This window comes from Paenibacillus sp. G34 (genome assembly GCF_056856875.1).
Genome location: NZ_CM166469.1, coordinates 2,422,199 through 2,479,869, shown reverse-complemented (window position 1 = coordinate 2,479,869; position 57,671 = coordinate 2,422,199). Strand labels below are relative to the sequence as shown.

Here is a 57,671-nt window from a genome sequence, read left to right as displayed (position 1 = left end):
GCTGGCCCGTTAGGTTTAGTTGGCGTCACAGGTGTATTGGTTTGGGGTTGATTTGTCTGTGGTTGCTTTGGTTCTGCAGGTTGTGCAGCAGAAGTAGTCTGCTCTGGTTTTTCAGCCGACTTTCCTTGCATTTGACTGCTTTCCTGCTTTTTCTTGCTCACCCATTCCGCTTCAGTATACACCTCGTCTTGAGCACCGACCAGTTTCATATCCAGACTCTTTGCTGCTGTTTCCAGTTGTTCTTTCGTCCAATTGTCAGTTTGCATCGGATCAAGATTACTGTCAGAAAGAGCCTTTTGTCCTACTGTGGCTAGTTGAAGCAAAATGGCACCGATCATCATGCCACTCCCTATCCCAATCCACAAAGATCGCTTGTCCATGGTCAGACCTCCTCCCGCTCTGCAAGTTGCAGTATTAATTGCACCTCACCAAGCTGTATGCCTGTTTGTCTAGAAATAGCATCCATAGACTTTCCTTCATCATACAGTCTAAAAAGCTCTGTGTAACGATCCTTAATAGATTCACGCTTCGGCTCCCTTACAGGCTCGTTCTCAAATTGTAATGCCGATGCTGTTTGTTGATTCGCTTCAGCCCTGACACTATCCCTGAGACTCTGTGCCTGTAAACCTTGTGCTCCCTGACCGGTTACAATATCTGCAGGTGGTAGTGAGATGGCTTCAGCATTCTTTGCTTTTTCCTGTTCCAGTTGATCCAGTCGTTGTTGCAATTCCTGAAGCTGTGACTTCATCCGCTGATCTGCTGCTGTAGCTTCCCCTTTAAGTTCAGCCACACGTTGAATAAGAGCATCGTTATCCTGTTCAATCTCTGTCATATAATGTTCGAGTGTTGACTCCATCTCTTGCACCAGCTGATGCGATGGCTGCTGTATCTTGTCTTTTCGAGGCATAATGAATGCATAAGCAATTGCACAAGCTCCTAATATGACAATAATGATCCATGGTGACAAATTGTTTCTCTCCTTTTGTTAGGACCACACGGTGGCGCAACCTTTCAGCCTGTGTATAATCTTTTACATAGACAGGTCAATGTGTTTGCCTTTGTATGGATGCTCGGCAGGTTTGAGAGGCTCCTGCTCCTCGGTTGTATCCCGTCCATCCGTCCCACTATGCTGATCACCGCCGCCCGCATGACCATCACGCACCGAAGTATGCGCTGTCTCTGCCATGGCCTCGCTGCGCTGCCTTGCTTCATTCGCTTCTTTCGTCGTCTGTTCTGCAAGCAGATTCTGGTCGGTAACCGGCCTCTGCTGGGCTTCACTTTGATATCGTCCCGCTTCACTGGTTCGCGGCACCGCAATCTGCAACTCCACTGCTTTGAAACTCATACGCTCACCTCACGGTTTCGGATGGATTCCTTCATAAGCTTGTAGCTGGTTTTAAACGTACGGCACCATGGTAATATCCCCATCTTGATAATAAAATGACATTCGGCTAACGGGATCTTTAATAAATTTCGTATATCTGCCGATAACTATTTTAGAGCCCCCATAGATCATCTTCAAAATATCAACACGAGCTCTGCTTGTATCTTCAAGTACCTTTTCAATTTCCAAGATACGCATTTTCATTTCGTCAGTCTGATGAAGAGCCGATTTTTGAGTTGAGTTTAATTTGATTCTCATTGCCATCTTGTCTGGCGTTAGTTGTCCTGCTGCAGCCAGCTGATCAAGTAGAGTCAATGCTTTCTTGGTTTTATCCAAGGAGTCCATCTGTTCTCTCATGTCTTTACGCAATTCATTCATTTCGTTTCGGAGTCTTGGTAGCACGCCAACCTCAATCGAGGTAACTGTAGACATCGTGTTGCCTACAACACGCGCAGATACATGCTCTCCGGCCTGAGTTGAGCCGCCAACGATAAGGCCTTTTGTTCCTGCACAGATTACAGCATGACCCGCACGAACATTGGAGTGCATAATACTTTGGGATACAAGTACATCTTCACCTGCATCAACATTGCCATCTTGAATGAATGTGCATTTCACATGATGTCCGGCATGAATTAAACCTTTGTTGTAACCGATGATCCCGCCGGTAATTTCGATCGAGCCGCCTGCCTCCAGTTCTGCTCCTTCGACACCTCCGACGACACGAATGTCACCTGCCGCTTTTACCTTAAAGCCAGTAAGTACATTACCTCGGATAACCACGTTGCCCACAAAGTCAATATTCCCATGCTTATAATCAACATCGCCATTAACTTCGTACACAGGAAATACATTGAGTTTGTTTCCATCTGTTCTGCTCACCAGGCCGTCAATTGCAGCATACATCGCAGCGCCATCTGGACTGACAACAACATTTTTCCCGATTTTAAATCGAGCTTCTTTTCCGGGACGAAAAGGAATTTCCTCACCAGTCACTGCTTTGCCGGGTACACCATCAACAGGATCGATACGCTTGGCAATAATCTGACCGCTGCGTACATTGTCTAACCGGATCAGCTCTTTGTAATCCACTTTTCCATCTTCTGCTTCCAACGGCCGCTGTTCGCTGTCATCTTCTTTGCCAATCAAAACTTGAATATATCCATCGATTCCTTGTACAGGAGAAACGCCTTCGGCTATCTTGCATTTATCTTTCAGGTAGGCAGTCGGGTTATTCACAAAAACTAATAATGCTTCTCGCAATAGACCATGTTTGATGCCCTTGCTCTCCACAAATTGTTCAAGCTCTTCCGTGGTACAGGAAAAGCCTTCTTCTTCATTGTAATATTCAAGATAAGCGGTACATTTATCATCGGATAAAACAACGTTTAGTGATTTTTCCATAACAGTCCCTTGTGTCAACGCAGATCTTCCTCCTTATTAGCCTGTCCACTCCCTATACATGTGGTTAACTTCTGCTCTCTAGTCTTTACGCATCAGTAGATCTTTTTGCTTATCCAGTGTGCCACGAAGCCGCAAGATGGCTTTGGAATGTAATTGGGATATACGAGACGGCGAAAGAGACATAACCTCTGCGATTTCACTGAGAGAAAGGTCTTCATAATACAAAAGGGAGACCACTGTTCTTTCTTTCACTGTCAGTTTCTCAAGCCCTTGCACCAGCGCTTCTTTCAAATAGAACTCATTGACCTTATAGTCCGGATTTTTGGCTTTTTCATCTACCATTAAAGATAGACGTGTCTCAGACTCTTCTTCCCGGATCGGATCTTCCAGCGAGCAGAGCGACATAACTGCCACCTCCTGAAGCATATGTTGGAAATCCTTGGTTGACACGTCCAGATACTGACTCATTTCTTCATCACTGACAGAACGCAGATAGGTTTGCTCCAATTGTTGGTACGCATCTTCAATTCGCTTCGCTTTTTCACGCACAGATCTGGGAACCCAATCCCCTTGACGTAAACCGTCCAGTATGGCTCCGCGAACCCTCCATGAAGCGTATGTCTCGAATTGCAAGCCTCGTTCATAATCGAATTTTTCCAATGCATCAATAAGTCCCATTACCCCATTGCTTTCCAGGTCATCTTTCGGGACATTTTTGGGTAAACCAACTGCCAGACGACCTGACACATAGTTAACAATATGAAGATATTTTTCGATCAACATTTTTTTTGCTTCAAGATCTCCGTATTCTTTCCACTTTTCCCACAGATCTGAATGGTTCAAATGTGAAGCTTTACGCTCGTTCAATTGATTTCACCCTCCTTATTTGTCTGTCAGGTGACGAACGGCCTGCGCCAATTCCTCCGGGTCCTTGGTCCGGACGAGTTTAGGCGGATCCAATGGGGCAAATCCCGTTGGAGCTTTCGTCTCAGATGGCGGATGATCAGCCCCGGCGGAGTCGCTCTGTCCATTCTTGAGCAAGTCATTCAGCTCTTGTCCATCGTCTTCGAGTTTGATGTCCACCTGTGAACCTCTTAGATCTTGAATACCTTCTGAATCATAACCGAATCCATTTTCTACACGAGGACCAAGCAATATTCCCAATCCCCAACGCAAACCATATGCAAGGACATACCAGGCTGCGAATCCTATTAATCCGCGTATTAAACTGGTCATCAACACATTGCTGCTGAATGCTACAAAAAAAGTCAGAACGAATCCGACTATGCCTGCTCCAAGATTAATGCGGTAGTTTCCTATCATTATATTATAATTCCTTTACACCCATTTGTACGCTACGAATAGTTAAAAGACCTGTCTCACAATTCATTTCGATAGTGCGCCCGTAATTTCCTCCTGTATCTTCGCCAAGTAGAGGAATTTTGAGCTGTTCCAACATTTCCCGACAGGAATCTGCATTCCGGGGTCCAATTCGCATCGTGTCTCCTGCGCCTGAAAAAGCAAACATCTGTGAGCCTCCGGCCATTTTAGAAACAATTCGTGATTGTGACGCGCCCATCTTTAGCATTTTCTCAAGCAATTCTGGCAACGCTGTATCTGCATACTTTGCCGTGTTCAGTTTACCCTCCCGGGCAATCTCAGAACTCGGAAGCATGACATGCGCCATTCCAGCGAGTTTTAGCTGGGGGTCATACATCGTTAGTCCCACACACGACCCTAAGCCAGTTGTACGGATTACGCCAGGAAGTTGAGCGATATTCAGATCCGCCATACCGACTTTAACGATGCTCTTGTCCTCAATCATGGTCCAGTGGCACCCCTAGCGATTCAAAAATCTTCGCAAATGACGGCGGGTCAGGAATCAGGAAAAACTGTCCCTCCACTTGATCTTCACCCTCAAAGAAAGAAGTATCAATTAATAATGCGGCATCGCCCATCTCTCCGAATTGCAGTAGCCCATAACTAAGAATCGCTCCAGCCATGTCAATAGCCAATCCTGGAACCGTTGGATACATCGATAGCTTTGTGAAATCCGCCAGAGAAGACAAGTAGGAACCGGCAAGGATGTTCCCGATCTCAGACAGAGCGGAGTGTTCCATATCCGTGAACGCCAAACCTTCTTTTAGCTCAAAACCAGCAAGACGGTTCAATAACAATTTTGCAGCCTCAGGTGTCATCATAAAGAAAAGGTTACCAGGCGCTTCGCCTTCAACACGAAGAAATATGGTAACTACAATGCGCTCATCACCACCCACTTTTTCAGCAATCTCCTCAAAAGGAAGCATCTGAACGGTGGGTACACCCATATCAATCGGTCTGTTAAGAAGCTGAGACAACGCCGTAGCGGCGTTGCCTGCTCCAATATTACCGACCTCTTTGAGCACATCCATTTGGAAACCCTCAAATCGGTTAAACATCTCCACGTGCTAGCCCTCAACACTTTCCAGCTGCACAATCTCGCTTTTATTTAATACTTCATTAAGATTGAGCATAATCAACAAACGACCATCTTCCAATTTTGCAACACCACGAAGATATCTTGCTTTCACGCCACCAACCACTTCTGGCGGAGTATCAATCGAACTGCTCTTAATGTCAATAACATCATTGGCTGAGTCAACGATAAAACCAACCTGCATATCGTCAACCCCTACAATAACGATCCGTGTTTGATCTGTATACTCCGTTTCCGCAAGGGAGAAGCGTCCGCGGAGATCAATAACCGGAATAACAACACCACGCAGGTTGATAACTCCTTTTACAAAAGAAAGTGTTTTGGGAACGCGGGTAATCGGCATCATGCGCTCAATGGTCTGAACCTTGTCTACCTCAATTCCATACTCTTCGGTTCCCAATTTAAAGACGATGACTTTCAACTCTTCTTCCATGTAAAAAACCTCCCTATTCGAATTAAAACTCTATCATCATGCTTATTTAATAAATGCGTTTGGATCAAGAATCAGTGCTACTTGCCCATCTCCAAGTATTGTCGCACCGGAGATTCCTTCAATTGCAGGAAGATACGTGCCCATGGACTTCAGAACAATCTCGCTCTGACCAATGAATTCTTCAACAGCGACAGCTGCTAGACGCTCCCCTTTTCGAATCACAACAATCTCGGTTTCTTTCTCATCTGCATCGTTGAAATCCGGCACTCCGAAAACTTCGCTTAATGAAAGATACGGAATCAAGGACTCACGGAACGTAATCATTTTGTTTCCATGAATATTACGAACTTGTTCACGTTGTACAATAGCGGTCTCTACGATTGATGACAATGGAACAGCATATTTCTCTGAACCAAGACGCACAAGCATCGCTGCTATGATGGACAGTGTCAACGGAAGCTGTACAGAGAAGTTTGTCCCTTTGCCTGGCGTGGACGTAATCGTTACATTACCGCCAAGCGAAGTGATTTTTGACTTTACAACGTCCAGCCCTACGCCCCGACCAGAAATATCCGAGATTTTATCAGCCGTACTGAATCCTGGAGCGAACAACAATTGATTTACCTCATCATCGCTCATTTTCGCGCCTTGCTCCTCCGTCACAACACCACGTTTGATCGCTGTTTGCAGGAGTTTGTCACGATAAATCCCCTTACCGTCATCTTCAATTTCAATAAATACGTGGTTACCACTGTGGAAAGCTCGCAGATTAACTGTACCCATTTCCGGTTTTCCAGCCGCAACACGCTCCGAGATAGACTCTACACCGTGGTCAACTGCATTACGCAACAGATGCACAAGCGGATCTCCGATTTCATCAATAACTGTTCTGTCCAGTTCTGTTTCAGCACCTGTAATGACGAGATCGATTTTTTTGTCCAATGTTTTAGCCAAGTCACGAATCATTCGTGGGAAGCGGTTAAAGACTGTATCTACAGGAACCATCCGCAATTTCAGTACGATATTCTGCAAGTCCGTACTCACACGGCTCAAGTGAGCTACAGTATCCGACAGATCGTTATTGCCTGTCTCACTTGCTAATTGTTCAAGGCGTGAACGGTCGATCAACAGTTCGCTAAACAAGTTCATCAGCACATCGAGTCGCTCAATGTCAACACGAATCGTACGTGAAGGTGCGGCTGCCTGTTTCGGTGCTGCTGTCTTCGCGGAAGCCGCTTTAACTTCTTCTTGAGGCACAGAATCTAAAACTGGGGCATCCTTACCAGCTAAAGGAGCCGGTTCAGCTTCTACCGCAACGGCGGCTGCAACCTGATTCGTCATCTGCTGTAACGTTTCCTGATCCAGCTGAATCAATTTGGCACTCTCGATTTCAGAGATGCTCATAATGCCCTTTTCCAGTTCTTGCGCCTCTTTGGTCGTTATGTAATACAACGAGAAACTGCGCTCAAACTTTTCTTGCTCGATATCCTGAACAGAAGGATAAGCTTTAACAACCTCACCTGAACGCTCAAGCATGTCAAACACCATGTATGCCCGAACACCTTTTAACTGGCTATGCTCACTTACAAGGACGTCAACATAGAATACACGGTGTCCTTCTGCTATAGACTGATCAAGGACTGAATATTGGAATTCGTCCAGCTCTACAGCATTGGAGATCGTTGCATCCTTTTGCTTATCTGCTTTTGCAACAGGAGCATTTCCTCCTGTCCATTCACCACTTTCAATTGCCTGGAGCGAGGCAACAATGGAGGTGACATCCGCTTTACCTTCCCCGCCTCCGGTAATATCCTGAACCATATTTTCCAAAGCATCCAGACTCTTGAACATGGTATCAAAAATATAATCCTGCATTTTCAGTTTTTCATTACGCACCATATCGAGTACATTTTCCATTTTGTGAGTCAGTGAAGCCAGATCTTCGAATCCCATGGTTGCCGCCATACCTTTGAGAGTATGAGCTGAACGGAAGATGACCTGCACTATGCCCAGATCTTCCGGATTCGCTTCAAGTTGTAGCATGTTTTCGTTAAGGGATTGCAGATGATCATTAGACTCATCAATAAACATGGATAAATATTGGTTCATGTCCATTGTGAGGCACCTCCTCCGTAAGTTACACTCCGTTATTTCACTGCTTGAACAAGTCTTGGCGCAATCTCCTGCAGTGGCAGAAGATGACGCACGCATTGCAGCTCTACAGCTGAACGCGGCATTCCATAGACAACACACGTTTCTTCATTTTCGGCAAAAGTTGATGTGACTCCGGTCTCATATAACTTTTTCATCATACGCGCCCCGTCGCTTCCCATGCCTGTCAGAAGAACAAGATGTCGTTGTAAAGATGTAAACGGCAGAAGCGACTCAAACATCGTATCCACTGAAGGTCTGTGACCATTCACCTGTTGATCCTCACTCAGCTTCAAGATGAATCTTCCATCTGCTGCCTTATGTACTCTCAAATGGAATCCACCAGGCGCGATATAAGCCGTCCCCTTCTTAAGCATCATACCGTCTTCTGCCTCAACCACATGGAGCGGACTGAAAGTATTCAACCGTTGAGCCAAGGAACGGGTGAAATTAGGTGGCATGTGCTGCACAATAATGACCGGCGCCGGTAAATCTGCTGGCAGCTGTTCCAGTAAGGTCTTGAGAGCTCTTGGTCCACCTGTTGAAGAACCGATCGCAACAATTTTGTTGAAAGATCCTTCCATCCCCCCCGAAGCTTTATAAGCCGTGTTAGGCTTGACTGACTCTTTCGCAGGTACAGGCATAGAACTGGCTGCTGGCTGCTTTGTCGTGAGACGAGGTGCATCTGGCGGTCTGACCTCTTTGCGAGCTTGCAGTGGACTTACAGGCGGCTTGCTCGCTTTATCCATATTCGAACGCACAGGTTGATCAGGCTTAGCTATGATTTCCTTTTTAGTGATCGTACGATCCGGTTTTGGCTGAATCGATGGGACACTTGGTTGCTTTTTAGCCTGTACCACTTCAGCACGTTCTTCGAATGAACGCTCACTTTTCGGGAGTACCGGCGGAGCCGTTTTAGCGATCGGTTCACCATTTTCCCTCGCTCGCTCTTCCTTCTTAGCCAGTTGTGCCGAAGAAATCACAGTATTGCGAGAGGCCTCCATTTTCTTGATCGATTCTTTACGCTCAGCTTTTCGCTTCACTTCTTGCATGGCTGCACGCATTCGTTCAATCAGCGCTTTGCCAACCTGAGCGATATCCTGATCATGCACGACAGACGGCTTACGAATAAAGTCAAATGCGCCAGCTTCAAGAGCCATAATGGTCTCTTTCATACCTTGTTCATTAATACCAGAGAGCATAATCACTGGAATGAAGGAATCCTCCATAATTGATTTTAGCGCATCTAGTCCATTCATTTCGGGCATTTCAACATCCATCGTGATCACATCAGGTTTCAGCTCTAAGGCTTTTTGAATGGCTTCTTTGCCGTTTGACGCAGTGGCTGTAACTTTAAACTCTGAGTCCGCTTCAATTAAATCCGTCACAATTTTGCGCATAAAAGCGGAATCATCGACAACCAATACTTGATAGACCGCCATATTGTGGTCACCTCTGTTTCCTTTATTCAGAAATCATGTTGTTCGTTTAAGCCACTTTTTCATAAATCCCCTGATTCCTGACAAGGTTCCGGGTTCCGGATTTGCAGGTACAGCCAGATATCGAAGGGCAAGTTTCTGTATATCTTTAGAAGCCTTGCAATGGGGATAGGCTAAGCGATAAGGCATCTGTTTCTTCACCGCTGTAACGACCTGAGCATCCTCAGAGATATACCCCAAAAGCGGAATATCTGTTTGCAAAAACCTTCTCGCCACTCCAGCGATTTTATCCGCTACACGCTCCGCCTCCTTTTCGTCTTCAACACGGTTTACGATCATTCGAAAAGGTGTTGCGTGCTCCTGGCTGTGCATTACTTTGACTAAGGCATAGGCATCGGTTATTGAAGTCGGTTCAGGTGTAGTTACAATCAGGCATTCATCAGAAGCACTGATGAATCTCATATTTTCCCTGGAAAGGCCAGCCCCAGTGTCGAAAATGACGTAATCCATCTCTTGCGCAATGTCCTCTACCTGACTGGCGAAAAACTCCAGATCACGATCAGACAAGGAGAATAGTTCCTTCATTCCCGACCCCCCTGCAATATATGGCAGGCCATCAGCACCCAGTTGTATGATTTCCCTTATAGTTTTATGTCGGTATAATAGATGATACAGATTATAGGAAGAAGAAGTTCCCATCAAAACATCGATATTTGCCATACCGATATCTGCATCAAAGACCAGAACCTTTTTCCCCATGGAGTGCAGTGTCAGTGCAAAGTTTAGTGTGAAGTTGGACTTGCCTACACCGCCTTTACCACTAGCTACCGTAATAATTTTGGATGAACGGTTATTCGTTCTGTTATCATCGCTCTCAAGTGGCGCCGAGACCAAACTTCGGAGTGATGCTGCCTGATCCTTCATTGTTTTCCTTCTCCCAATAATACATTGGATAACCATTCCACATCGGGCTTAAGCAGATCGTCTGGCACATTCTGACCATTTGCGACATAAGCAAGTTTAAGCGGGAAACGATGAAGAAGATTAAACAACGGACCGCAGGTTCCTGTTTCATCCATTTTGGTAAAGATCACTTTATCCAATCCATATTTACTGAAATGCTCCGTAATTTGCACCATATCCATGCTTTTCGCAGTCATACTCATGACCAGAAAGGTTTCACTGTTCTCAACAGGAGCAAGCAAACTCTGCAGTTCGGAGACAAGTAATTCATTTCTATAGTTCCTACCTGCCGTATCCATAAAGATCAGATCACAGTGTTCTAATCGGGAAATGGCACGCTGCGTATCACCTGGGGACTGCACAACTTCCAGCGGCACATTCAGAATCGATGCATACGTTCTAAGCTGTTCAACGGCGGAGATTCGGTACGTATCTGAAGTAATGAAACCAACTTTACGTTGATTTTTAAACATCTGTTCCGCAGCCAGCTTGGCAATCGTTGTCGTTTTACCGACTCCCGTTGGGCCAGCCACATAAACAATACGGGTACTCGGCAAGATGCCCTCTTGAATGCGATCTTTTAGAAAAGTCGCTACCTCCAAACGCAGCGCCTCATCAACATCCGATTCCTGTATTTCACCCTGGGCTAGCCCCTGCTGAATGGGCTCAAACCAAGATTCCCATACTTCGGGCCAGATTTCTTGTTCAGCCAATCGCTCTTGAATATTCAATAATTCTTCAGAGATCGTTGACTCCACTGTACCTTGCTTGGAAAGCTTGGTCATCATCTGCTTCAAGTCCTGTATCTCATTCATCAGCTTGTCCTGTTGCTGTTCCGAACCACGATTTTGAATACTAGGCGTTGAACCCGAAAAATCCGCCCCTTGCGGTCGCGGTTTATGCTCACTGTTCAGAAAATCTGAACCGTAATCCATCTTTTCATCTGTACCGCTTACCTTGGATACAGATGGAACAGCCGCTGTTTTCCCCTGGACACTTTGGTCCATCGCCGCTACAGCCTCTCCTTCTTCGGAACCAGCCACAAATGAACGAGCGGTTTGAGCATAAGCTTCAGGTACAAACGAACGAGGCACAGGTGTAAATGATTGTTGAACCTTCTTAACAGAAGATCCCTTCGCCTGATTGTTCTGTTCTTTATCAACTGCTGCAACCACTTCGATCCGTTTTTTACGGAACATCCCGAGCACTCCGCCCACCTTGATTTCTTTGGTGGACAGAATGACGGCGTCACTTCCCAGGTCTTTGCGAATTTGAAGCATAGCTTCGGGCATGGTCTCAACAACGTATTGTTTTACTCTCATAAGTTCACCACCCCGATACTTTGAATTTCAACATTCGGCTCCAACTCACTATAGGAAAGCACCGGAATATCCTGCATCGTTCTTTCAATCACCTGACGCAGATACATTCGAATGGTTGGAGAAGTTAACACGATGGGCTGTTGACCCGATTGAATTAAACGATTTACTTGTTCACTCAACTTTTGGTAAACACTTTGCGTAGAGACTGGGTCCAGTGCAAGATAACTGCCTTGGTCCGACTGTTGCACACTTTCAGCAATTTTCTTCTCGAGTCCTGGTCCAACCGTAATCACTCGAAGCGTTTCCCCTTTTTGCGAAAATTGTTGTGTAATTTGGCGTGATAAGGATTGTCTGACATATTCCGTTAACACATCAGGATCTTTCGTATACGTTCCGTAATCTGCAAGTGTTTCAAAGATGGTTACCATATCACGGATAGATACTTTCTCACGTAGGAGCTTGGCAAGCACTTTTTGTACATCGCCAATCGAGAGAACTGAAGGGATGAGTTCATCCACCAATGCAGCATAATTCTCTCTAAGGTTATCCACAAGCGCCTTCGTTTCTTGTCTTCCAAGGAGTTCGTGCGCATGTTTCTTAATGAGTTCTGTCAGATGAGTCGCAACTACAGAAGGTGGATCGACTACCGTATATCCAGCAAGCTCTGCCCGATCTTTAGTCACTTCATCAATCCATAGTGCAGGCAAACCAAAAGCCGGCTCTGTTGTTTCTATTCCTGTTACAGACTCTTCGTCATAACCAGGACTCATCGCGAGATAATGGTTCAGGAGCAATTCTCCGCCCCCAACCGCATTACCCTTAATTTTGATTACATACTCATTAGGTCTTAGCTGAATATTGTCCCGAATACGAATCACAGGTACAACCAAGCCCAGTTCAAGAGCACACTGTCTTCGAATCATAATAATCCGATCGAGCAAGTCTCCGCCTTGTTGATTGTCAGCCAGTGGAATCAAGCCATAACCAAACTCGAATTCGATCGGGTCTACCTGAAGCAAGTTAATAACACTTTCAGGACTTCTGACCTCTTCAATCTGTTGCTCTTCTTCCAACTGCTCTTCCGCTTCCTGTTTCATATTCAGATTGTTCTGCATTCGCCAAGCGGCAAAAGCAAGCATACCTGCGAGCGGGAGCGTTGTAATCACATGAATTGGCGTGAAGAATCCCAACATTGCAATAACAAAAGCTACGATATAGATGAGTATCGGATATGTAAACAACTGGCCGGTAATATCTTCTGCCAAGTTTCCTTCCGATGAAGCTCTGGTCACGATCAGCCCCGCCGCTGTTGAAATGAGAAGTGCAGGAATCTGACTAACCAATCCGTCCCCTATGGTCAAGACCGAGTATGTGGAGAGTGATGTTGCAAAATCGAGACCGTGCACTGTCATACCGATAATAAATCCACCGATCAGGTTGATCAGGAGAATAATGATACTTGCAATGGCATCCCCTTTTACGAACTTGCTGGCACCATCCATCGCTCCATAAAAGTCCGCTTCGCGTTCAATTTTGGAACGACGCTCACGCGCTTGCTGTTCATTGATCAAACCGGCATTCAAGTCCGCATCAATACTCATTTGTTTACCGGGCATTGCATCGAGTGTGAACCTTGCTGCTACTTCAGCTACACGCTCGGATCCTTTGGTAATGACGATAAACTGTACAACCACCAGGATCAAAAACACGATAAATCCAATGGCTATCTGTCCGCCAGCTATCCAGCTACCAAAGGTAGCAACAACGGCTCCCGCATCACCTTTACCAAGGATTAGCTTCGTTGTTGAGATATTGAGTGCCAGTCGGAACAATGTAGTAATGAGCAGCAAAGCGGGAAATATGGAAAACTGCAATGCTTCTTTGCTGTTCATGGCAACAAGCAGGATCATCAAAGCAATAGAGATGTTGACAACAAGCAACATATCGAGCAGCCAGATCGGGATCGGGAGAATCATCATCAACACAATGCCGATAATCCCCGCAAGGATAGCTAAATCTTTTGTTTTCAATGAATGTACGGCCTCCGATCCCTTTTATTTCGTTCTGCCCTTAAGTTTATATACATAAGCCAGCACTTCGGCTACAGCTTGAAACAAATCGGCCGGTATAGCGTCACCAATCTCAGCTCTCTGGAACAATGCCCGTGCCAGTGGTTTGTTTTCCATCGTAATTACACCGTGTTCTTTGGCAATTTCTTTAATGCGAAGAGCGACATAATCCTGCCCTTTAGCAATGATTTGCGGAGCATCCATCTCAGATCCCTCATACTTTAGCGCAACTGCAAAGTGTGTCGGGTTCGTGATGATTACATCTGCGTTCGGTACTTCCTGCATCATACGCTGCATAGCCATACGACGTTGACGCTCCCGGATTTTCCCCTTAATCAGCGGATCGCCTTCCATTTTCTTGTACTCATCCTTGATATCTTGCTTGGACATGCGTATATTCTTTTCATAATCGTACTTCTGGTACATGTAGTCGAATACGGCAAGCACTAGCAGTGCAACTGCAATTTTGACACCAAGATTCAAAGTAATTGAAGCGGCGAACTGTAAAATTGCATCCATTGAAAAGTGTGATAATGAAGCAATATCAGACTGGTAACTAATAATCGTGCTGTACACAAGGTAGCCGATAATAGACATTTTCAAAATGGACTTTGCAAATTCAACTAACGAGCGAAGTGAAAAGATATTTTTAAAACCTTTGATTGGGTTTAATTTCTCGAGCTTTGGCTTCAGACCCTCACCTATAAGAAGAAAACCCACTTGCATGTAGTTAACGATTAACGCAATCAGTGCTGCGCCAAGCAAAACGGGTGCGAGCAACAACATCACTTCAATCCCGTAACGCATCATCAGTGCCATTACATTTTCTTCAGTAACATTCATGCTAAGCCGATTAATAAAAATATCCGTAAACAGCTTTACCATGCGCTCTTTATAGAACGAACTAAACATCATCATGGTCAGAAATGTAAACAGGAGAATCGAGGCACCAGATAACTCCATACTTTTAACAACCTGGCCCTTTTTTCGTGTATCCTGCCGCTTTTTAGGGGTAGCTTTCTCTGTCTTCTCCCCAGAAAATAACTGGAGGTCAAGTTGAAGTTTCATCTGAATCCTGTCCTCCGTTTCACTCATCCCGGCCTTTGTCCGATCGTTCCAAGCAGTTTTTCCATCGAACGGAACATGACCTCAAACAATTGGCTGAACACAAAGGCGAAGCTGGGAACCAGCAGGAGCAAAATAGCAATTCCGACGAGCACCTTGAGCGGCATACCTACGGCAAATACATTAAACTGCGGAGCCGTTTTGGCTAAAAAGCCTAATCCTACATCCGTCAGAAACAGCGCGACCACAATCGGGGCTGCCATCTGAAAAGCGAGCATAAACGACTCACCTAACGTACGTATGAGGAATTCCGCAATGCTACCATCAGCCATCTTCAAAAAGAATACATTCGATAACGGAATCCACCGATAACTGTATACGATGCCATCCAGCAAATAATGATGTCCATTCATGGTTAAAAACAATAGCACAGCAAAGGCATATTTAAAGTTACCTGTAAGAGGTGCAGATGCACCTGTCATCGGATCATACACATTAGCTATACCAAAACCAATCTGAATATCAATAAACGCACCTGCAGTCTGTACAGCCGTCATCAAGAGATAAGCCACAAATCCCAGAAGCAGACCGATGAGGACTTCTCTGATGATCAACAGAACGTAACTCAAGTCAGTTGGAACAGTCTGATGAATGCCAAAGCTCATGTAAACTGTCAACGTAACAAAGGCAGATATTCCTACTTTAAACGAAGCAGGTACATTTCGGGCTGAAAAGACGGGTGCAGTTACAAAAAATGAGCCAATTCGACAAAACATAAGCAGAGCGACAGGGAAACTTTGCAGCAATGTCTCCATCGGCTAAAGCCTACCCTATGTATCTGTACAAATTATCGAGTATGTTGAACGTGAAATCGATTAATAAATTCAAGATCCAAGGCCCGAACAAAAGCACCGCGAGCAGTACTGCGACAATTTTGGGTACAAAAGCGAGCGTCTGCTCTTGAATCTGAGTCGTTGCTTGGAAAATACTAATCATAAGTCCTACAACCAGAGCTAATATGAGCATAGGTGCACTGGCCAGCAATGACGTGTATACTGCTTTTCCGGCCAGACCGATAATAAACTCCGAAGTCATGACCGTCCTCCTTTAACTCTCCGGTTCAAGTATTAAAACTCAGCAACAGTGACTTGACTACCAGATACCACCCATCCACCAGAACAAAGAGCAGTATTTTAAAAGGTAATGAGATCATGACCGGGGGAAGCATCATCATACCCATGGCCATGAGTGTACTCGCCACGACGATGTCGATTACCAGGAAAGGAATAAATATCATAAACCCCATCTGGAAAGCTGTTTTGAGCTCACTGATTGCATATGCCGGTACCATTACCGTGATTGGAATATCCTGATACGATTTCGGCTGTTCTGCCTGATTGTATTTCATGAAGAGCAAGATATCCTTCTCACGCGTATGAGTAAACATAAATTTCTTGATCGGATCTGCTGCTTTTTCCAGCGCCTCCGTCTGGGTCAAATCTCCTTTAAGATAAGGCTGCAACGCAACCTGATTAATGGAAGACAATGTTGGAGACATAATGAAAAGCGTTAGAAAAAGGGCCAAACCGACCAAAACCTGATTCGGAGGCATTTGCTGGGTTCCGAGTGAAGTTCGGACAAACCCAAGCACAATCACAATCCGAGTAAAACTGGTCATCAGTACCAGCAATGCCGGGGCTATGCTAAGCACCGTAATTAACAAAATAATAGATAATGAACTAGTACTTGGCGTATTGCCGTCACCGTTCCCAATCTGTATATCGATGTTAGGAATTGGCTCGGCAAAAGCCACCGTAACGGATGCCAGGCTGATAAGTCCTATGAAACAACACGCTAACCAAATCTTTTTCTTCATGAATCCCTCGACCGATCTGTAGTATTGTCTTGATCCAGGATCTTCTCCATCTTCTCTTTACGGTTTGGCATCTGCCGAAGTTTGGATTCAAACATCTCATGAAAAGAAGCAGTATCCTCAATTTCCAATTCCCGAGGCGGCTCTTCTTTACGAAGACGTTTAGCGAGCTTGGCAATGATCGGTGGGAGATTTCCTTGCTGTGAAACAGCATCCCGTTCAAAGGAATCTACAATTCTCTTTGCTTCTTCCAAATCCGAAACTTTATCCAGCAGCTGTATATTCTCGCCAACACCAATCAAATAAACGTTTCCGCCAATCTCTAAAATTTGCAGTGACTTATTCTGTCCTAGTCCGACCCCGCCCAGAATGCGAATGGTTCCGCTACGAAACCATTGCTGATTTCGTTTGTTCAAGAATCGGATCAGGTAGACAATAAGAACCAGAATGACGGCCAGGACAACAATCACCCATACTAGCTGTAGATAATAATTGATTCCCGCGCCAGCTGGTTCTGGAGTACCACCCTGAGCCATCAACATGTTTCTTAAGCTCCCAGTGTTTTGCTGATTGCTTCGATAACCCGATCAGATTGGAAAGGTTTAACGATAAAATCTTTAGCTCCAGCTTGGATAGCATCGATAACCATCGCTTGTTGTCCCATTGCAGAACACATAATTACTTTTGCATTTGCATCTATTTTTTTAATTTCTTTCAATGCAGCAATACCATCCATTTCAGGCATTGTGATATCCATTGTGATCAGATCCGGACGAAGTTCTTTAAACTTCTCAACAGCCTGAGCACCATCCGGCGCTTCTCCTACGACTTCGTACCCATTTTTGGACAAAATGTCCCGGATCATCATTCTCATAAATGCAGCGTCGTCTACGACTAAAATTCGGTTTGCCATGTTGGTTCAAATCCTCCCTAGATTGTGCTTATTGTAATTTCTGAATACGGTCCCATTGGCTAAGAATATCTATAACACGAACACCGAAGTTTTCGTCAATGACGACAACTTCTCCCTTGGCGATCAGTTTGTTATTGACCAAAATATCGACAGGTTCACCAGCCAACTTATCCAGTTCGACAATCGAACCTTGTGATAATTCCAATATATCTTTAATTTGCTTTTGGGTCCTTCCTAATTCTACGGTGACTTTAAGGGGAATGTCCATCAATAAATTCAAATTGTTCTCGTCTACATTAGCAAAAGTCCCATTTTGCAAATTGGCGAATTGAACAGGCTGTACATTCACATTCCTATTTGGTGCACCGCCATAGTGTTGAGGCTCACCGTAGGCTGGCTGCGGTGGCATATTGTATGGCTGCTGCGGTGGCATACCGTATGGTTGCTGTGGTGGCATCCCTTGAGGCATTCCCATCGGAGCTTGACCATATCCACTATAGTCCTGAACAGGCTGCTGTGGAACATGCGGCGGCATCTGTTGCTGAACCGGCGGCTGTTCCATAACCGGTGGCGGCGTTGGAGCAGGAGGCGCAGCTGGTGGTGATGCTGGTGTCGGCGCCAGTGTTGAATCTACAGGAGCACTCGCTGTAGACTCCTGAGCTCCTCCTATCAGCATATCTACCATGCTTTTAGCAAAATCCACAGGGAGCAATTGCATCAGATTAGAGTCGATTAAATCCCCTACTAATAGACGAAACGAAACTTGAATAAGCGTTTCATCTGGCGGGAGGTTGGTCACACCTTCGCCACTTTCCAAATTGAGAATATCAATCCCTGGAGGAGAGATATTAACAAAACGGTTGAAGATCGTCGACATGGATGTGGCAGAAGACCCCATCATTTGGTTCATTGCTTCCTGCACGGCACTAATGTGAATCTCGTTCAGATCTTCATCAGCAGGATTCCCCTCGCCACCCAGCATTAGATCAGCGATAATTTGCGCATCTCTCTTTTTAATAACCAGAGAGTTAATTCCCTCAAATCCATCGACGTAATTCACATGCACAGCAACATGAGGTTTAGGGAATGCCTCTTCGAACTCTGTTCGACTAATAATGGATACTTTAGGTGTTGTAATATCCACTTTAAGGCCTAGCAACGTAGACAGCGCAGTTGCGGCACTGCCAAACGTAATGTTACCAATCTCCCCCAGGGCATCCTGTTCCAGTTCCGTCAGAAAATCATCTACCGTTTTCTGAGCAGGCTCGGAACTCGATATGGATTCCGATTGCCGGAGCAAAGCATCAATCTCTTCCTGGGATAAATAATCCTTACTCGTCAAATTCTTCAACTCCTTCGGTGACAACTTGATCTATTTGCACAGCCACACGGTCCTTAATGGTTCCCGGACTGCCGATATACTTCAGCCTGTCACCAACTTTAATGGAAAGCCCCTCTTCCACCGGTTTATTTAGCGTAATCACATCGCCAACCGATAAGCCTAAAAACTCAGCTATCGAAATTCTGGATTCACCAAGTTCGGCTACAACAGGTAATTTGGCTTTGTTTACTCGTGATCTCAACGCTTCGTACTCTTCCGGAGCTCTTGTTTTCTTCTCCGAAACAAACCACTGATGCGTTGACAACCGGGACATAATAGGCTCAAGAACGACATGCGGTATACACAAATTGATCATGCCCGTGGTGTCGCCAATTTTGGTACTTAGCGAGATCAAGGCAATGGTCTCATTGGGGGATACAATCTGCATAAACTGCGGATTCGTCTCCAACGCTTCCATTCTTGGCGAGATATCCAGCACTGTTTTCCAAGCTTCCTGCAAACTTTCGAAGGCCCGGCTGAAAATTCGCTCCATAATTGTCGTTTCAATTTCCGTCATGCTTGCAATTTTGGTCGGAGCACTACCCGTACCTCCAAGCAGACGATCCAGCATCGCGTATCCGACGTTGGGGTGAACTTCCATTACCATTCGTCCCTGTAATGGTTCCGCTTCGAAAATGTTCAAAATCGTCATCTTGGGAATAGAACGAATAAACTCGTCATAAGGCAGCTGTTCTACCTGCACGACATTGATCTGAACGAACGTCCGCAACTGGGCCGAAAAATAAGTGGTGAGAAAACGAGCAAAGTTTTCGTGAATACGCGTCAGGCTTCGAATGTGATCCTTCGAGAAACGAACTGCCCGTTTAAAATCGTAAGACCTGATTTTCTTCTGAGTTTCTTCCTTTTTCAATTCCTCGGCGTCCATTTCACCAGAGGAAAGGGCTGCTAATAGGGCGTCAATCTCGTTTTGTGATAATACATCCACCATGTTCTCACCCCCTTACCGATCTACAGCTTGTTCTATTCATTACATTGGTGCTATAACAATGTCTGAAACGTTAGTGCTTTTCAAGTTCGGCTCAGGCAATGCTTCATTAATCAGCGCTGTCAGTCTTTCATTGAATTGTTTCATACCTTTAGCCGTACTCAGTGCCTCAGCCTTGGTATCCGTAAGCGCCTCTATAATGATTGGCTTAACCGTAATACTTTTAATTTTCTCAAAGTCTTCTTTAGCTTTCTTATCCGATAGCTTGAAAGAGAAACTAACCATAATAATACGGTCTCCATCAGCCAGATTGGTCTTAATTGGTCCCAGCTCGGACGAAACCTCTACAATTTCATCTGCAGTCAGCTTTTTTTCTTCAGCAGCTGCCGCCGTATGTGTATTGTCATTCTTATCTGGGAATTTCATAACTATAAAAACTACGACCACAATGAGTGTGATTGCAAGCAATGCTGTTGCAATCCAGGGCATCATCTTTTTCATCAGGACTCCTCCGTTTGCTGCACTTTAATCGTGGCTGCCTGAACTCCAATTTCACGGTTGTATTCTTTGATCTTGGAAATCACTTCGTCGGCCTTCTCAAGCACGATCAGTCTTTTTCCCGTTACCAGAGTAATATACGTGTCCGGCGTCTCTTCCACGATCTCGACCATCAGCGCATTTAACCACATGGGAGAACCATTTAACCGCGTAACTGAAATCATGCTAAGCCCCCTCAATCAGAGTGGAGGAGCAAGCTCCCCCACCATTCAAAATTCTAATCAGTTATTAACGCTTCAGGTTAACGACCTCTTGGAGCACTTCGTCTGATGTTGTGATGATCCGGGAGTTCGCTTGGAAACCGCGCTGAGCAACAATCATCTCGGTAAATTCATTCGTCAAATCAACATTGGACATCTCGAGCTGGCCCGCAACGATAGCTCCTGTGCCGTTTTCAGCGCTATTTGCTGTCACCGGTTCGAGCGCACCATCCGGATTAGCATTCGCCGTCATACGATACAAATTGCCGCCAATTTTCTCAAGGCCTGATGGGTTCACTACTTTACCAATACCAAGCTGTACGTCAGCCCCAGTTGTTCCGTCAGCCATCGTTTGGTTAATCGATCCATCTTGACCAATTGTGAATGAAACAACATCTTCACCAATCTGAATGTTCCCTCCGCCACTATCTAGTACAAACAAACCATCAGAGGTAACCAAGTTGCGATCGGCATCAAGTGTAAAGTTACCTGCACGTGTCAAGTATGGAACCTCTTGATCCTCGCTCAGACGAACCAGAAAAAATCCATCTCCGTTAATGCGAAGGTCAGTAGGTCTATTCGTAGTCATAGGACTGCCTGCCAGATGCATTGTGTCAATGGAACCTACCGACACACCTAGGCCAATCTGCTGCGCATTAACACCACCCGACGGGGTATCCGTTGGAGCAGTGACGCCTGAAGTCGTTTGGCTCATAATATCTTTGAACATCACACGGCTTCCTTTAAATCCAACCGTATTTACGTTCGCAATATTATTACCAATAACATCCAGCTTCGTTTGAAAACCCCGCATCCCGGAAACACCTGAGTACATTGATTTCAACATTTTACAAAATCCTCCCAGCGTTAAAATGGTTGCCGCATCAGTCGGTCAGCGGCATTCCGGCTCCCGAGAAGGGCCAGCCGGCTATGAAATAATTACAGCACTATCGATTTGAGTAAAGACATTGTTTTTCATACTTGCGCTGTCCATCGCTGTAACGACGGTGCGATTTTTGACATTAACGATAAAAGCCATATCCTGCATCAAAATCAGGGATTCTTTGGCTCCCTTGGCGGCAGCTTTGTCCAGTGCAGAACCAATTTGCTTCATCTGCTCCGTTTTTAATTCAATACCCCGCTGTTCTAAGCGTTTAGCCGCATGGTTGCTAAGCTTGAGCAGATTATCTTCCAACACTTGAGCAAAAGGCTTAGTCGGCGCACTAGATAGTTCTCCCGTTTGAGGTTTGCGGAGCATATTGGGAGTGACAGGTCCTGTATACAATTGACCAACTGTTATACGGTCGCTCATATGTTTTGCTCTCGATCTTCTTCAGGTTCACTCATTTCGGCATTAACAGCGGATGGATCATTGACATTAGAATTCTCGTTAGTATTTACGTTAGAATTCACAGCATCATTTGGAACGTCCTGGACAGGAGATTTCGTCTCTTCATCCTGCTTCGCACGATTCACTTGAATAATTTCATCCAGCTTGATTTCGTCCTTGCCCACTTTCGCGTACTGCACACCATCTCGCACAATTATAGAGTCCACGATTCCTTGACGAAGTGCACCACTGTCTGTTTTATCAGAAGAAAGCCAGCTGATCTCCATCCCAATCATGCCTGATACGGCCCCAAGTGACTGATTCAATGTTTTAAGCTGTGTAGAGATGTTTACAAGTTGCTCCACGGAGCTAAATTGGGCCATCTGAGCGATGAACTCTTTATCTTCCATCGGCTGCATTGGATCCTGATTCTGCAACTGAGTAATCAAAATTTTGAGAAATTGATCTTTACCCAGCTCTTTGGTTGCAGCACTTGTTGTCGCTTTATTCACAGCTGAGTAGTTGGGCCACACATTATTCGTAGAAACAATTTCATTTGCCATATATTCACCTCATCCCTGTTTAAGCTTCTGCACTAAATGAATCTCGCCTTACTTCGTTGCCTTCCACTTGTTCACTACGCCAGTTGCGAAGCTCTTCTTGCAACCCGGCTGCTGTTACAGCTTCATCGGTATGCTCCCCACGCTCTCGGGAACGGCGTTGCTGCTGAGATTGGTTTCCTTGTTGGCGACCGCCATCCTGATACATTTCGGATCCAAGCGAACTGTTCTGAGTTACTTCGAGTCGCTCCACTTGAATGCCCTGTGACTGTAGCGAGGAACGGAGCTGCATCATCTGTTGTTCGAGCATGTCTTTCGCCATGACATGTTCTGTCATGAACCTAGCAACCAATTGTCCGTTTTGTAACGTAATCTGTACATCCAATTTCCCCAAATGCTCTGGACGAAGTGAGATTGTAGCTTCGGAAAATCCTTTTTGATTCACGATATCCAGTTTACTCACCACAAACTGTGTCATTTCCTTAGCAAAATTTGTAGCTTGCATAACAGGCTCTGCGGGCTTACCTGCTGTTGTGCCTGAGCTTCGCAAGGATAATTCTCCAGCTGTTACAATGTTAGATTGATGGCTTACCGGATCCACGTCGATAACAGATGTTGAATCGGACTTAGCTGTAAGTGCTGTTGCTTTGGATTCTACTTGAATCCCTGATTGTGCAGTGATCTGAGATGCCTTTGCTTCTGTTTTGGGCAATGTTGTCGAAGCAGCACCTGATCCTTGAATAGACGGATCTTTTTGCAGTGAGAACGTATCTAGTATCGATTTAAGTTCAGACCAGCCTTTTTTGCCATCCGTTTCGACTCCAGCTTCCTTCAACTGACCTTGTAACTGCTGAAGTAATTGTTGGAATTCAGGAGCGCGTTTCAACGTAGCACTGTCTGGTTTTAAAACTTCTGCTGACAGTTGTGTTAACACGTCCTGTAGTACAAATCGGACTGCGGCAGGATGCTGAGAAAGCTCAACAGCAGATGCAGCTTTAGCAGCTTGATCCAGATTAGAAGTGATTTCGCTCAACGTTGTCTGCTGATTGCTGTCTGAATTATTGTTTAATAATGCATACAATTGCTGAATCAACGATTGAAGACCTGCAAGTAAAGCCGGATCATTTTCCAAAGCTTTATCTAACGTATCCAGATCGCCAAATAACGTTTCAAGCTTACCACTTAAATCCGATGAATCAGTATCCACAAATAATGAACTTAACGTTTCCGTTAAAGATGTGTTACTACCTTCGTTGTCTGAAGCAAAAGTAAACATCAGAGGAGCAGACGTTTTCGCTGTTACTGTACCATTCGTTGAATCAGTGCTACCTTCGCCTGTTCCACCAGCCAATGTTTGTGCCAGTGTCTGCAAGAACTCGCCGCCAGTTTCCGTAACCGAACCTTTGGACTGTGCTGTAGATGCCTGTGTTGAACCAGAAGTTTTTGAAGAAGCTCCGGCGTTCATTTGATATACGAGTGACATTTTTTCACCTCCCCTCCATGCGGTAAGATTAAAACTGTTACTTGTTCCCCATTAGCCGATTCAATACCTTGGCTGTTGCAACCGAATCTTCTTTTGACATGTTCTCAAGCAGTTGTGATCGTGTCGCATCATTGACTGAGTTAAGTATAGTCAATGTTTTGTCCGGGCTTATTTTATACGTTTCGAGCAAAAGTTTGGCTCCGCTTGACGCAGACATGGAGGCAAAGGTTTGGCTCAACTGATTTTTATCCAAATTTTTACTATTGGATGTCGTTGCAGTTGCCGCTGCTGTTTCCTTTTTCAAACGGGACTGTAGTGCATCCAAAGCAAGATCGCCTGAAGGCTTGGCATCTTTCATCAGCATACTCACATCTGCCGCGGTTTTCGGATCCATCTTTTCCAGCACCTTCGTTCGGGCAGTCGACTGCATCGCGTTTAACATAAGCACCATTTCTTCATTTGTCATATTTTGCAGAATAGGTGCGGCTTTGCTCGGGCTCATATCAGCATACATCTTAGCCAAGCTTTTTATCTGTTTCTGATAGTCACTTTCACTCTCTGGTTGTGCAGCTACTGCCGTTTCAGCTGCCTTGTTAGCGTCATCCAGTTTCTTTTGCAGTTCAGCCGTTTTTTGCGTCTCCGCGGAAGCAGCGTCTTTGGCCGCCTTCAGTTCAGCTTCTTTCGCAGTTACTTGGGATTTCAATTTCTCAATCGTTGCTTCTGCGCTTTCAACCTGCTTCTCGCTCTTCTCCAGCTGCTCCTTCTCAGGATCAAGTACTGGATCAGGTACCCAATCTTTGACTACAGGTATTTTTTTGGCAAGTTCAAGCGCATTATTCCGAACATCTACATTAAATAGGGTAAGCAATACACCTAACAGCACAACCGTAAATACAATCGGGATTGAGATCATGAGAAACTTTTCCCATCCACTCCCGGATTCTTTTTCGATATCAGTGTCATTAACAGCCACCGTTCATTCCTCCTTCACGAGACAACTTCGCATCCCAGCTCACATCAGTTCGCGCGGGCTTTGGCGGCGAAGCGTACAGTAGCCATCTCGTCCAGATCGTTCTGTTCCCGGAGGAGCATCTCCTGCTGAAATCTGCCTTTGGCCTTATCTCTCGCTCCAAGCCACACTTTTTCGTCAATCACTTTACCATTCAGAAAGCTCTGATTCCGCTGCACATTGACTTGAGCGTGCTCGACATCACTGCTCTTACGCGATATACATTCATCAAGATGATATGCATAACGCTGCATTTCCTGCAAACTGGATACAGAAGCACAATTTTCAGTTGCTGATTGAATAATGTTCATCAGATTAGCTCGATCATTGATCAATTGCAACAGATGTTCTTCTTCCGTCTGGAGCTTACCAATCGCTGTGGATAACATCCATTCTGCCTGTGTCTTCTCATTGCTTTTCAGGTCAACAACCTTCTGGAAATGATATCGAAATTTCATCGTTCACTCTTCATCTCCTTGCGAATTCAAGAATCAAACGCTCCTGCACTTCACTTAACGTTACTTTTTCATCGACTTTTTGCTTCGTAAAATTCCAGATATGATCAATTTGATCCATCGCTTCATCGATGGCTGCATTTGATCCACGTTGATAAGCCCCGATGTTGATTAAATCTTCGGACTCCTTGTACACTGCCATCAGGCGTTTCATATTGTTAACCGCATCAATCTGGTCTTCGGGAGCGATGTCCTTCATAACCCGACTGATACTTGCAAGTACATCAATCGCTGGAAAATGACCTTTATTAGCTATCGCGCGGTTCAATACAATATGACCGTCCAATATTCCCCGCACTGCATCTGCAATCGGTTCGTTCATGTCATCCCCGTCAACCAAAACGGTATAAAAGGCGGTAATGGAACCTGTTGGCCCTGTTCCTGCACGTTCCAGCAGTTTTGGAAGACTTGCAAAAACGGAAGGCGTATAACCTCTCATCGCCGGTGGCTCCCCTACCGCCAAGCCGACTTCCCTCTGAGCCATGGCATAACGGGTAACCGAATCCATCATTAACATGACGTTCATGCCCCGATCTCTGAAATACTCCGCAATCGTTGTTGCTATAACAGCACCCTTGATTCGAATCAGAGCCGGCTGATCTGATGTTGCCACAATGACGACAGAGCGTTCAAGGCCTTCCGGACCAAGATCCCGTTCGATAAAGTCACGAACCTCACGTCCACGCTCACCCACCAGTGCAATTACATTCACATCTGCAGCGGTATTCCTAGCGATCATGCCCATCAATGTACTTTTTCCGACACCTGAACCTGCAAATATACCCACACGCTGGCCCTTTCCTACAGTGAGCAAGCCGTCGATTGCTCTAACGCCCACACTCATCGTTTCAAGCACACGCGGTCTATCCATCGGGTTAACAGGGGTATTGGAAGTAGAATACATCGGCATTCGAGACGGCAACAGTGAACCGTCAAGCGGCTGTCCGAGTCCATCCAGCACTTTTCCAAGCAATTCAGATCCTACTTGTACACCCAAGGGTTTGCCGGTTCCGACCACGTCACAGCCCGGACCAATGGATTGAAGTTCTCCCAGTGGCATAAGTAGCACCTTGTTATCACGAAATCCGACAACCTCTGCCTGCAAAGGCTTGGCAGATTTACCAGGGTAGATGTAACATACATCCCCAATGCTGGCGTCCGGACCTTCTGATTCCACCATAAGTCCAATAACCTGAGTTACTTTTCCGTTTATACGCACAGGATCAAATTGTCGCAGATGCTCCATATAACGCTGTGAACTAAGAACCTTCATGTTGATGTCTTCGCTCCTCATCCTCAAGTGCTATGCGGATCAGTTCTTTTTTAATCTCGGCAAGCTGTGTATCAATTCTTGCATCAACACTTCCAAATGAAGAACGGATGACACAACCCTTATCTTTAACTGTAGCATCAGGCAAAATTTGCAATTCTGCTTGTGAATCAATCGAAAGAGCCAGTTCCTCCCGGGCAGCCTGTACAAAAGAGAACTGTTCAGGTGCTACACAGAGTGCGATCTGTCCTTGCTCTCTTTTTCTGGACAAGCTCTGACGTATCAGCTCAAGCGTGTGTTCTGGCTCTACTGTAAGCTGTTTATCAATAACTTTCTCTGCGATGCCGCATGCAAGTTCAACAAGAAACGGCTCTGCTTCCTGAATGATCTGTTCTTTGGCAACATAAGCTTCCTGAAGCACGATTTGTGCTTCGTTCATCATCTCTTCGATCTTCACCTGGAGATCCAGTTCGGCCTGTGCTCTTCCCTCTTCGAACCCTTGCTGAAAACCTTGGGCGCGGAGAGCTTCGGTCAGATGTTCATCCTGCTCTCGTTGTTCCTGCCACCAGCGATCAATCTGTTCTCGGGCCTCCAGAAGCATTCGCTCTGCTTCTTCCGAAGCATCACGCACCTGCTTTTCCGCAAACTCCTTGGCATCTTCCAGCATTTCAGCAGTAAGACGTTCTGTCTCTTCATCCACTTGTGCCCGAAGCTCTTCCACTTCAGAAACTACCGCGCCGTCCTCATCCAATCCCGTCTCATCTTCACCACCATAATAGTGATGATTCTCGAGCTTCTTATGGTCTTCGACAGGGACATACTGGAAAGATTTAATCAAATTAGACAATGATATCATCTCCTCCACCACGTGCGATAATGATCTCACCAGATTCTTCCAGTCTGCGGATCGTACCTACGATACGTGTCTGAGCTTCCTCCACATCACGGAGCCGCACAGGGCCCATGAATTCCATTTCTTCCTTGAATGTTTCAGACATCCGTTTCGACATGTTACGGAATACAGCTTCACGCACTTCTTCGCTCGCGACCTTGAGTGCAAGCTGCAGATCCGCATTGTCGATATCCCGAATAATACGTTGAATGGAACGATCGTCCACATTGACGATGTCTTCGAATACAAACATCCGTTTTTTGATCTCTTCTGCAAGTTCCGGATCCTGAATCTCGAGGGAGTCCAAAATTGTACGTTCCGTCCCCCGATCGACACCATTCAAAATCTGAACGATGGATTCGATACCGCCCGCATTTGTGTAATCCTGCGTTACTGTCGAGGACAGTTTCTGTTCCAGCACACGCTCCACCTGTGAAATAACTTCTGGTGAAGTACTGTCCATCACGGCTACTCTGCGAGCAACATCCGCTTGTTTCTCCTGAGGAAGTGAAGAAAGAATGGCTGCCGCTTGCTCGAATTGCAGATAAGACAACACAAGCGCAATCGTTTGCGGACTTTCGTTCTGAATAAAGTTCAGAATTTGATTCGGATCAGCTTTACGCGCGAAGTCAAAAGGTCTAACTTGCAGCGTAGCTGTCAAACGATTGATAACTTCAAGCGCTTTAGTGGAACCGAGTGCTTTCTCCAGAATTTCTTTAGCGTAAGTAATACCACCTTGAGAGATGTACTCCTGCGCCAAGCAAATCTGATGGAATTCGGACATAATCATGTCCTTTTCGGATGCGTCAACCTTGCGCACGTTGGCAATTTCCAACGTAAGCTGTTCAATCTCCTCATCACGCAAATGTTTGAAGATTTGAGCAGATACTTCCGGACCTAATGTAATCAACAATATTGCTGCTTTTTGTCTGCCAGTCAATCCGGCATTGCCTGCCTTTGCCATTGCGTTCACCTCTATTCGTCAGCCAGCCACGTACGCAGCAGATTGACGAATTCGTCCGGCTTTTTCTTGGCCAAACTCTCCAATTGTTTGCGCACCTGACTTTCGTTCGTCACACTGTCCAGTGTTATGGACGGGAACTCTGTTGCTACTGGAAGCGGGATTTCTTCCTCTTCTAGAATCTCATTTTGTTTACGACGACGACGTACCAACAAAATAACTACCGCTGCGATTAAGACCGCAATCAGTGCTCCGCCACCCCACATTATTGCAGGTGTTAACTGGAAGCCCGTATTTGCATCTGCAGCTGTTGCAAACCCTTGTGACATGACTGAGACTTTCTTCGTCAGGTCTGCGTCAGTTATTGTTGTGCCTGAGTCTGCCAATGATGCTCGGACGATATTTACTAGAATATTTTCAATTGCATCTCGAACCGGTTGTTGCAACTCAGTTTGCCCTGCGGGTGGTTCAACCGCCACGTTGATGGTTAAATCTTTTACAGTATATGGGCTTGAAATGATATCTCTGGCAATTCGATTCACTTCATAGTTGATCGTGCTTGATGATTCTTCCGAATTCGCGTTGCTATTTGAATCAGAAGAAGGATACCCCGGAACGTCCTGTTGGCCTGTTCCCGCTACACCGCCTGTCGGAGTTCCTCCGCCAGTGTAACTCTTCTGGATTTGTTGCACGCTGATTTCGATGCCCTTCATATTCTCTTGATCAACAGGCGAAACCATGTTTTCTTTACTGGTTACTTTATCAAAATTCAGTTTTGAGAAAACCAACACGTTAACCTTGTCCTCACCTACAATTTGAGAGAGGAATTGTTTAACGTTGTTTCGCACTTCGCTCTCAAACTTTTTCTGTAAGGCCATGTTTTCCTGGACTTCAGATGACAAGCCGCCACTGCCACCGCGAGCGGTTGGAATCAGTTCAGCCTCATCCGTGTTCGTGATGGTGATATTCTCGATTGGCAGGTTCGGAATGGCCGTTTTAACCAAATTAAAATACCCATCCACGGCTGCCTGGTTAGGATGGTACCCCGGTTTAAACTGCAATGCTACGGAAGCCGATGCTTTGTCCTGCTCTTCCAAACCTGCAAAAATGTTATCCTTTGGCATGTTGACAAGGACTTTCGCATCTTGAATTCCCTGCATGCGCTGAAGCAGTTTTTCAACTTCTCCGTTTAACGCATTGTTATATTTCACATCAAACTCTTTATCTGTCATGCCGATTGGTGAAGATGAGCTTTCAAATGCTTTATAACCCAGCGAACCATTTTGAATGATACCTTGAGAACCGATATTCACTTTGGTTAAGGCTACATCTGTGCTAGGCACAGAAATGCTTTTTCCGTCCTCGCTAAGTTTATATGGGATATTTGAAGAGTTCAGATAATTGATTACACCAGCTGAATCACTTGCATTTAAATCTTTGAACGCAACTTCATACTCTGTCTTGGATAACTGCATCGTGAGAACCACTGCTGCCAAAATCAGAAATAAGAAGGTTGAAATAAATAATGTTTTCTGCTTTTTGCTAAAGCTATTCCAGTACTGTGATGCCTTATCTCTGTACTGGGCAATTCTCTCATTCACTCTGTCACCCCATCCGAAACTTTGCTTAGTCTGTCCTGACAAAAGCCTGAGCGTTCTCCTAGCTTTGATCAGGAGCAGCATCGCAGCTGCTTGTCGTTATGATCAGCACTACTGTCCGCGCAAATGAACTCTTATAATTGCGTGCGCATAACCTCTTGATATGCCTCAACCACTTTGTTACGTACCTGAGTGGTGAATTGCAGACTAAGCAGAGCCTGTTCCGAAGCAATCAACACCTGATCTACATTCGCCTTGCCTACCAAAAATTGATTTGACATTTCATGCGCCTGAGTTTCCTGTGCTGCGACAGAACCCAACGCATTTTGTAAGTATGTACCGAAGCTCTGAATGCTTTCGGCTGGTGTAGAAGGTTTGTTTTCAGTTGCTGCGCTCTTCATCTGCAACGGCTGAACTCCCTGAGTGTTAAACATATTGTTCTGAATCACAAATGTCCCTCCCCTTATCTCTTCTATTTATTGGTTGTCGAAGGATGCAACAGTTAGCCTTTTCCAATTTCCAATGCTTTGGAAATCATTGCTTTCGTTGAATTCAGTGCAGTAACGTTAGCCTCATAAGAACGCGAAGCCGAGATCATGTCGACCATTTCTTTTGCAATATCCACATTAGGCATGAATACATAACCTTCTGCATTGGCATCTGGATGAGTCGGGTCATAGACCGGTTTGAACGGTGACTGATCATCCCGAATCTCAGTTACTCTGACACCGTCACCTGAACCTCCGCCACGCATCTGATTTTGCAGCATAGTACTAAAGGATGGTTTATTCGGTTCAAGCACCACCATTTTCCGCTTATATGGAACTGCGACCCCATTCGACACGCTCGCGCGCGTGGTTTCAGCATTGGCAATATTGGAAGAAATGACGTCCATACGCAAACGTTGAGCTGTAAGAGCCGAGGCACTGATTCCAAAACTGTTGCTAATGTTCAACGTGGTTATCTCCCTTCTACGCCTACTCGCATCATTTTAATTTGTTCGTTAACCTGCTGAATATAAGCGTTATAACGCAATTGATTGTCCGCCAGAAGGCTCATTTCTCTATCGATGTCCACGTTATTCTGGTTGTTATTCATGGAAGTGGACTGGTCCATATTAACTACAGGTGTTGGTACTGAAGAGGAAGGACCTATGACAATGTGCCTCGGATCCGTTACTTTACCTTTAAGAACAGGTAAATCACCGTTCATCTGTCCCTGTAACATTTCTTCAAAAGAAACGTCTGATCGCTTGAAATACGGGGTGTCGGCGTTCGCTACGTTGTCAGCAATCGTTCGTTGTCTCATGTTCGACGCATCGAGTGCACCTTGTAATCTTTTAAAGCTAATATCATTTAAAAGATTCACGATACCCCTCCTCTCATTAGTATATATGGAAAAAGATTGAATCATTTTGCGTGAAACTACTGTTGTTTTTTCGACAAAAACATTCGTGTTTACACGGTTTTCTAGGACTTAAGTAGAATTAACTCTGATGTTGTCGTATAACATAAGTTTCTTCGAGTTTGGGATATATTACAATAAGAAAAAAGCCCTATCTTTTCTGAAAGAGAGGGCTTTTTGTGTATTTTCTGCAAATTATGATTTTTTTCGTAAATATTCAGTCCCAAATCAAAAATGTCTTAACAATCTAGTGGCCTATCCTTAAACATTCTTAAAATAAAACTCATTTTCCCTGCTTGCTTTTTAGTCTAAACTCTTCCAAATACACATTACTTGAGAAGGATAGATGTTTGTTAAGTTTAGCATTATTTACCGCCAGATTAAGGTTTTAAGCTTATAACAAATTGTATTTTTATGAAGTTAACTCTGTTTTTTTTCGTACTTTATGTATAAGAATTCATAGAATGCCTCATTTTTCACGCAACACTTTCTTAACAATTGTATGGGTCACTACTAATTTATAATTGTAAAACAATTGATGCCTTCTCCATTTTCCACAAAACGACGTTTTGCGCATTTACGCAAGTTTTCCCAGTTAGAATACATAACAACAGATAACATTTAAATAATTAAAATTCTTTTAATGGAAATACATGGTGGATAAAAATTGAGAATACCCACTAATCCACTACCCTTTATATCAATATCTATGCGGCACAAGTCCTAGATTCTGGCCCCAATGATTGCCACTTCTCTTTTATCGGTCTAATGATCAAAAACTGTTAGATGATAATAAAAATAAAAGGGTTGTACTGATAACAGAACGTCCGCACAGCATAATCTGCAAAGAAATACAGAACATGTTGATGAATGCCCCTGCTTCTCAGGTACAACCCTATTTTCCAATTTAAATTATGATCTTATGATCAGGTATAGTTACATAGACTTAAACGCAGATGACTTTGATTAAAGAATATATTGGCTTAAGTCCCGATCAGTCGCGATATCATTTAACTTTTCACGTACATATTCTGGTGTAATCACCATGCGCTCTAACGTAAGCTCAGGAGCCTCAAAGGACAAATCTTCCAAAAGCTTCTCCAAAATAGTGTGCAGACGACGAGCACCAATATTCTCAGTATTTTGATTCACTGATTCCGCCAGCTTAGCAATCTCCCTGATTGCTTCTTCAGAAAACTCAATCTCAATATTCTCTGTGCGGAGCAAATCAACATATTGCTTCGTTAACGCATTCTGAGGTTCTGTCAGGATAGAAACAAACTCCTCCAGAGTAAGGCTGTTTAACTCTACACGAATAGGGAAACGCCCCTGAAGCTCAGGAATCAGATCCGAAGGTTTGGCCACATGGAATGCACCTGCCGCCATAAACAGAATGTAATCCGTTTTGACAGGCCCATACTTGGTCATCACTGTCGAACCTTCTACAATCGGTAGAATATCTCGCTGAACACCCTCTCGGGAGACATCCGGGCCACTTCCGCGGCCTTGACTGGCTACCTTGTCGATCTCATCGATGAAAATAATACCTGTCTGCTCTGCACGTCTTATGGACTCCTGAGTCACATCATCCATGTCAATTAACTTGCTCGCCTCTTCCTGGATAAGCACTTTACGCGCTTCCTTAATGGCCAGTTTACGTTTCTTCGTACGACGCGGGAGCAGGCTACCAAACATCTCTTGCATGTTCATGCCCATCTGATCATTCCCCTGACCAGCAAACATATCCATCATGTTCGGTGTGCTGTCTTCTACGTCAATCTCAATGATGTCATCCTCCAGTTTACCAGACAACAGATCAAATCTGATTTTGCGACGACGTTCCGCAACACCTGTATCGGGTTCTGGTTCCTCCTGCTCCTGAGCAGCATTTCCATTCCCGTTATTACCAAAGATCATCTCAAAAGGATTACGCTGGCTTTTGGACTTGGACTGGGAAGGAGCCAGAATATGTACAATGCGCTCGTTAGCCGCTTCTTCCGCTTTATCCTTCACTTTTTCAGTCCGCTCCAGCTTGACCATACGCAAGGAAGTTTCGATTAAATCCCGAACCATAGATTCCACATCACGTCCGACATATCCCACTTCAGTAAACTTGGTCGCTTCGACTTTGACAAAAGGTGCACCTACCAGTTTTGCAAGACGACGTGCAATCTCCGTTTTACCCACACCCGTAGGTCCAATCATCAGTATATTTTTGGGTACGATATCATCCTGTGTATGTTCTGGCAAAAGGCTGCGACGATACCGATTACGAAGCGCTACTGCCACTGATTTCTTCGCCTGTTTTTGACCTACGATGTATTTATCAAGTTCGGTAACAATCTGTCTTGGCGTCAAGGCTTGAGAATTCATAATGCTTCCCTCCTACAAGTATGTTGGCGTCAATCAACTACAAGAACAAAGAATCTCCTTAACGTAGACCGGAGCAGATGCAGCATCATGATCCTGTACGGGAGATTTCTTCGTTCTTACAATTCTTCGACGATAATATTACTATTCGTGTACACACAAAGCTCTGAAGCCACCTGAAGAGACTCACGCGCGATATCTTTTGCTTCCATCTGCCCAGCGTGACGTTTAAGTGCCCTCGCAGCTGAGAGAGCAAAATTACCGCCTGAACCGATGGCAATGATATCATCATCTGGCTCAATAATCTCGCCACCACCTGAAATAAGCAGCATTCCTGTTTTGTCCATCACAATCAGCAAAGCTTCGAGCTTCCGCAGAATCCGATCTTGCCGCCAGTCCTTCGCAAGCTCTACTGCAGCCCGCTGCAAATTCCCATGATGTTCTTCCAGTTTACCTTCAAATTTCTCAAACAGGGTAATCGCATCAGCCACTGAACCTGCAAATCCGGCAACAACCTGTCCACGATATAAACGTCTTACTTTTTTGGCTGTATTCTTCATTACAACGCTCTGGCCCATGGTTACCTGACCATCGCCTGCAATTGCAGCCTTGTCGTTATGACGAACAGCACAGATCGTTGTAGCATGAAATGACATATCCATAATATCAGCTCCCCCCACGAATAATTTATACGCGTTCCGGAACGGTTAGACCTTCTGAAGCAGCAAATTTGGCGATCCCATCCAGTGCACGGTTAGCGAGTGCTTCATTCTTTTCTTTTTTGTTACGTATTCTAGTTTCCAACTTCGGTAGCAAGCCAAAGTTAGCATTCATTGGTTGGAAGTGCTTGAAATCCGCAGTCGTAATATATTGAGCCATGCTGCCTAATGTGGTTTCAACAGGGAGTACGACAAGTTCCTGCCCGAGCGCCGCTTTAGCTGCGTTCATCCCAGCAATTAGGCCGGATGCTGCTGATTCAACATATCCTTCTACTCCCGTCATCTGACCAGCAAAGAACAGATTAGGACGCTCCTTAAACTGGTACGTTGGACGAAGCAGTTTCGGCGAATTAATAAATGTATTCCGGTGCATAACACCGTAACGAACGAACTCTGCATTTTCAAGACCTGGAATCAAAGAGAAGACTCGCTTCTGTTCTCCCCATTTCAGATGGGTTTGGAAACCAACCAAGTTATACAACGTTCCCGCTGCATTATCCTGTCTGAGTTGCACTACAGCATGGGGTAATTCACCCGTATGCGGGTTAACCAGACCTACCGGTTTCATTGGACCAAACAATGCCGTTTGTTTACCCCTTTTCATCATGACTTCAATGGGCATGCAGCCTTCGAAATAAATCTCTTTTTCGAATTCCTTAAGCTGGGCAACCTCCGCAGTAATAAGAGCCTCATAAAAGACATCGAACTCTTCTTCCGTCATTGGACAGTTCAGATAAGCCGCTTCTCCTTTGTCATAACGAGAGGCAAGATATACCTTGTTCATATCGATTGAATCTTTTTCAATGATTGGAGCAGCAGCATCATAAAAATAGAAGTACTCCTCACCCATCAATGCCTTGATCTGCTCGGACAATGCTGGCGAAGTCAATGGACCGGTCGCAACAACAACAATGCCGTCCTCTGGCAGTGAAGTAAGTTCTTCGTTCACCACTTCAATCAGCGGATGCTGATGCAGGGTCGATGTAATCTCACCCGAGAAGCCGTCCCGGTCAACAGCTAGTGCTCCGCCTGCCGGTACAGCATGTCGATCGGCCGCACCCAGCACGAGCGAATTCAACATTCTCATTTCTTCTTTCAACACGCCAACCGCATTAGCCAATCCATTGGCACGCAGAGAGTTACTGCAGACAAGTTCTGCAAACTTATCCGTATGATGAGCCGGAGTTTTGACAACCGGTCTCATCTCGTACAATTTCACACGCACACCGCGACTGGCAATCTGCCACGCCGCTTCCGATCCAGCTAGTCCGGCACCAATAACCGTTACTTGTTGTTCACTTGTCAAAATCATTTACCCCCATAATATGCTAATCCGTTGATTCATCTTCCGATTCTTCCACCGGCTCCTGATGATCACATGAAGTACATTGTAATCTTGTTCCCTTTTTGTTTCGCTTCTCAATCATTAACGACCCGCAGCTCGGACAAGGTTTAGCCGAAGGTTTATCCCATGATACAAAATCACATTCCGGATACTTGTCACAACCATAGAATATACGTCCTTTTTTACTACGACGTTCTACGACATGACCTTCTTTACACTTCGGACAAGTTACACCGATATCCTTAATAATCGGTTTCGTATTGCGACAATCAGGGAAACCTGAGCATGCAAGGAATTTTCCAAAACGTCCAAGTTTGTATACCAGCGGTTTGCCGCACTTCTCACAGATCTCATCCGATACCTCGTCTTCGATCTCGATCTCTTTCATTTCTTCCTCGGCGAACTCCAGTCGTTTCTCGAAAGATTCATAGAATTCAGCCAGCACTTTAACCCAATCCTCAGAGCCTTCCTCCACATGGTCGAGATCACCTTCCATGTTAGCGGTAAACTCCACATTCAGAATTTCCGGAAAAAACTCTTCCATCTGCTCGATGACCAGCTCTCCCAGCTCTGTCGGCATAAATTTTTTCTCTTCGATCGCAACATATCCGCGTTTCTGAATGGTCTCCAGTGTCGGCGCATATGTACTCGGTCTACCTATGCCGAGTTCTTCCAATGTTTTCACCAGCCGTGCTTCTGTATAACGGGGTGGTGGCTGCGTAAAATGCTGTTTAGGCTCAATCTCCTGCTTCTCCAGCACGTCTCCGCTTTTGAGTGGAGGCAGCAAACGATCTTCCTCTGTTGTACCATCGTCGTTACCTTCAACGTACACTTTCATGAATCCTTGGAAGCGCACTTTGGAACCTGCTGCACGGAAGATCGTATCTCCAGCAGCGATATCTACCGAAAGTGTATCCAAAATAGCAGAAGACATCTGACTTGCTACAAAACGTTCCCAAATCAGCTTGTATAAACGGAACTGATCACGACTCATGAACGATTTAATCGAATCCGGATCACGCAAAATGGAAGTCGGACGAATTGCTTCGTGCGCATCCTGAGCATTCGAAGCCTTTTTGGAATAATTCCGAGGGCTCTCTGGTGCAAAGGTCTCGCCATACTTGCCTATGATGTATTCTTTTGCTTCTTCCTGAGCTGATGCAGCGATACGCGTCGAATCTGTACGCATGTACGTAATGAGACCGACTGTACCTTCTTTTCCAAGGTCTACACCTTCGTAAAGCTGTTGCGCAACAGACATCGTCTTGGAAGCCCTGAAATTAAGTTTACGTGCCGCTTCCTGTTGCAGTGAACTTGTCGTAAATGGCGCAGAAGGATTGCGCGTGCGCTCCTTCTCTTTCACTTCCTTGATTGTAAAGTCAGCGCCTTCGATCTGTTTCAGAATCGCCTGGACTTCCTCTTCACTGCCAAGCTCGGTTTTGGTTCCATTTAACTTATGAAACTTCGCTTCAAACGGATTGCCATCGGCACTCAGTTTGGCAGTAATGCTCCAGTACTCTTCCGGTTCAAATTCATCAATCTCATTTTCACGATCCAATATAATTTTCACCGCAACGGATTGAACACGTCCCGCAGATAACCCTTTTTTCACTTTCTTCCATAATAGTGGACTAATCTTATATCCAACGAGCCGATCCAGAATCCGTCTGGCTTGCTGAGCATTGACCAAATCCATATTAATTTTACGCGGCGTTTTGAAAGCGTCCTTAACCGCCTGTTTGGTGATTTCATTAAATACGACCCGGCAATCAGCGGTGTCATCCAGTTCAAGCGCGTGTGCCAAATGCCAAGCAATGGCCTCACCCTCACGATCCGGGTCAGCTGCGAGATACACTTTTTTCACTTTCTTACGTGCATCCTTAAGTTCCTTCAGTACTGAACCTTTACCGCGGATCGTAATATATTTCGGATTAAAATCATTCTCTACCTCAACGCCGATCTGACTCTTTGGCAAATCGCGTACATGTCCCATCGAAGCTTTCACGATGAACTTGCTGCCTAAATATTTGCCTATCGTCTTCGCCTTTGAGGGCGACTCCACGATTACGAGTGCATCCGCCATAGGTTCATCCTCCTCTCAGTCATGAAACTGTTTCTTGCTATATAAGTTGAATTTAAGATTTCACACTAAACCTCCGATGACAGAATAACCTTCCGATCGCTGTTATCCCCAGATTGTTTTATTCCTTTATTCAAGGTTAAAATCCGGTTATAAGCTTATGCTTCCGATGCAGCTTTCTTTCAGAAAGCTTTTAGGCGAACACTTCGTTTCTTCAGGTTTTTTCTGTCCTCTCCGTTGTTGTGTAAGTTAAGCGTTCAAATTATATAGTTAAATACTTCACTTCATACTTCGTATTATATACTCCACATACTGCACAGGTTGCAGCATCGTCATACCCTAGCATATTTGGTTCCTGGTAATTGGCTAATCTGCTTTTTTATGATTAAAGATAACAGAACTGAATGTAAATGTCCAAAATCCCAACCTAACCGATCAATTAGTTGATCCAAAGATTGCTCTTCCTGCTCAAGTAAAACGATAATACGTCGTTCGTCAGTAGAAAGCTCTATATCCGGAAACAAACCTTGCTCTGCTGGTCCCGAGTTTTCTGCCGAACGTCCTCTATTGTAAGGAAGTTGTTCTGCATTTTGCAAGTCCAAATGATACTCTTCCAATAAATCAGCCACACAAGTGACTAATTTGGCACCCTGTCTTATTAAATTATGTGCCCCTCGACTCTTCGGAGAAGTAATCGGCCCTGGAACAGCAAATACATCTCTGCCTGCCTCGAGCGCTGCATCTGCGGTAATGAGTGAACCACTTCGTATATCTGCTTCTACAACGAGCGTTCCCAATGTTAATCCTGCAATAATCCGATTTCTCTCGGGAAAAAGTCCCTGACGAGCCCTCGTTCCGAGTGGGTATTCAGACACCAGCAGACCCGTTTCGGCAATTTGTTCGGCAAGACTTGTATTTTCCGGTGGATACACCGTATCTACCCCTGTACCAAAAACAGCAATGGTTTTACCACCAGCTCTCAATACAGCTTCATGACACACGCGATCAATTCCTCTGGCAAGTCCACTTACAATGGTTAACCCCGCTTGAGACAATTGTTCAGCAAGCCTTTCACCAACCTTACGCCCATAAACTGTTGGCATACGTGTCCCAACCATCGCAATTGAAGGTGTATTCAATAACTTAACGTCTCCTCGAGCATACATAATCCAAGGTGGCTGGACGGTTTCCTTCATTAATATGGGATAATTCGAATCCAGATAAGTAATAACCTCGATTCCACGATCATAAACCTGTTCTCTTCTGCTTTCAATCCAGTTGACATTAAACCCTCTCGTCAAACGAGCTGCCTGATCTTTTCGAAGTCCAGCCGCAATCCAGTCTCCTTCCTCATAATAAAGCAATTCCTGCAGCGAGTGCTGACCTGACATCAATTTAGAAATACTTTTCTTCCCGATGCCCTCCATTTCATAAAGCCCAAACAAAATCCAACGTTCTTCCATGTTTCTACCTCCCGTGAAGGATAGAAAAACTCCCCTCATATTGTGTGATAAGCAACGATAAAATGCAAGCGTTTGCACTAACTACACCCTCAAGTTCATTTGCATTTCTTAAAAAAACGCAAAAAAGCAACCCTTCGCCCTATTTAAAGGACAAAAGGTTGCTTACCTTTACCGTTTCCTGAATCAACGACTCCAGAAATGAGTCATTTCCGAGCTGTTTCTTCTATTATAACGGAATAGGATTAATGTGTCGTGCACAAATTCAAAATACCACGTTCTTCAAGCACACTCACCAATGTAGAGCCCATTTCAGCCGGTGTTGGAGCAACTTTGATGCCGCATGATTCCAGCTTCGCAATTTTCTCTTTGGCTGTACCCTTACCGCCAGAGATAATTGCACCCGCATGTCCCATACGTTTGCCTGGAGGCGCTGTAACACCACCGATGAATCCTACCACCGGTTTAGTCATGTTAGCTGCCACCCATTCTGCTGCATCCTCTTCCGCAGTACCACCGATCTCACCAATCATGATGACAGCGTGCGTCTGTGGATCTTCATTGAAGCGTTTCAAGATATCGATGAACTCGGAGCCCTTAACTGGGTCTCCTCCGATACCTACCGCAGAAGATTGGCCAATACCGCGAGTTGTAAGCTGATGAACAGCCTCATACGTCAGTGTTCCACTACGTGAAACGACGCCCACATGTCCTGGCATATGGATATAACCAGGCATAATGCCGATCTTACACTCACCCGGTGTAATAACACCTGGACAGTTAGGACCAATCAATACTGTATCTTTTCCGTCCATGAAACGGTCTACTTTGACCATATCCAGAACCGGAATACCCTCAGTAATACAGATAACCAAATCTAGTTCTGCGTCAACGGCTTCCATGATGGAATCTGCTGCGAATGCAGGAGGAACATAGATGACGCTCGCTGTTGCGCCAGTAGCTTCCTTCGCTTCCTGCACCGTGTTGAATACCGGCAGGCTGACTACTGAACCGTCTTCCAGCGTGATGTCAACATTGGTTCCGCCTTTACCTGGCGTAACACCGCCTACCATCTGGGTTCCGTAGTCCAATGCGCCCTTCGTGTGGAACATTCCCGTTGAACCCGTAATGCCTTGCGTAATGACTTTTGTATTTTTATCGATCAAAATACTCACGTTGCTTCACATCCTTACGGTTATTTTTCAATTCCCGGACAGCTCCGGTACGAAGGAATGAACCTATTTTACGAGGGCAACAATTTTCTGTGCTCCATCGGCCATGGAATCAGCAGGAACGATATTCAGGCCGGATTCACCCAAAATACGTTTGCCCAGTTCCACGTTAGTTCCTTCAAGACGAACAACCAGCGGTTTGGTCAGGCCAAGCTGCTTCGCGGCTTCAACAACCCCGTTGGCAATGACATCACAACGCATGATACCACCGAAGATGTTAACAAAGATTCCGGCTACTTTGGCATCAGACAGAATGATCTTGAATGCTTCTGTAACTTTCTCTGTTGTTGCACCGCCCCCAACATCAAGGAAGTTGGCCGGGTCTCCACCGTAGTATTTAATGATGTCCATCGTAGCCATCGCAAGTCCCGCACCGTTAACCATACAGCCAATGTTGCCGTCAAGCGCTATGTAGCTGAGGTCGTATTTGGAAGCTTCGATTTCTTTTTCATCTTCCTCATCCAGGTCACGCAGTTCTTGAATGTCCTTGTGACGGAAGAGTGCGTTGGAGTCAAAATTGAGCTTCGCATCCAGCGCGATAACGTTTCCATCTCCGGTAACAACCAGCGGGTTGATCTCGGCAATAGAGCAATCTTTTTCGACAAATGCCTTGTACAACGCAAGCATGAACTTCACAGCTTTATTCACGAGTTCATTCGGAATATTAATGCTGTAAGCCAGTTTGCGTGCCTGGAACACTTGCAACCCGATTGCAGGGTCAACTACCTCTTTGAAAATTTTCTCAGGTGTAGCTTCAGCTACTTCTTCGATCTCTGTACCGCCTTCTTCGGAAGCCATCATAACTACACGTCCTGTAGCACGATCGACAACAACACCCACATAATACTCTTTGCGGATATCGCATCCTTCTTCAATCAGAAGACGTTTCACTTCTTTACCTTCTGGTCCTGTTTGATGGGTTACTAATACTTTGCCCAAAATTTCGGATGCATAGGCACGAACTTCCTCCGTGCTCTTTGCTACTTTCACGCCGCCGGCTTTACCCCGACCTCCTGCGTGAATTTGCGCTTTAACAACAGTCACCGGACTGCCCAGTGCCTCTGCGGCCGCAACCGCTTCATCGACTGTATAAGCAACCTTTCCGTTTGGAACGGTAACTCCATACTGTTTCAGTACTTCTTTTCCTTGATATTCATGGATATTCATTCTCGAATCCTCCTATCAACATGACTGCAACAAGGCGGGCTGGTAGACGAACAAAAGACATATGTTGACTATTTTCACTTAAACCCAATTCATTGTAACATGTTTTTAAAACGCTTTCCTTAAAAAAGTAATGGTTAATAGACAGCTTTTTGATATGGATATGATCCCTTTTTGTGAATGCTTGGATATATATGGGAAAAACCTTAGCCGAATAGACTAAGGTTCTGCCTCCCATGGAGACTTTTATTATTATTTTTTGGCGGTATTCATATTCGTTTCATGAACTTTCTCAAGCAAGCCCTTAAACTGTCCCAGCAACGTTTCGAACTCTGTGCTGTTCAAGCAAGCATCTCCCTGAATGGCTTCAGGTATGGATAATGCTTTATTCTTAAGCTCACGTCCCGCATCGGTTAGTGTAATCATCACTTTACGTTCGTCTTGTGCAGAGCGCTCACGATGGATGAACCCAGCCGATTGCAAACGTTTGAGAAGAGGCGTCAGCGTGCCTGAGTCCAGGTATAGAGCCTCACCAATCTCCTTCACCGTACATTCCTGCCGCTCCCACAATACCATTAAAACCAGATATTGAGAGTACGTTACACCAAGCACCTCCAAATAGGGCTGGTACAATTTTGTGATTTCACGTGAACAAGCGTATATGGCGAAGCATAATTGATTATCTAGCTTTAAACGGTCTGTCTGCATGTTATCTGTCTCACCTGCCTAATATACTTTAAATTACTTATTTTAGGGCTTAAATATACTTCTCTACCATTGTTTATGGCGATTGGAGTTTCCCTTCTTTCTATCTTATCACAAAATAGATAAAAAGAAGAATAATTGAGCACAAATTATTTCATCCCACCATTAAATCACGTTAAATTAAGTTGCATAAAATATAATTATAAGTGATCAAGTATAACAAAGCAATTGATTTACTTCTATAACTTCGAAAAGGAAATCTCAGGAATATGGGAAACTTATGGTAGCACATTCATGCCGGGTTGACGCTCTGATTCCTTTTATATAAAATGCTAGTAGAAGCTGAGGAAGCACCTTAATTCGAGACTGGCTCGCCATGCGCGAAGCCTACAATTCGAGTGAGGTGTTTCTTTGTTATGTATGGAAAATTGTATAGCTCATGTCTATACGGAATTGACGGCGTATTAATTGAGGTGGAAACCGATTTATCCAATGGGTTACCCCTGACTTCTATTATCGGACTGCCTGATTCGGCAATCAGAGAAGCCGTGGAACGGGTTCGTGCAGCAATTAAAAACTGCGGTTATCAGTATCCTTTGCAGCGCATTACAATTAATCTGGCCCCCGCTGACTTGCGCAAGGAAGGTTCTTCCTTTGATCTTGCTATTGCAATCGCTCTACTTACGACCAGCGGACAGGTCGTTCTGCCTCCACATGAACGCACTTTGGTACTCGGGGAGCTGGCTCTGGATGGCTCGATTCGGCCTGTGCCGGGCATTTTATCCATGGTTGACCTAGCTAAAAGGCAAGGATTCACCTCTGTTCTTCTTCCTTATGAAAATGTGGCAGAGGCTTGTCTGATCCGCGACATCGGAATTTATGGGATTCGCCACTTGAAGGATCTGGCTCCTGATTCCACGAATACATCTCAAAGTTTAAAGTCCAGCATAGCCTGGGAAGCAACAAAAGCAGGGCCTCTCATTTTAAGGGACTACAGTCATCTGCGTATCTCGGGTTTGTCAGGTGGACATTTAACTCAAGGGAGAAAGACCTGCTCTTTCTCATCCGAAGACTACAGTGATGTGCTCGGACAACACCACGTCAAACGAGCACTGATGATTGCCGCTGCCGGAATGCATAATATTATGCTGGTCGGCCCGCCTGGTACGGGTAAAACGATGCTGATCAAACGACTGCCCACAATTTTGCCTCCTTTGTCGGAAGAAGAAGCGTTGGAAGTAACTAAAGTGTTAAGTGCGGCAGGACATTTAAAAGAAGCCCCTCAAGGACTGATTGCAGACAGACCCTTTCGGTCACCTCATCATACGATATCCACCTCCGGCTTGATTGGAGGTGGCGGCATTCCAAAGCCAGGCGAAGTTAGTCTCGCTCATCGCGGAATTTTGTTTCTGGATGAACTACCGGAGTTCCAGCGTCAGGTTCTTGAAGTACTAAGACAACCGCTTGAAGATCAGACGGTTACAATCAGTCGGGCAAGAGCTGCGTTCACATTTCCTGCACAATTCATGCTGGCCTGTTCGATGAATCCTTGTCCCTGCGGTTATCTGTCGGCTCAGGCGGAGGACCAGCGTTGTATCTGCAGTCCAGCACGCGTTGCAGCATACCGGGCGAAAATTTCCGGCCCACTGCTGGATCGTATCGATCTGCAAGTCGAAGTCCCGCCGCCAGGAGATTGGCGTATGGCTGGCACGTCTCCTTCATCTGCCGAGATGCAGTCCAAAGTGATGGCTGCCCATTCTATTCAGGCCAAACGGTACATGAACCGTTCAGTGCGCTGGAACAGTCAGCTCTCTGGCACATTTTTACGGAAGACAATACATCTCCCTCGTGAAGCAGAGCAGTTATTGGATCAAACGATACAGATACTGAACCTGAGTATGCGTGCCCATGACCGAATTATGAAAATGGCTCAAACCATTGCTGATTTGGATCATGAAGGTAAGATTTTGACTGCCCATGTGGCGGAAGCGATCCAGTATCGCCAATTAGATTTGAGTTTATTTTGATGCTGATGTTCAGCTACTAAATAAAGCCGTATAAGAACTCTTTTTGCATAAGTAATGAAGAGTACCTATACGGCCTGGATGACATGAAGAATCACTTTCAAAAATGAGCCCGCAGGTAAACGTGATCATAAGATGTCCATCTCCAGCACTTTTCCTTTTGGTTTGAGCTTCCAATGAGTAGATTCTATTGCAAATAAAAAAGACCACATGAATGTGGTCTCTAATCATTTTTTATTCAAATAAAGTTAGCTTATCCCTGGCAGGGGTACGCTCTTTCGCTGATGGAATGACGTCCGGATAACCCATATAGATCATGCCAATTATTTTTTCTCCAGCCTTGATGCCAAGTGACTTTCGAAACTTGGGTGCATATAAAAATGGTTTGGTTACCCAAAACGTACCAATCTTTTCACTCCATGCTGCGAGCATAAAGTTCTGGACCATAGCACTGACCGCGGCAAAGTCCTCATCCCAAATCGCTTGTCTCGGGTCTTCCTCCAGAACGACCAGTAAAACGGCAGGTACCTGCTGTACACTGGACGAATATTTGTTGTCCTCGCCCATCTCGGCTTCAATGGCCTCTGCGAGCTTTTTGCGTCCTTTGCCATTGAACAATACAAATCTCCATGGCTCACGCAATTTATGGTTAGGCGCCCAAACGGCTGTATCCAGCAAATCGATGATCTGCTCTGTTGGAACAGGATCTTTTTTGAATTTTTTGACGGTGCGGCGATTCTCGATCGCATGGCGGACTTCGTTGTTCGTCTCCTTCGTTTTACCCATGGGTCATGCCTCCCTTTCCAAATAGTACACGTCAGGTTACAGCTTTCATTATACACCCTTCTGCTGAGAAGATTCAAAGAAAGGCAGATAACAAAAACTCCATTTTATTTTCGCTTTTTCTGTGAAATTCAATCTGACATGTTGAATTTCATATTGAAATAGGGAAAAACTTTGGATTATTTTAGGATGCGGATCAAAACGGATCGAATAAAAAAAGATGAACTATAGACAGTAGACTTGTCTAAAAGCTCATCCTCTTATCGTTTAACTCCAAGTTAAAATGCATTCTCCAGATGATTTACGGAGATAATCTCCCCTAGATTATTAATTATCACGCCAATTACGTCAAATCGAATCTGACGGCTATGTTCTCCGCTCATTTGCATATAAACTGCTGCCGTGGAACGCACCTGTAGCATTTTGCGCTGATCGACAGACTCTTGCGGGGTACCGAACCCTGAATTGGAACTTCGGCTTCGAACCTCAACAAAAATCAACAACTCTTCAAAAGATGCGATAATGTCCACCTCACCACTACGGCAACGCCAGTTCTGCTGCAGGATACAATACCCCTGTTCCAATAACCAGCGGCAAGCTTCATCTTCGCCGATCTTTCCCTTTTGCTGACGAGTCAGCTTGCCTTCCGGCTTCCGTCCAGATCCCCGTTCTACCATGATTCGTCATCTCTACGGCCGGAGGCAAGCCGATCGGCTCGATAAACATAAGTAAGTACTTCTGCCACCAGCTGATACAGTTCTGCCGGGATCTGTTCATCCAAATCCAGTTTGGAGAGCACTTCCACAAGTGCCGCATCCTCCTGTACGGGTACGCCATTTTCTTTCGCTTTGTCCAGAATGGCTTCAGCTACTTTGCCACGACCTTTGGCTACGACGACAGGTGCTTCACTTTCCCCTGGAACATATTTCAGCGCAACTGCTTTTTTAGATAACAGGTCCGGCTGCGGTGATTCCTCCTTCATACCTTGAAATCCACCCCTTTGTATCGCTCCGGGCTATAATCTGCTGCTGTCATCTTACGCTCCATGCCGTGCTCCTGCCCTGCAGGCCAAGGTTCTGCTCGGAAGGTCAACAACTTATATCCAAGCTTGTCGAGTGATTGATGGATCACTTCACGTCCACTTTCCAAAATTGCTCCCATTTCCTCACGATCATTAAGCACTCGCAAGCTGACAATATTATTTACTACATGTACATCGACAAGGGTATGTCCCAGGCTTTTCATGTCCAGATCAAACAGCAAACGGCAATTGGACGCGTCGAGTTCTCCGCGCTGACCGCGGCGTGACTGAATCTGCACAGAAGCCGTCTGTTCTCCATCCGGACCCGTGATGGGGATAAACCAGTGCATCTGTGCAAACGCTGCACCGCGATCCGTTGTAAGCAATAACTGCTGACCTGTCAGATATTGAACAGCTTGATTGGCGGCATCTTTCAGCGCCGCCGGAGCACTGTCGCTGCTGGCAAGCTGCAGCAGCAAGCCCTTGAGCGAGTCCGCGTTTGCCGGACTCGCTGCCTCGCCCACGCGCGACTGCATCGCCGCGCCGTGAACGGCCTGCTGCTCGTGCTCCGCACCGAGCAGCTTCAGCACGCGCCCCACCCACGGGTCTCCCCCGTGGGTGACAGGCGCGCGCGCTGCCGCCGCTCCCGCAGGTGCGGCGGCAACACCGCCAGCCGGCGGCGCATCAGCGCCGGCTGGCAAGGGCTGCGGCGAGCCTGCGGCAGCCGCAGCCGTCTGGCCGCCCTGCTGCGCAGCAGGGGCGGCCTGAGCTGCCGCGCCCGGCTGTGCCGGTGCGGCAGTGGACGCGCTGCGCAGCGCGTCCAGCAGCGCCAGCAGCTTCGGCGCCAGCTGGGCTGGCGTAGGCGCCGCGGGCGCTGCTTGCCCTGCTGCGGACGGCGTCGCCGCAGCAGGGGTGTCTGTGCGGCCGTCTGCACGTACGGCCGCACCTTCTGGCTGGCCCGCACTTGCACGGCCAGCCGCAGCTTCTGCCGTCCCCGGTGTACCCGGGCGGCTCACGGCCTGGCCCGCATCGGTAGCACGCGGGCCCTCGCCTGGTATTCCGGTACCCGCCGGAATACCAGCATTTCCTTTGCCAGCTGTCTCAACCTGGCTGGCAACATTCTTCGCAGCAGCCTCAGCCCCTGTCTGTCCACCATTCGCCTGGCCTGCATTCAGCGGCACGTTACCTTTGGCTTGTTGCCCCTGGTCTGATGCCGTACCTTCAGCAGCATCTGTAGTCACTCCTGCACCCGCCGCTGGAGTGGTCTGAACCTGATTCGGCTGTGACGCTACAGGAGAGGCTACGGGTATTCCGACTCCTGGCCTGCTCACATTTACCGCTGGCGCTCCCTCTTCTGGCTGAACGGCAACATTAGTAAAATTTCCAGAAGCTCCCGCCTGTCCTGTTGCTGTTCCTGCTTTGGACCCTGCCGCTGCTTCTCCACCAGGAACCGGTTTGCCTGACGCCTGAGCCAGCAATGACTCAAGTTGATCCGCAAGACCACTTAACAACTGATGCAAAGGTGGTCCAAATACTGTCTGATGTAATCCTTTCACCGTTTCTGCTGTAACAGGCAGGCCCCGCTGAAAAGCAATCCCTGTCGCCTGTACCCATTCCTCCACAGGCACTTGTACAGGTTTGGCTGACATCATATTTTGCACCATGGCTACATTATCCTTAGTCAGCGGAAGCCCACTGCGTTGCATGGCAAGGAGTAGTTCCCGATTGTCTTTGGTATCAGTCAGGCCAACCTCTTGCAATAAATTATTAAATGAAGCCTGCGGTATTTCTGCAAGCGAACCCGCAACAGGTTTCATTACGGTTATACCATTTTCTCCAGGAGGCTGAACCTGTAGAAGTGTCGTCTCACCAGGACGGAGCGGAGTCTCCAATTTAGCACGCACTTGCACACCTTGAATCTGGAGTACAGCCTCTCCTCCATCATCCGATACACTGACAACAGAGCCGCGAACGACCTGGCCTTCCTTAAGTTCAAGAGCCTTGGCATTTCCGGGTTTATTGTCTCCCATTAGACCACGAATCATCGAGCTGATATTCAACGCGTCCCCTCCTTTCCGTTTCCTTTCAGTTAAAACAACGTTTGCTGTTCACCAAGTAAATTACCGAGGAAGCTACGTCGATGCATCGGAGTTGCCCCAAGGGCCATAATCCGTTCCCGATGAAATTGTGTTGCGTAGCCTTTATGTACCGAAAGACCATATTCCGGATATAATGTATCCCATTCTTCCTTGCACAGCCGATCTCTCGTTACCTTGGCAACAATTGAAGCAGCTGCGATAGATTGGCTGTTTGCATCCCCTTTAATGATTGACAATTGCGGTATATTCACATCTACCTTTTCAGCATCCACCAGCATGTAATGAGGCGTTACATCAAGTGCCTCTACCGCACGTTTCATCGCCAGTCTCGCGGCTTGCTTAATATTCAGACGATCGATTGTTTCCGCATCCGCATATCCTACCCCTACAGCCAGCGCATTTTCCATAATGATGTCATACAACATATCACGCTTTTTTTCGGAAAGCTTTTTGGAATCATTGACCCCTTCCAAAATCAACCCTTGGGGCAGGATCACAGCCGCCGCTACGACATCTCCAAACAAACATCCGCGTCCCACTTCATCGATTCCTACAATATATTCAAACCCGCTGCCCCAATACTCCCGCTCATACAACAACAAATCCTTGGGTTCGCTAGCTTCTTTTTTCTTTTTCTTCGTCTTGCGCTGCTGATCTGGCAGTACAAGCTCCGGCATTTCATGGTTAGCTGTCATTCTGTTCATCTCCCTCACCCATGCTCCATTCAACGGTGTAATCCCATGTAATATATAATTAGACGTAGACATCGCATCTTTGTTCTGCTTAACTGTATTCCTGTACAAGTTTCAAGTTAGAACTGTTATTAAACAAAGATCCTGATGTCTTCATTTATCGGTTGTTATTAAGGTAAATTGAATACATACAAACTCATGTTCTGCAATTTTGAGCCACCATTTATCATATCATGATTTCAGGAGACCTCCCATACTGTACAAACAATTCCACCAAGCATACTTTAATTCATTTTTTTACCAGTAGAATAACCGTTTTCGTATGCTGTTTCGCCTTCAAACACAAAAATGACCGTTCCCGGTAACCCGGTAACGGCCGCTTCTTTCGGCTCTTGTGGAACTTTTTTTTAGTAAGGAGCTTCCATTGAGAAACGTCCCATCTTACCCGCACGTAATTCCCTTAGAAATGCTCGTGATGCCTTCTCCAAATCGATACGTCCACCGCTGATTACACACCCACGAACTCGGCCGACCTGCTCCATAATAGCAATTACACTGTCTGAATCGTCTGCATCTCTGGAGAATTCCTGGAGACCATATCTCTCTTCCAGCGCGTCCCAATAGTAACGCATCAGATAACTAATTCCAAAAAACGCAATATCTTCTGCATTCAGAATTTCTTCTTTGATCGCACCTGTTACAGCAAGACGGTATCCCACATTTTGATCTTCAAATTTCGGCCACAGAATACCCGGTGTATCCAGCAATTCCATTTCCTTGCCGACTTTGATCCATTGCTGGCCTTTCGTTACACCTGGACGGTCTCCCGTTGCTGCAATGCTCCGCCCAGCCAAACGATTGATCAATGTAGATTTACCTACGTTGGGAATACCGACAATCAACCCTCGAACGGCTCGGGGATTAATGCCTTTGGCCAATTGACGATCAATCTTTTCCTTAAGAATAAGTCTTGCCTGAGCAGGAATATCTTTGACATTGGTCCCCGTCGAAGCATCCACAGGAAAAGCGGTAATGCCTTCTTTTTTAAAATAGTCAATCCACTCTTGGGTCACTTTGGCATCCGCCAAATCCGACTTGTTGAGCAAAATCATGCGGGGTTTATCCATCAGAATCTCGTCAATCATCGGATTTCGGCTGGAGACAGGCAGACGGGCATCCAATAGTTCGATGACCACGTCAATGAGCTTCAACTTGTCCTGAATCTGGCGTCTGGCTCGGGTCATATGACCTGGAAACCATTGTATCGTCACCTTGTCTTCACCTCATTTAATACATACTTTGAATCTTAGTGGTTAATCCACTTAATCTCTCCAACTGGCCAGAAAATAACATCCGCACGGCCAATAATATCCTTCAGCGATACATAACCAATCATCCGGCTGTCCGTACTGTTCGGTCGATTATCCCCCATTACAAATACATGACCCGGCGGCACTTTGCCATCAGGGAATTGTTCATTCGGAAAATCCTTCACATTATATGTTCCACCATTCGCTTCAGCAGCATCGATTGCACCTTGGATATAGGTCTCGTTAACCTTTTGTCCGTTAACTGTTACCGTATCACCTTGAACCTGCACCGTATCTCCAGCCACTGCAATGACACGTTTAATGAAATCTCGTCCTTCCGAAGGTACATGGAAGACGATAACTTCACCACGTTTCGGCTCACGGATATCGTACAGAATCTCATTAACGATGACACGTTCTCCTGTCGAGAAATTCGGCTGCATGGACGGCCCGTCCACTACAAATGGCTTAAAAAGCAGCCAGCGAATTAAAATGACCAGTACAAGTGCAATGACAATGGCCTTCAGCCACTCGACTATTTCATTTTTCGCTTTTTTAGATCGATTATTTTTTTCTTCGGCAGGTCTGCCCTGGTCCTGTTGAACTTCTTGTTCCATTCAAGATCTTCCTCTCTTCACAGTACATGATTATAGCAGTATACATTCAGCTTTTTGCGTCTTCCCTGCATAATGGCTAGAGAAGGCAAAACCTCAACCAGTTATGTAATTCTTGCAGCCAAGCATTACAACCGTACATTGAACCACAAAATTCAAATGCCTTGGATAACTGATGTCACAATCCTCCCGGACTTTACGCCGCATATCCGCCATACCATTTTACTCGGAAGTGTACCTCCGGTTCAACTTTTCCCGGACAAAAACGAAAAGGGCTTGTCTCCAAGCCCTTCCCGGTATCCGTTATATTAACGAATTTCTTTAATTCTCGCTGCTTTACCGCGTAGTTCACGAAGATAATAAAGCTTCGCACGACGCACTTTACCACGGCGAGCCACTTCGATTCTATCGATTTTAGGGGAATGAAGCGGGAAAGCTCTTTCCACACCTACACCGTAAGAAATTTTACGAACTGTAAAAGTCTCACTGATTCCACCACCACGGCGTTTAATCACAACACCTTCGAACAATTGGATACGCTCACGAGTTCCCTCGATTACCTTAACGTGCACTTTCAAAGTGTCACCAGGACGAAAACTCGGAATATCTTTGCGAAGTTGTTCTTGTGTAATCGCTTGAACGATATTCATCTATGACTCCCTCCTTCCGTACAGGCGTTCATACTTCTTCCAGAGATCACCTTGTCTCCTTCATTATCCATAGAGGACCGCCGTATTCCACACAACAGACTTATTGTATCACGCACCATATCAAAACACAAGCAGAAATAAACAAATGATGTGATTGAATGCTGCATACGCATCCAAATTTTCTTGCTAATGGCTTACTTAAAAAGTTATGTGTAGCCAATTCCTCAGATCCTGCATAATAGGTAAAGTTTTCAGATCGATTTTAAAAAATCAACCTCTTTGCAGGATAAAATAATGTAACTTTCCATCATAGAAGATCGTCTATCATATAGTTAAAAGCTCATAAACATGGGCTACTCAACTTTTATAGAAATAGATGAATGTTAAAGGAGAACCAGGAGAAACATGAAGTACTCAAAAAAAATCTTACTAGCCGCACTTGCCTTGCTCATAAGCACCATTACACTATACGCTTATGCTGTTAATCATCCCACCGCCAACACGTTATCTCACAAGGCTTGCTCGTCTTGGAATATCGTACAACGTAAATTCTTTACGTTAACTCACTCTGACTTTTCGATGTATTCCAAGCTGGACCCTTCAAAGTTGAATATCAAACAAGGCACGGCTACGAAAGTCCCTGTACTCATGTATCATTACGTTACACCTAAAATAGACAATCACGAACCAAAGAATAAATCCATCATTGACTTGGATGTGTTCGAGCAGAATATGAAGTATTTATACGAAAACGGGTACCGAACCGTTACTCTGGCTCAGCTCGAACAATACGTAAACGGTGAAATCTCGCTACCTGAGAAATCCATTGTCATTACCTTTGATGACGGATACCAAAACAATTACACGTTGGCTTATCCCATACTCAAAAAATATCATTTCCACGCCTCCCTTTTTGTGATAGGCAGTCGAATTCAATCCAAACCGGTCACTTTTGACCCCAGTAAAAAAAGCGACATCTCCAAGCAAGAGATGGCCGCAGGAAGCGATGTATTTGAGTACAATAGCCACACCTTTAACCTGCATCACAAAGGATATTCGGTATGTGGAGACGATTTGCCCGTTACGCTGGATACCAGCTTGCTCGATCATGATATTGAACAAATCAAAAATATAGGGATCAATACGCCATATATTGCCTACCCTTATGGGTATTTCAGTGAACAGATGATATATAAACTCCATCAACATGGATATCGTATGGGCTTCACGGTTAGACCCGGATTCGTTCATCCTGGGGATGCACCTATGGTGTTACCTCGTTTAACTGTTACAAATGATACTGATCTTCCTACCCTGCTGCGAACGGGTTCCAATATACTTAGTGAGCGGTTTTAAACTAGTAATGTCTTCAACGAATTCGATCAAACCTTGATTAGATCAAAAAAGCCGAGGGTACAGTGTAAACTGTCCTCGGCTTTATCTTTTTTATTTCTTAACTTGTTCAGATCGGTATTGCTCCAGCCACTTTCGTTCTTTCTCCGTCAGATCAGCCGTCTCAAGCAGTTCCGGCCTGCGCTCCAACGTACGAATCAGAGACTGCTCTCTGCGCCAAGCCTCGATATTCAGATGATGTCCGGATAAAAGCATATCCGGTACCTTCATGCCTCTAAATTCAGGCGGACGGGTGTAATGGGGATATTCAAGCAAACCTGTACTGAAAGAATCCGTCACCGCACTTGTCTCGTTACCAAGAACACCCGGAATCAATCGTACAATGCTATCAATGGCCACCATGGCAGGAAGCTCTCCGCCCGTCAGAACATAGTCTCCAATGGATAGTTCATCCGTCACCAGAAATTCACGAATACGCTCATCATACCCCTCGTAATGACCGCAAATAAAGATCAGGTGATCCTCTTGAACCAGTTCTTCGGCTTTTTTCTGTGTAAATGTCTCACCCTGTGGACACATTAGAATAACACGTGGGGCTTTCATCGTGGCAGCTGCTTCTCCCCGTTGCTCCAGTACATCCTCTACCGCAGCAAAGATCGGGTCGGGCTTGAGCACCATGCCCCCACCTCCGCCATATGGCGCATCATCCACAGTGTTATGTTTATTGGTTGCGTAATTACGGAAATTGGTAGCCCCCAGTGAAACAAGCCCCTTTGCCTGTGCTTTACTCAGTATGCTTGTACCAAACACACCGTCAAACATTTCCGGGAATAACGTCAATACATCAACCTTCATGTTACAGCAGTCCTTCCATCAGGTGAATCTTGACCTGCTTCAGTTCTACATCAACATCCAGAACGACATCATCAATCACAGGAATCAACACTTCTTTTCCAGCTGGTGTTTTGACAACCCATACATCATTCGCGCCTGGGGTCAGAATCTCTGAGATTGTTCCAAGGGTTTCTCCCTCTTCTGTGATCACAGCACATCCTACGATCTGGTGGAAATAATACTCGCCCTCATCCAGTTCAGCTAGGTTTTCCTTGGAAACCTTCGCTAGACCGCCTTTGAACTTTTCTACTTCGTTAATGTTTCCATATTCCTTCAGACGAACGACATACATATTTTTATGCAAACGAGCAGATTCCACCGTTACGAGCACCGGATGATTATCCGGAGTAAACAAAAATAACTCCGCATTTTTGGCGAAACGCACTTCCGGAAAATCAGTCAAAGGCATGATTCTCAACTCGCCGCGAATACCGTGAGTATTAACAACTTTACCTACATTCATAAACTCTGCCATACAATCCTCCTACGAAATTCAATCAAAATAAACAGGTACTTCGACTCTCGCGCAGCCGTTCCGGCGACGGTTCGTTCTTCCGATCGCTGTTACCCCCTCATTTTTTGAACTATTTTGAAAAGGTGAAAATGAGGTGATAAAGGCGAACGCTAACGCTTCTCCAGAATCGATTCCGTCCCCTCCACTGCTCCGAAGTCACTCATACCCAAAAATATTTTAATTTAATATCTAATCCAACATATTAAGTTCAGCATGCACGAAAAGGGGCTAGGACATGCATCCTAACCCCCTTTCGTATATCTTTAAGATATGATATCAACGGTAACCCGTTTATCCATCTTAACTGCTGCTGATGTGACGACCGTACGCAGAGATTTTGCGATTCGTCCCTGTTTTCCGATCACTTTCCCGACATCATCGGGATGTACCGTCAACTCATAAACGACAAGCCGGTCTTTCTCAACCGTCCGAACCGCCACATCATCCGGATGATCGACCAAAGCCTTAGCAATTATGCTTACTAATTCTTCCATAGATGACCCTCCGAATCAGCACCTTATTTAGATAATTTAGACTCGTGGAATTTCTTCATCACGCCCGCTTTGCTCAGCAAGTTGCGGACAGTGTCGGATGCTTGCGCACCGTTTTGAAGCCATTGCAATGCTTTATCTTCATCGATCTTAACAACAGCCGGTTGTTCAACCGGGTTGTAGTAACCGATCTCCTCGATAAAACGACCGTCACGTGGGGAACGGGAATCCGATACCACTACGCGGTAGAAAGGAGCTTTGTGAGCACCCATACGTTTCAGACGAATACGAACTGCCATTTGAAAATTCACCTCCTTCAATGAAATCTGGTTCTTATGCAGCCTTACATTCAATCAACGGAAAGGAAACTTCATTCCTTTGCCAAGACCTTTCAACTGCTTCATCGCTTTGTTCTTGCCGCCTTTAGGTCCCATCATATCCGAGAACTGTTTCATCATACGCCGCATCTCGTCAAACTGTTTGATCAGACGATTTACCTCTGCGAGCGATGTACCACTTCCAGTGGCAATACGCTTCCGACGACTATGGTTAATCATGTCTGGGTTCCGTTTCTCTTCGGTTGTCATTGAATAGACAATCGCTTCGATCCGGCCCATCTGTTTGTCATCCACCTTCAGGTCTTTCGCTTGTTTCATCTTGCCCATACCCGGAATCATATCCATGATCTGGTCAATTGGTCCAAGCTTTTTCACCTGATCCATTTGCTCCAGGAAATCCTCGAACGTGAATTCTGCATTCCGCATCTTCCGTTCCATTTCCTTGGCCTTTTCGGTATCGATGTTAGATTGTGCCTTTTCAATCAGGGACAGCATGTCACCCATGCCGAGAATCCGTGAAGCCATACGTTCCGGATGGAACGGTTCAAGTGCATCAAGTTTTTCTCCGAGAGAGGCAAACTTGATCGGGCAGCCTGTGACTGCTTTGACAGATAGTGCCGCACCACCACGTGTATCTCCGTCCAGTTTGGTAAGAACAACTCCTGTCAAATCAAGCTGCTGATTAAAGTGTTCCGCCACGTTAACAGCATCTTGACCCGTCATACTGTCGACAACAAGCAAGACTTCATCCGGATTCACTACGCTGTGAATCTGGCGTAATTCTTCCATCAGTTCTTCATCGACATGCAATCGTCCCGCTGTATCAACGATAACATAATCGTTTCCGTTGTCTTTGGCATGTTGCAGACCTTGACGCGCAATCTCCACAGGGCTTGTCTGATCACCTAGTGTAAACACAGGCGCCTTAATCTGTTCTCCTAACACTTGTAGCTGTTTGATCGCAGCAGGACGATAAATGTCACCCGCAATCAACAATGGTCTGCTATTTTGCTTTTGCAGCATCTTCGCCAATTTACCGGAAGTAGTCGTTTTACCCGCACCCTGTAAACCAACCATCATGATTACCGTTGGTGGTTTGTTTGCCTTGGCCAGTTTGGCTTGACTTCCACCCATCAGATCCGTTAACTCTTTATTAACGATGTCAATGATGACCATTCCGGGTGTGAAGCTGTCCATCACTTCTTTGCCGACAGCTTTCTCTTTCACTTTGGCGATGAATTCCTTGACCACTTTGAAGTTTACATCCGCTTCAAGCAGTGCCAAACGCACTTCACGCATCGCTTCAGCTACGTCTTCATCAGACACCTTGCCTTTGCCGCGCAGCTTGCTGAACACATTCTGCAATCGGGTCGTTAATCCTTCAAATGCCATGATCCCACCTCCTTAAGCTTGAATACGTTTTGTTAGAACGATTCGTCCCACTTCACTGTGAACAATAGTTATTCGCTCAGTTGTGCAACGAGATCGTGTATTGGTTTGTTGTTTTCCTTGGTAACGCCAGCGCGTTCCAATGCATGTTGTAAATCTTCAAGGCAGCGGCTGCGTCTTTCATACTTCTCCAGCAAACCCAGCTTGCTTTCGTAGTTTTCAAGCACTTGCTCAGCACGCTTGATATGTTCGTATACCGCCTGGCGGCTGATCTCAAACTCGGCTGCAATTTCACCAAGTGAAAAATCATCATGAAAGTAATATTTCAGAAACGTCTGTTGTTTCTCTGTAAGCAGTGATTCATAAAAGGCAAAAAGCAAGTTAATCCGGTTTGTCTTCTCAAGCCGGTTTTCTTGACTCATATCGGGGCACTCCCTTCGTCAAGGAAAAACACTTTACACTCTTGCAACGTTCCTAATAATACCTAAAACAAATCAGGATGTCAAGCAAAAATACTTGTCACAATAAAAAGAGCTACAAACTCAGTCTATAAGAGTTCAAAAATGCCAGATTCAGGCGCTATAGACCCTTCCTTTACTCTCTTCCCTAATTCGAATGGAACTCTAATTACCGAAAACAAAATAAAAACGAATCGTCTCCATTACTAGGTAGAGACCATTCGTTAAGATAAGTAGAGACCATTCGTTGAGATAGGCAGAGACCATTCATTAACGCTTCTAACGAAGCGGTGTCAGATAGACGATGACCGCAAAGAAATGCAGTATGCTACCCGCGAGTACAAACAGATGCCAGATCGCATGGTGA

General features: G+C 45.5%; 62 protein-coding genes (2 of these 62 running past the window's edge). 2 read left to right on the top strand and 60 right to left on the bottom strand.

Going from position 1 to position 57,671, the window contains the following annotated elements; translation table 11 throughout:
* The 45 genes from AC1VYS_RS11315 to AC1VYS_RS11095 all read right to left on the bottom strand — a co-directional run.
* A protein-coding gene (locus tag AC1VYS_RS11315; RefSeq protein WP_482914315.1) for an endolytic transglycosylase MltG crosses the window boundary here: on the bottom strand, nucleotides 1-380 show its 5' portion. Its footprint begins 211 nt before the window's first position; the window shows 380 of its 591 coding nt (coding positions 1-380); it begins with the start codon at nucleotides 378-380; its stop codon lies off the left edge, out of view.
* A 2-nt stretch (nucleotides 381-382) separates the two neighbouring features.
* Nucleotides 383-967: a hypothetical protein gene (locus tag AC1VYS_RS11310; RefSeq protein WP_482914314.1), complete on the bottom strand. Its 585-nt coding sequence runs from the start codon at nucleotides 965-967 to the stop codon at nucleotides 383-385.
* A 63-nt stretch (nucleotides 968-1,030) separates the two neighbouring features.
* On the bottom strand, nucleotides 1,031-1,345 hold the full coding sequence (locus tag AC1VYS_RS11305) for a hypothetical protein (protein ID WP_482914313.1): 315 nt from the start codon (nucleotides 1,343-1,345) through the stop codon (nucleotides 1,031-1,033).
* A gap of 51 nt (nucleotides 1,346-1,396) precedes the next feature.
* The gene (locus tag AC1VYS_RS11300; RefSeq protein ID WP_482914312.1) at nucleotides 1,397-2,806 is read right to left on the bottom strand and encodes a DUF342 domain-containing protein; all 1,410 of its coding nucleotides are present in this window, start codon (nucleotides 2,804-2,806) and stop codon (nucleotides 1,397-1,399) included.
* A gap of 60 nt (nucleotides 2,807-2,866) precedes the next feature.
* Nucleotides 2,867-3,655, bottom strand: coding sequence for a FliA/WhiG family RNA polymerase sigma factor (locus AC1VYS_RS11295; protein ID WP_123064471.1), 789 nt, complete (start codon nucleotides 3,653-3,655; stop codon nucleotides 2,867-2,869).
* A 15-nt stretch (nucleotides 3,656-3,670) separates the two neighbouring features.
* On the bottom strand, nucleotides 3,671-4,111 hold the full coding sequence (locus AC1VYS_RS11290) for a hypothetical protein (protein WP_482914311.1): 441 nt from the start codon (nucleotides 4,109-4,111) through the stop codon (nucleotides 3,671-3,673).
* 4 nt (nucleotides 4,112-4,115) lie between these two features.
* On the bottom strand, nucleotides 4,116-4,613 hold the full coding sequence (locus AC1VYS_RS11285; RefSeq protein WP_311279367.1) for a chemotaxis protein CheD: 498 nt from the start codon (nucleotides 4,611-4,613) through the stop codon (nucleotides 4,116-4,118).
* On the bottom strand, nucleotides 4,606-5,226 hold the full coding sequence (locus AC1VYS_RS11280) for a chemotaxis protein CheC (RefSeq protein WP_441929327.1): 621 nt from the start codon (nucleotides 5,224-5,226) through the stop codon (nucleotides 4,606-4,608). Before AC1VYS_RS11280 ends, AC1VYS_RS11285 begins: the two co-directional genes overlap by 8 nt.
* 9 nt (nucleotides 5,227-5,235) lie before the next feature.
* On the bottom strand, nucleotides 5,236-5,697 hold the full coding sequence (locus AC1VYS_RS11275; protein ID WP_123064468.1) for a chemotaxis protein CheW: 462 nt from the start codon (nucleotides 5,695-5,697) through the stop codon (nucleotides 5,236-5,238).
* Between the two features lie 42 nt (nucleotides 5,698-5,739).
* Nucleotides 5,740-7,812: a chemotaxis protein CheW gene (locus AC1VYS_RS11270; protein WP_482914310.1), complete on the bottom strand. Its 2,073-nt coding sequence runs from the start codon at nucleotides 7,810-7,812 to the stop codon at nucleotides 5,740-5,742.
* A 32-nt stretch (nucleotides 7,813-7,844) separates the two neighbouring features.
* Nucleotides 7,845-9,290 (bottom strand): protein-glutamate methylesterase/protein-glutamine glutaminase, encoded by a 1,446-nt coding sequence (locus tag AC1VYS_RS11265; RefSeq protein ID WP_482914309.1) that lies wholly within the window; start codon nucleotides 9,288-9,290, stop codon nucleotides 7,845-7,847.
* A 33-nt stretch (nucleotides 9,291-9,323) separates the two neighbouring features.
* Complete coding sequence (locus tag AC1VYS_RS11260; protein ID WP_482914308.1) at nucleotides 9,324-10,211, bottom strand: MinD/ParA family protein; 888 nt, start codon at nucleotides 10,209-10,211, stop codon at nucleotides 9,324-9,326.
* The gene (gene flhF / locus AC1VYS_RS11255) at nucleotides 10,208-11,572 is read right to left on the bottom strand and encodes a flagellar biosynthesis GTPase FlhF (protein ID WP_482914307.1); all 1,365 of its coding nucleotides are present in this window, start codon (nucleotides 11,570-11,572) and stop codon (nucleotides 10,208-10,210) included. Before flhF ends, AC1VYS_RS11260 begins: the two co-directional genes overlap by 4 nt.
* Nucleotides 11,569-13,602 carry a flagellar biosynthesis protein FlhA gene (gene flhA, locus AC1VYS_RS11250; protein WP_482914306.1) on the bottom strand — a complete coding sequence of 678 codons (2,034 nt, stop codon included), beginning with the start codon at nucleotides 13,600-13,602 and terminating at the stop codon, nucleotides 11,569-11,571. Before flhA ends, flhF begins: the two co-directional genes overlap by 4 nt.
* Nucleotides 13,603-13,626: 24 nt before the next feature.
* The gene (flhB, locus tag AC1VYS_RS11245) at nucleotides 13,627-14,736 is read right to left on the bottom strand and encodes a flagellar biosynthesis protein FlhB (RefSeq protein ID WP_482914305.1); all 1,110 of its coding nucleotides are present in this window, start codon (nucleotides 14,734-14,736) and stop codon (nucleotides 13,627-13,629) included.
* Entirely contained in the window at nucleotides 14,733-15,521 is a 789-nt protein-coding gene (gene fliR / locus AC1VYS_RS11240) for a flagellar biosynthetic protein FliR (protein WP_482914304.1), read from the bottom strand. Before fliR ends, flhB begins: the two co-directional genes overlap by 4 nt.
* A 10-nt stretch (nucleotides 15,522-15,531) precedes the next feature.
* A complete protein-coding gene (gene fliQ, locus AC1VYS_RS11235) occupies nucleotides 15,532-15,801 on the bottom strand; it encodes a flagellar biosynthesis protein FliQ (RefSeq protein WP_482914303.1) in 270 nt (89 codons plus the stop codon).
* A 25-nt stretch (nucleotides 15,802-15,826) separates the two neighbouring features.
* Nucleotides 15,827-16,582, bottom strand: a complete 756-nt coding sequence (fliP, locus tag AC1VYS_RS11230) for a flagellar type III secretion system pore protein FliP (RefSeq protein ID WP_482914302.1) — start codon at nucleotides 16,580-16,582, stop codon at nucleotides 15,827-15,829.
* The gene (locus AC1VYS_RS11225) at nucleotides 16,579-17,115 is read right to left on the bottom strand and encodes a flagellar biosynthetic protein FliO (protein WP_482914966.1); all 537 of its coding nucleotides are present in this window, start codon (nucleotides 17,113-17,115) and stop codon (nucleotides 16,579-16,581) included. The genes fliP and AC1VYS_RS11225 overlap by 4 nt, the downstream gene beginning before the upstream one ends.
* A gap of 11 nt (nucleotides 17,116-17,126) precedes the next feature.
* The gene (locus tag AC1VYS_RS11220; protein WP_090923862.1) at nucleotides 17,127-17,492 is read right to left on the bottom strand and encodes a response regulator; all 366 of its coding nucleotides are present in this window, start codon (nucleotides 17,490-17,492) and stop codon (nucleotides 17,127-17,129) included.
* A gap of 28 nt (nucleotides 17,493-17,520) precedes the next feature.
* Nucleotides 17,521-18,834, bottom strand: a complete 1,314-nt coding sequence (gene fliY, locus AC1VYS_RS11215) for a flagellar motor switch phosphatase FliY (protein WP_482914301.1) — start codon at nucleotides 18,832-18,834, stop codon at nucleotides 17,521-17,523.
* On the bottom strand, nucleotides 18,824-19,822 hold the full coding sequence (gene fliM, locus AC1VYS_RS11210) for a flagellar motor switch protein FliM (protein ID WP_445644873.1): 999 nt from the start codon (nucleotides 19,820-19,822) through the stop codon (nucleotides 18,824-18,826). Before fliM ends, fliY begins: the two co-directional genes overlap by 11 nt.
* A gap of 39 nt (nucleotides 19,823-19,861) precedes the next feature.
* Nucleotides 19,862-20,320 carry a flagellar basal body-associated FliL family protein gene (locus tag AC1VYS_RS11205; protein WP_482914300.1) on the bottom strand — a complete coding sequence of 153 codons (459 nt, stop codon included), beginning with the start codon at nucleotides 20,318-20,320 and terminating at the stop codon, nucleotides 19,862-19,864.
* The gene (locus AC1VYS_RS11200) at nucleotides 20,320-20,541 is read right to left on the bottom strand and encodes a flagellar FlbD family protein (RefSeq protein WP_056700597.1); all 222 of its coding nucleotides are present in this window, start codon (nucleotides 20,539-20,541) and stop codon (nucleotides 20,320-20,322) included. The genes AC1VYS_RS11205 and AC1VYS_RS11200 overlap by 1 nt, the downstream gene beginning before the upstream one ends.
* 64 nt (nucleotides 20,542-20,605) lie before the next feature.
* Complete coding sequence (flgG, locus tag AC1VYS_RS11195; RefSeq protein WP_482914299.1) at nucleotides 20,606-21,424, bottom strand: flagellar basal body rod protein FlgG; 819 nt, start codon at nucleotides 21,422-21,424, stop codon at nucleotides 20,606-20,608.
* Nucleotides 21,425-21,505: 81 nt separating this feature from the next.
* On the bottom strand, nucleotides 21,506-21,889 hold the full coding sequence (locus AC1VYS_RS11190; protein ID WP_482914298.1) for a TIGR02530 family flagellar biosynthesis protein: 384 nt from the start codon (nucleotides 21,887-21,889) through the stop codon (nucleotides 21,506-21,508).
* Entirely contained in the window at nucleotides 21,886-22,470 is a 585-nt protein-coding gene (locus AC1VYS_RS11185) for a flagellar hook capping FlgD N-terminal domain-containing protein (protein WP_482914297.1), read from the bottom strand. The genes AC1VYS_RS11190 and AC1VYS_RS11185 overlap by 4 nt, the downstream gene beginning before the upstream one ends.
* Nucleotides 22,471-22,489: 19 nt before the next feature.
* Nucleotides 22,490-23,950, bottom strand: coding sequence for a flagellar hook-length control protein FliK (locus tag AC1VYS_RS11180; protein ID WP_482914296.1), 1,461 nt, complete (start codon nucleotides 23,948-23,950; stop codon nucleotides 22,490-22,492).
* 37 nt (nucleotides 23,951-23,987) lie between these two features.
* Nucleotides 23,988-24,923 carry a MotE family protein gene (locus AC1VYS_RS11175; RefSeq protein WP_482914295.1) on the bottom strand — a complete coding sequence of 312 codons (936 nt, stop codon included), beginning with the start codon at nucleotides 24,921-24,923 and terminating at the stop codon, nucleotides 23,988-23,990.
* 44 nt (nucleotides 24,924-24,967) lie between these two features.
* Complete coding sequence (gene fliJ, locus AC1VYS_RS11170) at nucleotides 24,968-25,417, bottom strand: flagellar export protein FliJ (RefSeq protein ID WP_482914294.1); 450 nt, start codon at nucleotides 25,415-25,417, stop codon at nucleotides 24,968-24,970.
* Nucleotides 25,418-25,427: 10 nt separating this feature from the next.
* Nucleotides 25,428-26,747 carry a flagellar protein export ATPase FliI gene (gene fliI / locus AC1VYS_RS11165; protein ID WP_441929260.1) on the bottom strand — a complete coding sequence of 440 codons (1,320 nt, stop codon included), beginning with the start codon at nucleotides 26,745-26,747 and terminating at the stop codon, nucleotides 25,428-25,430.
* Nucleotides 26,734-27,591, bottom strand: a complete 858-nt coding sequence (locus tag AC1VYS_RS11160; protein ID WP_482914293.1) for a FliH/SctL family protein — start codon at nucleotides 27,589-27,591, stop codon at nucleotides 26,734-26,736. Before AC1VYS_RS11160 ends, fliI begins: the two co-directional genes overlap by 14 nt.
* Nucleotides 27,584-28,600 carry a flagellar motor switch protein FliG gene (gene fliG / locus AC1VYS_RS11155; RefSeq protein WP_482914292.1) on the bottom strand — a complete coding sequence of 339 codons (1,017 nt, stop codon included), beginning with the start codon at nucleotides 28,598-28,600 and terminating at the stop codon, nucleotides 27,584-27,586. Before fliG ends, AC1VYS_RS11160 begins: the two co-directional genes overlap by 8 nt.
* Nucleotides 28,601-28,611: 11 nt before the next feature.
* Complete coding sequence (gene fliF / locus AC1VYS_RS11150) at nucleotides 28,612-30,198, bottom strand: flagellar basal-body MS-ring/collar protein FliF (RefSeq protein ID WP_482914291.1); 1,587 nt, start codon at nucleotides 30,196-30,198, stop codon at nucleotides 28,612-28,614.
* 131 nt (nucleotides 30,199-30,329) lie between these two features.
* Nucleotides 30,330-30,644 carry a flagellar hook-basal body complex protein FliE gene (fliE, locus tag AC1VYS_RS11145; protein WP_441929256.1) on the bottom strand — a complete coding sequence of 105 codons (315 nt, stop codon included), beginning with the start codon at nucleotides 30,642-30,644 and terminating at the stop codon, nucleotides 30,330-30,332.
* A gap of 53 nt (nucleotides 30,645-30,697) precedes the next feature.
* A complete protein-coding gene (gene flgC, locus AC1VYS_RS11140) occupies nucleotides 30,698-31,150 on the bottom strand; it encodes a flagellar basal body rod protein FlgC (protein WP_482914290.1) in 453 nt (150 codons plus the stop codon).
* Between the two features lie 5 nt (nucleotides 31,151-31,155).
* Nucleotides 31,156-31,563 (bottom strand): flagellar basal body rod protein FlgB, encoded by a 408-nt coding sequence (gene flgB / locus AC1VYS_RS11135; protein ID WP_482914289.1) that lies wholly within the window; start codon nucleotides 31,561-31,563, stop codon nucleotides 31,156-31,158.
* Between the two features lie 1,002 nt (nucleotides 31,564-32,565).
* Nucleotides 32,566-33,972, bottom strand: a complete 1,407-nt coding sequence (gene hslU / locus AC1VYS_RS11130) for an ATP-dependent protease ATPase subunit HslU (protein WP_482914288.1) — start codon at nucleotides 33,970-33,972, stop codon at nucleotides 32,566-32,568.
* A 116-nt stretch (nucleotides 33,973-34,088) separates the two neighbouring features.
* The gene (gene hslV, locus AC1VYS_RS11125) at nucleotides 34,089-34,631 is read right to left on the bottom strand and encodes an ATP-dependent protease subunit HslV (protein WP_482914287.1); all 543 of its coding nucleotides are present in this window, start codon (nucleotides 34,629-34,631) and stop codon (nucleotides 34,089-34,091) included.
* 25 nt (nucleotides 34,632-34,656) lie between these two features.
* Nucleotides 34,657-36,000 carry an FADH(2)-oxidizing methylenetetrahydrofolate--tRNA-(uracil(54)-C(5))-methyltransferase TrmFO gene (gene trmFO, locus AC1VYS_RS11120; protein WP_482914286.1) on the bottom strand — a complete coding sequence of 448 codons (1,344 nt, stop codon included), beginning with the start codon at nucleotides 35,998-36,000 and terminating at the stop codon, nucleotides 34,657-34,659.
* 16 nt (nucleotides 36,001-36,016) lie between these two features.
* Entirely contained in the window at nucleotides 36,017-38,116 is a 2,100-nt protein-coding gene (gene topA, locus AC1VYS_RS11115) for a type I DNA topoisomerase (protein WP_482914285.1), read from the bottom strand.
* Nucleotides 38,117-38,445: 329 nt separating this feature from the next.
* Nucleotides 38,446-39,576 (bottom strand): DNA-processing protein DprA, encoded by a 1,131-nt coding sequence (dprA, locus tag AC1VYS_RS11110; RefSeq protein ID WP_482914284.1) that lies wholly within the window; start codon nucleotides 39,574-39,576, stop codon nucleotides 38,446-38,448.
* A gap of 242 nt (nucleotides 39,577-39,818) precedes the next feature.
* Entirely contained in the window at nucleotides 39,819-40,748 is a 930-nt protein-coding gene (sucD, locus tag AC1VYS_RS11105) for a succinate--CoA ligase subunit alpha (RefSeq protein ID WP_482914283.1), read from the bottom strand.
* A 63-nt stretch (nucleotides 40,749-40,811) separates the two neighbouring features.
* Entirely contained in the window at nucleotides 40,812-41,972 is a 1,161-nt protein-coding gene (gene sucC / locus AC1VYS_RS11100; protein ID WP_090923884.1) for an ADP-forming succinate--CoA ligase subunit beta, read from the bottom strand.
* 249 nt (nucleotides 41,973-42,221) lie between these two features.
* Complete coding sequence (locus AC1VYS_RS11095; RefSeq protein ID WP_482914282.1) at nucleotides 42,222-42,677, bottom strand: MarR family winged helix-turn-helix transcriptional regulator; 456 nt, start codon at nucleotides 42,675-42,677, stop codon at nucleotides 42,222-42,224.
* A 413-nt stretch (nucleotides 42,678-43,090) separates the two neighbouring features.
* Here AC1VYS_RS11095 and AC1VYS_RS11090 point away from each other — a divergent pair, with 413 nt between their 5' ends.
* Nucleotides 43,091-44,701 (top strand): YifB family Mg chelatase-like AAA ATPase, encoded by a 1,611-nt coding sequence (locus AC1VYS_RS11090; protein WP_482914281.1) that lies wholly within the window; start codon nucleotides 43,091-43,093, stop codon nucleotides 44,699-44,701.
* 231 nt (nucleotides 44,702-44,932) lie between these two features.
* Here the strand turns inward: AC1VYS_RS11090 and AC1VYS_RS11085 are convergent, their stop codons facing one another.
* The 8 genes from AC1VYS_RS11085 to rplS form a co-directional block, all read right to left on the bottom strand.
* Nucleotides 44,933-45,484 (bottom strand): nitroreductase family protein, encoded by a 552-nt coding sequence (locus tag AC1VYS_RS11085; RefSeq protein WP_482914280.1) that lies wholly within the window; start codon nucleotides 45,482-45,484, stop codon nucleotides 44,933-44,935.
* A 275-nt stretch (nucleotides 45,485-45,759) separates the two neighbouring features.
* Nucleotides 45,760-46,158, bottom strand: a complete 399-nt coding sequence (locus AC1VYS_RS11080) for a YraN family protein (RefSeq protein WP_482914279.1) — start codon at nucleotides 46,156-46,158, stop codon at nucleotides 45,760-45,762.
* The gene (locus AC1VYS_RS11075) at nucleotides 46,152-46,463 is read right to left on the bottom strand and encodes an EscU/YscU/HrcU family type III secretion system export apparatus switch protein (RefSeq protein ID WP_482914278.1); all 312 of its coding nucleotides are present in this window, start codon (nucleotides 46,461-46,463) and stop codon (nucleotides 46,152-46,154) included. The genes AC1VYS_RS11080 and AC1VYS_RS11075 overlap by 7 nt, the downstream gene beginning before the upstream one ends.
* The gene (locus AC1VYS_RS11070; RefSeq protein WP_482914277.1) at nucleotides 46,460-48,562 is read right to left on the bottom strand and encodes a DNA ligase; all 2,103 of its coding nucleotides are present in this window, start codon (nucleotides 48,560-48,562) and stop codon (nucleotides 46,460-46,462) included. Before AC1VYS_RS11070 ends, AC1VYS_RS11075 begins: the two co-directional genes overlap by 4 nt.
* 29 nt (nucleotides 48,563-48,591) lie before the next feature.
* Nucleotides 48,592-49,296: a ribonuclease HII gene (locus AC1VYS_RS11065; RefSeq protein WP_482914276.1), complete on the bottom strand. Its 705-nt coding sequence runs from the start codon at nucleotides 49,294-49,296 to the stop codon at nucleotides 48,592-48,594.
* A gap of 404 nt (nucleotides 49,297-49,700) precedes the next feature.
* On the bottom strand, nucleotides 49,701-50,564 hold the full coding sequence (gene ylqF, locus AC1VYS_RS11060; RefSeq protein ID WP_482914275.1) for a ribosome biogenesis GTPase YlqF: 864 nt from the start codon (nucleotides 50,562-50,564) through the stop codon (nucleotides 49,701-49,703).
* A gap of 35 nt (nucleotides 50,565-50,599) precedes the next feature.
* Nucleotides 50,600-51,220: a signal peptidase I gene (gene lepB, locus AC1VYS_RS11055; RefSeq protein WP_482914274.1), complete on the bottom strand. Its 621-nt coding sequence runs from the start codon at nucleotides 51,218-51,220 to the stop codon at nucleotides 50,600-50,602.
* Nucleotides 51,221-51,525: 305 nt separating this feature from the next.
* Nucleotides 51,526-51,867, bottom strand: coding sequence for a 50S ribosomal protein L19 (gene rplS, locus AC1VYS_RS11050; protein ID WP_024630190.1), 342 nt, complete (start codon nucleotides 51,865-51,867; stop codon nucleotides 51,526-51,528).
* 405 nt (nucleotides 51,868-52,272) lie between these two features.
* Between rplS and AC1VYS_RS11045 the strand changes: the two genes are divergently transcribed.
* Entirely contained in the window at nucleotides 52,273-53,223 is a 951-nt protein-coding gene (locus tag AC1VYS_RS11045) for a polysaccharide deacetylase family protein (RefSeq protein ID WP_482914273.1), read from the top strand.
* Nucleotides 53,224-53,313: 90 nt separating this feature from the next.
* On the opposite strand, the gene trmD is transcribed toward AC1VYS_RS11045, so the two are convergent.
* The 7 genes from trmD to trhA all read right to left on the bottom strand — a co-directional run.
* Entirely contained in the window at nucleotides 53,314-54,075 is a 762-nt protein-coding gene (gene trmD, locus AC1VYS_RS11040) for a tRNA (guanosine(37)-N1)-methyltransferase TrmD (protein WP_482914272.1), read from the bottom strand.
* A gap of 1 nt (nucleotide 54,076) precedes the next feature.
* Nucleotides 54,077-54,589, bottom strand: coding sequence for a ribosome maturation factor RimM (gene rimM, locus AC1VYS_RS11035; RefSeq protein ID WP_482914271.1), 513 nt, complete (start codon nucleotides 54,587-54,589; stop codon nucleotides 54,077-54,079).
* Nucleotides 54,590-54,891: 302 nt separating this feature from the next.
* The gene (locus AC1VYS_RS11030; RefSeq protein ID WP_123064426.1) at nucleotides 54,892-55,122 is read right to left on the bottom strand and encodes a KH domain-containing protein; all 231 of its coding nucleotides are present in this window, start codon (nucleotides 55,120-55,122) and stop codon (nucleotides 54,892-54,894) included.
* 23 nt (nucleotides 55,123-55,145) lie between these two features.
* Nucleotides 55,146-55,418, bottom strand: a complete 273-nt coding sequence (rpsP, locus tag AC1VYS_RS11025; protein ID WP_056700527.1) for a 30S ribosomal protein S16 — start codon at nucleotides 55,416-55,418, stop codon at nucleotides 55,146-55,148.
* A gap of 54 nt (nucleotides 55,419-55,472) precedes the next feature.
* Nucleotides 55,473-56,849, bottom strand: a complete 1,377-nt coding sequence (gene ffh / locus AC1VYS_RS11020) for a signal recognition particle protein (protein ID WP_482914270.1) — start codon at nucleotides 56,847-56,849, stop codon at nucleotides 55,473-55,475.
* A 68-nt stretch (nucleotides 56,850-56,917) separates the two neighbouring features.
* Complete coding sequence (locus AC1VYS_RS11015) at nucleotides 56,918-57,268, bottom strand: putative DNA-binding protein (RefSeq protein ID WP_441929235.1); 351 nt, start codon at nucleotides 57,266-57,268, stop codon at nucleotides 56,918-56,920.
* A gap of 315 nt (nucleotides 57,269-57,583) precedes the next feature.
* Nucleotides 57,584-57,671: the 3' end of a PAQR family membrane homeostasis protein TrhA gene (gene trhA, locus AC1VYS_RS11010; RefSeq protein WP_482914269.1), read on the bottom strand. Its footprint extends 560 nt past the window's final position; 88 of the gene's 648 nt are visible here — the last part of the coding sequence; its start codon lies off the right edge, out of view; it ends in the stop codon at nucleotides 57,584-57,586.

Coding starts and splice junctions, on each gene's coding strand:
- AC1VYS_RS11045 (WP_482914273.1), top strand. CDS start 52,273: ATGAAGTACTCAAAAAAAATCTTACTAGCCGCACTTGCCTTGCTCATA.
- topA (WP_482914285.1), bottom strand. CDS start 38,116: ATGGCGGATGCACTCGTAATCGTGGAGTCGCCCTCAAAGGCGAAGACG.
- AC1VYS_RS11275 (WP_123064468.1), bottom strand. CDS start 5,697: ATGGAAGAAGAGTTGAAAGTCATCGTCTTTAAATTGGGAACCGAAGAG.
- AC1VYS_RS11185 (WP_482914297.1), bottom strand. CDS start 22,470: ATGGCAAATGAAATTGTTTCTACGAATAATGTGTGGCCCAACTACTCA.
- AC1VYS_RS11080 (WP_482914279.1), bottom strand. CDS start 46,158: ATGGTAGAACGGGGATCTGGACGGAAGCCGGAAGGCAAGCTGACTCGT.
- AC1VYS_RS11085 (WP_482914280.1), bottom strand. CDS start 45,484: ATGGGTAAAACGAAGGAGACGAACAACGAAGTCCGCCATGCGATCGAG.
- trmFO (WP_482914286.1), bottom strand. CDS start 36,000: ATGATTTTGACAAGTGAACAACAAGTAACGGTTATTGGTGCCGGACTA.
- dprA (WP_482914284.1), bottom strand. CDS start 39,576: ATGGAAGAACGTTGGATTTTGTTTGGGCTTTATGAAATGGAGGGCATC.
- AC1VYS_RS11205 (WP_482914300.1), bottom strand. CDS start 20,320: ATGAAAAAGATGATGCCCTGGATTGCAACAGCATTGCTTGCAATCACA.
- AC1VYS_RS11290 (WP_482914311.1), bottom strand. CDS start 4,111: ATGATAGGAAACTACCGCATTAATCTTGGAGCAGGCATAGTCGGATTC.
- AC1VYS_RS11200 (WP_056700597.1), bottom strand. CDS start 20,541: ATGATTTCAGTTACGCGGTTAAATGGTTCTCCCATGTGGTTAAATGCG.
- sucC (WP_090923884.1), bottom strand. CDS start 41,972: ATGAATATCCATGAATATCAAGGAAAAGAAGTACTGAAACAGTATGGA.
- rpsP (WP_056700527.1), bottom strand. CDS start 55,418: ATGGCAGTTCGTATTCGTCTGAAACGTATGGGTGCTCACAAAGCTCCT.
- fliP (WP_482914302.1), bottom strand. CDS start 16,582: ATGAAGAAAAAGATTTGGTTAGCGTGTTGTTTCATAGGACTTATCAGC.
- ffh (WP_482914270.1), bottom strand. CDS start 56,849: ATGGCATTTGAAGGATTAACGACCCGATTGCAGAATGTGTTCAGCAAG.
- AC1VYS_RS11065 (WP_482914276.1), bottom strand. CDS start 49,296: ATGACAGCTAACCATGAAATGCCGGAGCTTGTACTGCCAGATCAGCAG.
- AC1VYS_RS11030 (WP_123064426.1), bottom strand. CDS start 55,122: ATGGAAGAATTAGTAAGCATAATTGCTAAGGCTTTGGTCGATCATCCG.
- rplS (WP_024630190.1), bottom strand. CDS start 51,867: ATGAATATCGTTCAAGCGATTACACAAGAACAACTTCGCAAAGATATT.
- flhB (WP_482914305.1), bottom strand. CDS start 14,736: ATGAGTGAAACGGAGGACAGGATTCAGATGAAACTTCAACTTGACCTC.
- AC1VYS_RS11015 (WP_441929235.1), bottom strand. CDS start 57,268: ATGAGTCAAGAAAACCGGCTTGAGAAGACAAACCGGATTAACTTGCTT.
- fliR (WP_482914304.1), bottom strand. CDS start 15,521: ATGGAGACATTGCTGCAAAGTTTCCCTGTCGCTCTGCTTATGTTTTGT.
- AC1VYS_RS11260 (WP_482914308.1), bottom strand. CDS start 10,211: ATGAAGGATCAGGCAGCATCACTCCGAAGTTTGGTCTCGGCGCCACTT.
- AC1VYS_RS11095 (WP_482914282.1), bottom strand. CDS start 42,677: ATGCAGACAGACCGTTTAAAGCTAGATAATCAATTATGCTTCGCCATA.
- AC1VYS_RS11280 (WP_441929327.1), bottom strand. CDS start 5,226: ATGTTTAACCGATTTGAGGGTTTCCAAATGGATGTGCTCAAAGAGGTC.
- lepB (WP_482914274.1), bottom strand. CDS start 51,220: ATGGAACAAGAAGTTCAACAGGACCAGGGCAGACCTGCCGAAGAAAAA.
- fliM (WP_445644873.1), bottom strand. CDS start 19,822: ATGGTGGATGTATTATCACAAAACGAGATTGACGCCCTATTAGCAGCC.
- AC1VYS_RS11090 (WP_482914281.1), top strand. CDS start 43,091: ATGTATGGAAAATTGTATAGCTCATGTCTATACGGAATTGACGGCGTA.
- AC1VYS_RS11075 (WP_482914278.1), bottom strand. CDS start 46,463: ATGAAGGAGGAATCACCGCAGCCGGACCTGTTATCTAAAAAAGCAGTT.
- AC1VYS_RS11190 (WP_482914298.1), bottom strand. CDS start 21,889: ATGAGCGACCGTATAACAGTTGGTCAATTGTATACAGGACCTGTCACT.
- fliI (WP_441929260.1), bottom strand. CDS start 26,747: ATGAAGGTTCTTAGTTCACAGCGTTATATGGAGCATCTGCGACAATTT.
- AC1VYS_RS11220 (WP_090923862.1), bottom strand. CDS start 17,492: ATGGCAAACCGAATTTTAGTCGTAGACGACGCTGCATTTATGAGAATG.
- flhF (WP_482914307.1), bottom strand. CDS start 11,572: ATGAGAGTAAAACAATACGTTGTTGAGACCATGCCCGAAGCTATGCTT.
- flgG (WP_482914299.1), bottom strand. CDS start 21,424: ATGTTGAAATCAATGTACTCAGGTGTTTCCGGGATGCGGGGTTTTCAA.
- hslU (WP_482914288.1), bottom strand. CDS start 33,972: ATGAATTCTCAAGCCTTGACGCCAAGACAGATTGTTACCGAACTTGAT.
- AC1VYS_RS11285 (WP_311279367.1), bottom strand. CDS start 4,613: ATGATTGAGGACAAGAGCATCGTTAAAGTCGGTATGGCGGATCTGAAT.
- rimM (WP_482914271.1), bottom strand. CDS start 54,589: ATGGCAGAGTTTATGAATGTAGGTAAAGTTGTTAATACTCACGGTATT.
- AC1VYS_RS11270 (WP_482914310.1), bottom strand. CDS start 7,812: ATGGACATGAACCAATATTTATCCATGTTTATTGATGAGTCTAATGAT.
- AC1VYS_RS11305 (WP_482914313.1), bottom strand. CDS start 1,345: ATGAGTTTCAAAGCAGTGGAGTTGCAGATTGCGGTGCCGCGAACCAGT.
- fliG (WP_482914292.1), bottom strand. CDS start 28,600: ATGGCAAAGGCAGGCAATGCCGGATTGACTGGCAGACAAAAAGCAGCA.
- AC1VYS_RS11265 (WP_482914309.1), bottom strand. CDS start 9,290: ATGGCGGTCTATCAAGTATTGGTTGTCGATGATTCCGCTTTTATGCGC.
- AC1VYS_RS11180 (WP_482914296.1), bottom strand. CDS start 23,950: ATGTCACTCGTATATCAAATGAACGCCGGAGCTTCTTCAAAAACTTCT.
- trmD (WP_482914272.1), bottom strand. CDS start 54,075: ATGAAGGTTGATGTATTGACGTTATTCCCGGAAATGTTTGACGGTGTG.
- hslV (WP_482914287.1), bottom strand. CDS start 34,631: ATGGATATGTCATTTCATGCTACAACGATCTGTGCTGTTCGTCATAAC.
- fliJ (WP_482914294.1), bottom strand. CDS start 25,417: ATGAAATTTCGATATCATTTCCAGAAGGTTGTTGACCTGAAAAGCAAT.
- AC1VYS_RS11225 (WP_482914966.1), bottom strand. CDS start 17,115: ATGGCTCAGGGTGGTACTCCAGAACCAGCTGGCGCGGGAATCAATTAT.
- fliQ (WP_482914303.1), bottom strand. CDS start 15,801: ATGACTTCGGAGTTTATTATCGGTCTGGCCGGAAAAGCAGTATACACG.